General features: G+C 40.0%; 52 protein-coding genes (1 of these 52 running past the window's edge). 41 read left to right on the forward strand and 11 right to left on the reverse strand.

Going from position 1 to position 57,531, the window contains the following annotated elements; genetic code table 11:
- Together J2Z32_RS05350 and rpsD are read right to left on the reverse strand one after the other, a co-directional pair.
- Nucleotides 1-1,354, reverse strand: the start of a protein-coding gene (locus J2Z32_RS05350) for a transglycosylase domain-containing protein (protein WP_210088128.1). 1,652 nt of this gene lie to the left of the window's left edge; 1,354 of the gene's 3,006 nt are visible here — the first part of the coding sequence; the start codon lies at nt 1,352-1,354; the stop codon falls past the left edge of the window.
- Nucleotides 1,355-1,654: 300 nt separating this feature from the next.
- Nucleotides 1,655-2,254, reverse strand: coding sequence for a 30S ribosomal protein S4 (gene rpsD / locus J2Z32_RS05355; protein ID WP_210088129.1), 600 nt, complete (start codon nt 2,252-2,254; stop codon nt 1,655-1,657).
- Nucleotides 2,255-2,804: 550 nt separating this feature from the next.
- Here rpsD and J2Z32_RS05360 point away from each other — a divergent pair.
- The 4 genes from J2Z32_RS05360 to J2Z32_RS05375 all read left to right on the forward strand — a co-directional run bounded on the left by J2Z32_RS05360 (nt 2,805) and on the right by J2Z32_RS05375 (nt 6,741).
- Nucleotides 2,805-4,745 (forward strand): sensor domain-containing diguanylate cyclase, encoded by a 1,941-nt coding sequence (locus J2Z32_RS05360; RefSeq protein WP_245251207.1) that lies wholly within the window; start codon nt 2,805-2,807, stop codon nt 4,743-4,745.
- Between the two features lie 122 nt (nt 4,746-4,867).
- Nucleotides 4,868-5,983: an aminopeptidase gene (locus tag J2Z32_RS05365; RefSeq protein ID WP_210088131.1), complete on the forward strand. Its 1,116-nt coding sequence runs from the start codon at nt 4,868-4,870 to the stop codon at nt 5,981-5,983.
- 83 nt (nt 5,984-6,066) lie between these two features.
- Nucleotides 6,067-6,312, forward strand: a complete 246-nt coding sequence (locus J2Z32_RS05370; protein WP_210088132.1) for an HPr family phosphocarrier protein — start codon at nt 6,067-6,069, stop codon at nt 6,310-6,312.
- 138 nt (nt 6,313-6,450) lie between these two features.
- The gene (locus J2Z32_RS05375; protein WP_210088133.1) at nt 6,451-6,741 is read left to right on the forward strand and encodes an Fpa/YlaN family protein; all 291 of its coding nucleotides are present in this window, start codon (nt 6,451-6,453) and stop codon (nt 6,739-6,741) included.
- Between the two features lie 91 nt (nt 6,742-6,832).
- Here J2Z32_RS05375 and cax read toward each other — a convergent pair whose 3' ends face one another.
- Nucleotides 6,833-7,915 (reverse strand): calcium/proton exchanger, encoded by a 1,083-nt coding sequence (gene cax, locus J2Z32_RS05380; RefSeq protein WP_210088134.1) that lies wholly within the window; start codon nt 7,913-7,915, stop codon nt 6,833-6,835.
- A 207-nt stretch (nt 7,916-8,122) separates the two neighbouring features.
- On the opposite strand from cax, the gene J2Z32_RS05385 reads away from it, so the two are divergent.
- Nucleotides 8,123-8,485: an Asp23/Gls24 family envelope stress response protein gene (locus J2Z32_RS05385; protein ID WP_210088135.1), complete on the forward strand. Its 363-nt coding sequence runs from the start codon at nt 8,123-8,125 to the stop codon at nt 8,483-8,485.
- A gap of 99 nt (nt 8,486-8,584) precedes the next feature.
- Here J2Z32_RS05385 and ftsW read toward each other — a convergent pair whose 3' ends face one another.
- Nucleotides 8,585-9,817, reverse strand: coding sequence for a putative lipid II flippase FtsW (gene ftsW, locus J2Z32_RS05390; protein ID WP_210088136.1), 1,233 nt, complete (start codon nt 9,815-9,817; stop codon nt 8,585-8,587).
- Nucleotides 9,818-9,983: 166 nt separating this feature from the next.
- On the opposite strand from ftsW, the gene J2Z32_RS05395 reads away from it, so the two are divergent.
- The 5 genes from J2Z32_RS05395 (at nt 9,984) to J2Z32_RS05415 (ending at nt 15,328) form a co-directional block, all read left to right on the forward strand.
- Nucleotides 9,984-11,153: an amidohydrolase gene (locus tag J2Z32_RS05395; RefSeq protein ID WP_210088137.1), complete on the forward strand. Its 1,170-nt coding sequence runs from the start codon at nt 9,984-9,986 to the stop codon at nt 11,151-11,153.
- 81 nt (nt 11,154-11,234) lie between these two features.
- A complete protein-coding gene (locus J2Z32_RS05400; RefSeq protein WP_210088138.1) occupies nt 11,235-12,911 on the forward strand; it encodes a DNA repair helicase XPB in 1,677 nt (558 codons plus the stop codon).
- 5 nt (nt 12,912-12,916) lie between these two features.
- The gene (locus tag J2Z32_RS05405; protein ID WP_210088139.1) at nt 12,917-14,551 is read left to right on the forward strand and encodes a hypothetical protein; all 1,635 of its coding nucleotides are present in this window, start codon (nt 12,917-12,919) and stop codon (nt 14,549-14,551) included.
- Between the two features lie 48 nt (nt 14,552-14,599).
- On the forward strand, nt 14,600-15,037 hold the full coding sequence (locus J2Z32_RS05410) for a YlbF/YmcA family competence regulator (RefSeq protein WP_210088140.1): 438 nt from the start codon (nt 14,600-14,602) through the stop codon (nt 15,035-15,037).
- 27 nt (nt 15,038-15,064) lie between these two features.
- On the forward strand, nt 15,065-15,328 hold the full coding sequence (locus J2Z32_RS05415; RefSeq protein ID WP_210088141.1) for a YlbG family protein: 264 nt from the start codon (nt 15,065-15,067) through the stop codon (nt 15,326-15,328).
- 120 nt (nt 15,329-15,448) lie between these two features.
- Here J2Z32_RS05415 and J2Z32_RS05420 read toward each other — a convergent pair whose 3' ends face one another.
- Together J2Z32_RS05420 and J2Z32_RS22495 are read right to left on the reverse strand one after the other, a co-directional pair.
- The gene (locus tag J2Z32_RS05420) at nt 15,449-15,820 is read right to left on the reverse strand and encodes a GNAT family N-acetyltransferase (protein ID WP_210088142.1); all 372 of its coding nucleotides are present in this window, start codon (nt 15,818-15,820) and stop codon (nt 15,449-15,451) included.
- Nucleotides 15,796-15,927, reverse strand: a complete 132-nt coding sequence (locus tag J2Z32_RS22495) for a hypothetical protein (protein WP_280921102.1) — start codon at nt 15,925-15,927, stop codon at nt 15,796-15,798. Before J2Z32_RS22495 ends, J2Z32_RS05420 begins: the two co-directional genes overlap by 25 nt.
- A gap of 208 nt (nt 15,928-16,135) precedes the next feature.
- On the opposite strand from J2Z32_RS22495, the gene J2Z32_RS05425 reads away from it, so the two are divergent.
- The 5 genes from J2Z32_RS05425 (at nt 16,136) to J2Z32_RS05445 (ending at nt 22,404) form a co-directional block, all read left to right on the forward strand.
- Complete coding sequence (locus tag J2Z32_RS05425; protein WP_210088196.1) at nt 16,136-18,949, forward strand: DUF5689 domain-containing protein; 2,814 nt, start codon at nt 16,136-16,138, stop codon at nt 18,947-18,949.
- A 197-nt stretch (nt 18,950-19,146) separates the two neighbouring features.
- On the forward strand, nt 19,147-19,575 hold the full coding sequence (locus J2Z32_RS05430) for a hypothetical protein (RefSeq protein ID WP_210088143.1): 429 nt from the start codon (nt 19,147-19,149) through the stop codon (nt 19,573-19,575).
- Between the two features lie 215 nt (nt 19,576-19,790).
- Nucleotides 19,791-20,648 (forward strand): PHP domain-containing protein, encoded by an 858-nt coding sequence (locus tag J2Z32_RS05435; RefSeq protein ID WP_210088144.1) that lies wholly within the window; start codon nt 19,791-19,793, stop codon nt 20,646-20,648.
- Nucleotides 20,649-20,811: 163 nt separating this feature from the next.
- Complete coding sequence (locus J2Z32_RS05440) at nt 20,812-21,456, forward strand: TetR/AcrR family transcriptional regulator (protein ID WP_210088145.1); 645 nt, start codon at nt 20,812-20,814, stop codon at nt 21,454-21,456.
- Nucleotides 21,457-21,471: 15 nt separating this feature from the next.
- On the forward strand, nt 21,472-22,404 hold the full coding sequence (locus J2Z32_RS05445; protein ID WP_210088146.1) for an alpha/beta fold hydrolase: 933 nt from the start codon (nt 21,472-21,474) through the stop codon (nt 22,402-22,404).
- Between the two features lie 104 nt (nt 22,405-22,508).
- On the opposite strand, the gene J2Z32_RS05450 is transcribed toward J2Z32_RS05445, so the two are convergent.
- On the reverse strand, nt 22,509-24,245 hold the full coding sequence (locus J2Z32_RS05450) for an Rqc2 family fibronectin-binding protein (RefSeq protein ID WP_210088147.1): 1,737 nt from the start codon (nt 24,243-24,245) through the stop codon (nt 22,509-22,511).
- A 197-nt stretch (nt 24,246-24,442) separates the two neighbouring features.
- On the opposite strand from J2Z32_RS05450, the gene J2Z32_RS05455 reads away from it, so the two are divergent.
- Entirely contained in the window at nt 24,443-27,247 is a 2,805-nt protein-coding gene (locus tag J2Z32_RS05455) for a calcium-translocating P-type ATPase, SERCA-type (RefSeq protein ID WP_210088148.1), read from the forward strand.
- A 73-nt stretch (nt 27,248-27,320) separates the two neighbouring features.
- Nucleotides 27,321-28,151, forward strand: coding sequence for a diaminopimelate epimerase (dapF, locus tag J2Z32_RS05460; protein ID WP_210088149.1), 831 nt, complete (start codon nt 27,321-27,323; stop codon nt 28,149-28,151).
- A 199-nt stretch (nt 28,152-28,350) separates the two neighbouring features.
- Here dapF and J2Z32_RS05465 read toward each other — a convergent pair whose 3' ends face one another.
- On the reverse strand, nt 28,351-28,833 hold the full coding sequence (locus J2Z32_RS05465) for an NUDIX hydrolase (RefSeq protein ID WP_210088150.1): 483 nt from the start codon (nt 28,831-28,833) through the stop codon (nt 28,351-28,353).
- A gap of 73 nt (nt 28,834-28,906) precedes the next feature.
- Nucleotides 28,907-29,767 (reverse strand): RCC1 domain-containing protein, encoded by an 861-nt coding sequence (locus tag J2Z32_RS05470; RefSeq protein ID WP_245251210.1) that lies wholly within the window; start codon nt 29,765-29,767, stop codon nt 28,907-28,909.
- A gap of 977 nt (nt 29,768-30,744) precedes the next feature.
- On the opposite strand from J2Z32_RS05470, the gene J2Z32_RS05475 reads away from it, so the two are divergent.
- The 16 genes from J2Z32_RS05475 (at nt 30,745) to spoVM (ending at nt 47,791) form a co-directional block, all read left to right on the forward strand.
- Nucleotides 30,745-32,721, forward strand: coding sequence for a bifunctional homocysteine S-methyltransferase/methylenetetrahydrofolate reductase (locus tag J2Z32_RS05475; RefSeq protein WP_210088152.1), 1,977 nt, complete (start codon nt 30,745-30,747; stop codon nt 32,719-32,721).
- 110 nt (nt 32,722-32,831) lie between these two features.
- Nucleotides 32,832-33,713, forward strand: coding sequence for a YicC/YloC family endoribonuclease (locus tag J2Z32_RS05480; protein ID WP_210088153.1), 882 nt, complete (start codon nt 32,832-32,834; stop codon nt 33,711-33,713).
- Nucleotides 33,714-33,757: 44 nt separating this feature from the next.
- Entirely contained in the window at nt 33,758-34,018 is a 261-nt protein-coding gene (gene remA / locus J2Z32_RS05485) for an extracellular matrix/biofilm regulator RemA (protein ID WP_044479181.1), read from the forward strand.
- Between the two features lie 13 nt (nt 34,019-34,031).
- Nucleotides 34,032-34,610: a guanylate kinase gene (gene gmk / locus J2Z32_RS05490; RefSeq protein ID WP_210088154.1), complete on the forward strand. Its 579-nt coding sequence runs from the start codon at nt 34,032-34,034 to the stop codon at nt 34,608-34,610.
- 93 nt (nt 34,611-34,703) lie between these two features.
- Nucleotides 34,704-34,931 (forward strand): DNA-directed RNA polymerase subunit omega, encoded by a 228-nt coding sequence (gene rpoZ, locus J2Z32_RS05495; RefSeq protein ID WP_210088155.1) that lies wholly within the window; start codon nt 34,704-34,706, stop codon nt 34,929-34,931.
- Nucleotides 34,932-35,087: 156 nt separating this feature from the next.
- Entirely contained in the window at nt 35,088-36,305 is a 1,218-nt protein-coding gene (gene coaBC, locus J2Z32_RS05500; RefSeq protein WP_210088156.1) for a bifunctional phosphopantothenoylcysteine decarboxylase/phosphopantothenate--cysteine ligase CoaBC, read from the forward strand.
- Nucleotides 36,302-38,857 carry a primosomal protein N' gene (priA, locus tag J2Z32_RS05505; protein WP_210088157.1) on the forward strand — a complete coding sequence of 852 codons (2,556 nt, stop codon included), beginning with the start codon at nt 36,302-36,304 and terminating at the stop codon, nt 38,855-38,857. Before coaBC ends, priA begins: the two co-directional genes overlap by 4 nt.
- A gap of 78 nt (nt 38,858-38,935) precedes the next feature.
- On the forward strand, nt 38,936-39,418 hold the full coding sequence (gene def / locus J2Z32_RS05510) for a peptide deformylase (protein WP_210088158.1): 483 nt from the start codon (nt 38,936-38,938) through the stop codon (nt 39,416-39,418).
- Nucleotides 39,419-39,437: 19 nt separating this feature from the next.
- Nucleotides 39,438-40,385, forward strand: a complete 948-nt coding sequence (fmt, locus tag J2Z32_RS05515) for a methionyl-tRNA formyltransferase (protein ID WP_210088159.1) — start codon at nt 39,438-39,440, stop codon at nt 40,383-40,385.
- Complete coding sequence (gene rsmB / locus J2Z32_RS05520; protein WP_210088160.1) at nt 40,382-41,764, forward strand: 16S rRNA (cytosine(967)-C(5))-methyltransferase RsmB; 1,383 nt, start codon at nt 40,382-40,384, stop codon at nt 41,762-41,764. The genes fmt and rsmB overlap by 4 nt, the downstream gene beginning before the upstream one ends.
- A 233-nt stretch (nt 41,765-41,997) precedes the next feature.
- Nucleotides 41,998-43,050 carry a dual-specificity RNA methyltransferase RlmN gene (gene rlmN / locus J2Z32_RS05525; protein WP_210088161.1) on the forward strand — a complete coding sequence of 351 codons (1,053 nt, stop codon included), beginning with the start codon at nt 41,998-42,000 and terminating at the stop codon, nt 43,048-43,050.
- Nucleotides 43,051-43,056: 6 nt separating this feature from the next.
- Nucleotides 43,057-43,830: a Stp1/IreP family PP2C-type Ser/Thr phosphatase gene (locus J2Z32_RS05530; protein WP_210088162.1), complete on the forward strand. Its 774-nt coding sequence runs from the start codon at nt 43,057-43,059 to the stop codon at nt 43,828-43,830.
- Nucleotides 43,827-45,896: a Stk1 family PASTA domain-containing Ser/Thr kinase gene (gene pknB / locus J2Z32_RS05535; RefSeq protein ID WP_210088163.1), complete on the forward strand. Its 2,070-nt coding sequence runs from the start codon at nt 43,827-43,829 to the stop codon at nt 45,894-45,896. The genes J2Z32_RS05530 and pknB overlap by 4 nt, the downstream gene beginning before the upstream one ends.
- A 32-nt stretch (nt 45,897-45,928) precedes the next feature.
- On the forward strand, nt 45,929-46,837 hold the full coding sequence (rsgA, locus tag J2Z32_RS05540; RefSeq protein ID WP_210088164.1) for a ribosome small subunit-dependent GTPase A: 909 nt from the start codon (nt 45,929-45,931) through the stop codon (nt 46,835-46,837).
- A gap of 4 nt (nt 46,838-46,841) precedes the next feature.
- Nucleotides 46,842-47,510 (forward strand): ribulose-phosphate 3-epimerase, encoded by a 669-nt coding sequence (rpe, locus tag J2Z32_RS05545; protein ID WP_210088165.1) that lies wholly within the window; start codon nt 46,842-46,844, stop codon nt 47,508-47,510.
- Nucleotides 47,511-47,710: 200 nt separating this feature from the next.
- Nucleotides 47,711-47,791, forward strand: coding sequence for a stage V sporulation protein SpoVM (gene spoVM / locus J2Z32_RS05550; RefSeq protein WP_210088197.1), 81 nt, complete (start codon nt 47,711-47,713; stop codon nt 47,789-47,791).
- A gap of 83 nt (nt 47,792-47,874) precedes the next feature.
- Here the strand turns inward: spoVM and rpmB are convergent, their stop codons facing one another.
- The gene (gene rpmB / locus J2Z32_RS05555; RefSeq protein WP_210088166.1) at nt 47,875-48,063 is read right to left on the reverse strand and encodes a 50S ribosomal protein L28; all 189 of its coding nucleotides are present in this window, start codon (nt 48,061-48,063) and stop codon (nt 47,875-47,877) included.
- Between the two features lie 234 nt (nt 48,064-48,297).
- On the opposite strand from rpmB, the gene J2Z32_RS05560 reads away from it, so the two are divergent.
- From J2Z32_RS05560 to J2Z32_RS05595, 8 genes are all read left to right on the forward strand, one after another.
- Nucleotides 48,298-48,657 carry an Asp23/Gls24 family envelope stress response protein gene (locus J2Z32_RS05560; RefSeq protein ID WP_210088167.1) on the forward strand — a complete coding sequence of 120 codons (360 nt, stop codon included), beginning with the start codon at nt 48,298-48,300 and terminating at the stop codon, nt 48,655-48,657.
- A 15-nt stretch (nt 48,658-48,672) separates the two neighbouring features.
- The gene (locus J2Z32_RS05565; RefSeq protein WP_210088168.1) at nt 48,673-50,445 is read left to right on the forward strand and encodes a DAK2 domain-containing protein; all 1,773 of its coding nucleotides are present in this window, start codon (nt 48,673-48,675) and stop codon (nt 50,443-50,445) included.
- Between the two features lie 46 nt (nt 50,446-50,491).
- Nucleotides 50,492-51,361, forward strand: a complete 870-nt coding sequence (locus J2Z32_RS05570) for a DegV family protein (protein WP_210088169.1) — start codon at nt 50,492-50,494, stop codon at nt 51,359-51,361.
- A gap of 14 nt (nt 51,362-51,375) precedes the next feature.
- The gene (gene recG / locus J2Z32_RS05575) at nt 51,376-53,421 is read left to right on the forward strand and encodes an ATP-dependent DNA helicase RecG (RefSeq protein ID WP_210088170.1); all 2,046 of its coding nucleotides are present in this window, start codon (nt 51,376-51,378) and stop codon (nt 53,419-53,421) included.
- A 96-nt stretch (nt 53,422-53,517) separates the two neighbouring features.
- Complete coding sequence (locus tag J2Z32_RS05580; RefSeq protein ID WP_210088171.1) at nt 53,518-53,832, forward strand: stage VI sporulation protein F; 315 nt, start codon at nt 53,518-53,520, stop codon at nt 53,830-53,832.
- A 114-nt stretch (nt 53,833-53,946) separates the two neighbouring features.
- Nucleotides 53,947-54,696: a type I methionyl aminopeptidase gene (gene map, locus J2Z32_RS05585; RefSeq protein WP_210088172.1), complete on the forward strand. Its 750-nt coding sequence runs from the start codon at nt 53,947-53,949 to the stop codon at nt 54,694-54,696.
- A 72-nt stretch (nt 54,697-54,768) separates the two neighbouring features.
- On the forward strand, nt 54,769-55,272 hold the full coding sequence (locus J2Z32_RS05590; protein WP_210088173.1) for a Crp/Fnr family transcriptional regulator: 504 nt from the start codon (nt 54,769-54,771) through the stop codon (nt 55,270-55,272).
- Between the two features lie 297 nt (nt 55,273-55,569).
- On the forward strand, nt 55,570-56,226 hold the full coding sequence (locus J2Z32_RS05595) for a YitT family protein (RefSeq protein WP_245251211.1): 657 nt from the start codon (nt 55,570-55,572) through the stop codon (nt 56,224-56,226).
- A 49-nt stretch (nt 56,227-56,275) separates the two neighbouring features.
- Here J2Z32_RS05595 and msrA read toward each other — a convergent pair whose 3' ends face one another.
- A complete protein-coding gene (gene msrA / locus J2Z32_RS05600) occupies nt 56,276-57,253 on the reverse strand; it encodes a peptide-methionine (S)-S-oxide reductase MsrA (RefSeq protein WP_210088174.1) in 978 nt (325 codons plus the stop codon).
- Nucleotides 57,254-57,531: the final 278 nt, after the last annotated feature.

The following is a 57,531-nucleotide window of genomic DNA, read 5'->3' on the forward strand; positions in this document are numbered from 1 at the left end:
CTGGTTGAATTAAACCAAGCTCGATTGCAGGTAGATAGGCAGCGATCGTTTTCATGGTTGAACCTGGCTGTCTAACCATTTGTGTCGCATAATTCATCTGCTCGGTGTAAAAATCACGACCTTCAATCATTCCTAAAATTGCACCGGTTTTATTATCAATCATCGTTGCAGCGACCTGCTCAAGTCCCTTCTTTTTATCGTTAGGGCTGAAGTTCTTGGCATTTTCGGACACTTTATGCATCGATTTGTACACTTTAGGATCTATCGTTGTATACACCAGATAACCACTACTTAAAAGCTGTTGTCGTCCTTCCTCAAGCAATTGAGGATTTTTGGCGATTTGCTCCTTGCTTAGATCAGGATTATTCATCTGAGCAATCACTAGTGCCCCTTGACGTTCTGTTTCCATCATTAAATAAGGATACGTTTCATATGCTTTTTTTGTTTTAGGTGCTAATGAAGCTTTAATATCAAAGGCTAACGCCTCGTTATATTGTTCATTACTAATCTTTTTCTCTTCAAGCATACGTTGTAATACTAATTTTTGGCGCTTTATTGCACGATTAAAAGCAACTTCATTAAATTCCCCTTTACCATTAAACGCAGAATAGGAGGAGGGAAGCTGAGGTAACCCTGCTAAATAGGCTGACTGAGCAATATTCAGATCATTTAAACCAGCATTAAAAATCCCTTTGGCTGCTGCCTTAATTCCGTAAACCTGAGAGCCACTAACTCCATTACCAAAAGGTACTTTATTCAAATAAGCAGTAATAATTTCTGGTTTACTTAAAAAGCGCTCTAGACGAAGTGAGAGTAAAATTTCTTTAATTTTACGGTTATCCGTCCGATCAAGATTAAGGAATACACGACGAGCTAGCTGTTGAGTTAAAGTACTTCCTCCAGTTTGCACGTTTTCTTTAAGTACCCGTTGTTTAATTGCACGCATGGTTCCGTTAAAATCTATACCAGGGTGCTCCATAAAATTGTTGTCTTCGATTGCGATGACGGCATCAATTACAGTCTGCGGAATTTCCTTGTGGGAAACTGGGCGACGATCTTCTTCTGTTCGAAGCTGCCCGATTGCGGAACCATCACGAAAGTAGGCAAAACCTGTCATTTCATTATGATTAATTTTTTCCAGAATATCCGCACGTGAACGTACAGGTTCATCAAAAACTACAGAGGATACGTAGCCAAATACGGCACCCCCAACAAATAAAATTCCAGCAAAAACAAATAAGGTTAAATAACCAAGGATTGACCAGACTAGTTTTCCTCGTCTACGTTTGGGAGCTTCGTGTTTCCCAGTTCGCCTTATTTTATTTTTGTCAGAATTTGTATCATTTTCTACCATGAGAAGCCTCCTTTTAACAGCAACATTATAGCATAAAATGAGACATCTGAAACGTTTTTAAGGTCATGATCAGCAAAAAACAGTCCTAAATTACTGCTACAATTATTTTTTTGCATAATATTAAATGCTCGATGGCCCTATAGGTCTATACTCCTAAACAGTATAACTAGAATTTACGAAGCTATGTAAAAGTAACGAATTATAATTAAATAATGTTGCATAAACATAAAATAGATAGAGCTCAATAAAAAAACAATCGCTCTAAAGAGCGACTGTTTTTTCAAGCTGTCTCCGTTAATATTAACGGTTGTAGAATTCGACGATTTGTTTTTCGTCAATTTCTTGAGACAATTCAGCACGTTCAGGTAAACGAATAAATTTACCTTCCATTGCTGCTTCATTAAACTCAATATAAGCTGCAAGATGTACGCGGTTTTCAATGGCTTCCTTGATAGAAGAAAGACCGCGGCTTCTTTCACGAAGACCAATTACATCACCAACACTTAAACGGTAAGAAGCAATGTCAACTTTTTTGCCATTAACAGTAACATGACCATGAGATACCAACTGACGAGCACCTGCACGAGAGTTAGCGAAGCCAAGACGGTAAACAAGGTTGTCCAAACGGCTTTCAAGCAAGATCATGAAGTTTTCACCAGCGATACCTGGCATTTTTTGTGCTTTAGCAAACAAAGTGCGGAATTGCTTTTCGCCTAAACCGTACATGTGACGCAATTTTTGTTTTTCTTGTAGCTGCATACCGTAGTTGCTAAGCTTTCTACGTTGAGTAGGACCATGTTGTCCTGGAGGGAATGCTCTTTTCAAGTCTTTGCCATTGCCGCTCAAGGAAATTCCAAGGCGACGGCTTAATTTAAATTTAGGACCAGTGTAACGTGCCATTGTATAGGTAGACTCCTTTAAAAATAATTTTAGTGGTAGGGTTCTACTTGCGTTCGTTTTTGTTTACTGAGCGATGGGATAGATAAATTCGCCCAACTAACACGAAAGTTCAGCCGCTGTCGTGTCAGCAACAAAATACAAGAGGGTGCCGCATGCGTTACGCCCTAATAAGACTCTATCCAGTCTTTATCAACAATAAATTCTAACCGAAAGGTAGGTGTAAAGTCAAGGGGAGAGCTTGGAAAATAATTTGAATTTTTTGTTTAAAAAAGATAGCTTTTGTCGATAGGTCTTTTTTCCTAAAAAATTTCTCCAAATTAAGGGAAAATGATGCAAATCCCTTATTATAATAGTAATATAAACATATGGGTCAATTTTCATAATTCGTATGCACATCAATTGATTCGTAACTACGATGAGAATTTGGCAGGCAAAGTTTTATGTAGTGCTTTCGATAAATTACACAAAAGGCTTGGAACGTAGTTAGTCACTGCTTACAAATAGGAGTGAGAAGGAGCTTTTTATGGTAAAACAGTTACGGGAGGGCTCTATGAACAGTAGAGTGAATACAAGCAATCCTTTGCCGCCAATAAATAATTTGGGGGATAAGACAACTTGGCTTAATGGGCTTGATATCACTAAGCATGATTATCCTTATATAGAATCACTTTTGAGAAATAGCTTTAACTTCTGGAAGCAACAAGCTAGTGAGTTATATCAGCTAGAGGGTACCAAGTGGTATATTGCTAATACCACCGGTAAAATCATTCAGGATGATTTGCAAGCGCCTTTATTAGAAAAGGACACTCTACTTGTTAGTGAACTCGTTAAACAATGTATTGAACAGCAGACACCTATTACAGAGTATACACAATATGCATCTTGGATTGCCCTCCCAATTACTACACGTATCGCTGATGAGCCGTTTGCTGTTTTAGTGTGCTTTTGGGAGAGGAAGCTAGAAGGTCTATCCCCTGAGTTTATGGTAAAGGTAGGGGCACAGCATTTCCAAAGTTGTTTTTATACTAATTTTGAAAATTTGTTTGTTACTGATTTATTGCAATATGAGAAACAAGCCAAACGAGATGAAAATCGAAGAGCGGCACTTTTTAAAATTGTTCAAAACCTACATGATAAAATTGATGTGGATTCTGTGCTAGCAGAAACATTTGAACGTGTGGAAGAGTTGTTCCCATCTGCGTCAATTCAGCTATTTATGTCTCAGGACCACCCAAGCAATGACCCTCGCGTCAAATCTTTGCTGCTCCAAGAAAGCAATTCGCTATGTGTACGTGCATATACAGAAGGAACAATATTACAGCGACCACTAGCAGGTGCTGATCATGCCGCTAAAGTGGAGGCTGCAATTCCTTTTGTAGGAAAACAAGGCATATATGGCGTGTTTCATATGATTGAGTGCTGTGAATTATTTGAAGATTTAGATTTACAGTTAATGAGTATGTTAATTGATACAGCAGGAATTGCTTTTGAGAATGCAAAGCTTTATGAGCAATCCAATGCACTAGTTGATGAATTAAGATTAATTAATGAGGTCACGAAGCGGTTTAATCAGAGCTTGCAATTGAACGAGGTTTTTAAATATGCTACAGATGAATTAATGACTATTTTTAAAGCAAAATATTGTTGTATTACACAGGTTGATAAAACCAAAAATATAATGGAAGTCATGTCCTGTAATGTTCCATCCCTTGAAAATAATCTATTTCCAGTCGACTATGGCTATAGTGGGCAAGTACATTCCACACGAGAAGCGATCATTTTGTATGACTATGCCTCCTACAACCAGATTACCTCTAAATTAATGGAAGAAACCAACTCTCGTTCGCTGATTGCTGCTCCACTCATTACAAGAGGTGAGGTAAATGGAGTCGTAATGCTGTCTCACACTGAGGAAAACTTCTTTTCATATGACAATTTTAAGCTGCTTCAATTGTTAGCGTCGCATATCGGTCTTGCTGTTGCTAATGCCTCACTACATGCAGAGGTGCGAAGAATTGCGAACCAGGATATGTTGACTGGATTGTTTGCAAGGCATTTTGTGGATGAGGTCATACAGGAGCATCAAGGCAAGGATATAAATGGCTCGTTAATTCTCATAGATATTGACCAATTCAAACAAGTAAATGATACTTACGGGCATCAGATTGGTGACAAAATTTTAAAACAGGTTTGTACCATTATTAAAAATTCGATTCGTAAAAGTGATATTGCTGCTCGTTGGGGTGGGGAGGAGCTGGCAGTATACCTGCCTGGGGCAGATGTGTATAATGGGTTTCAAATTGCTGAAGCGATTCGTCTTCGGGTGGCCACAAATACAGAGCCAGCGGTTACTGTATCTTGCGGAATAGCAGATTGGAGCCATCATGAGCAGACGAGAAGCGTAGAAACATTATTTTATCAAGCGGATATGGCATTATATCATGCGAAAAATAGCGGACGGAATCAATCACAAATGGCGAAGAGACTGTAAAAAAATACTAGTTACTACATTGGACGTTCTAAACTGAACGTTCAATTTTTTTATTTTTAGTGCTACAATGAATTAAAGAATTAACCAATGTTCAAAGTGTATGATTAGGAGGCAGACAAAAAATGAAAGATCCAAGAATAGCTACCTTAGCCCATAATCTTGTTCATTATTCCATCGATCTTGAGCCAGGTGAAAATGTGTTAGTTGAAATGATTGGTGAGGAATTTGATTTATTAAATGCAATCGTAGAGGAAATCGGAAAAAAGGGCGGCAATCCGTTTGTTGAGCTTTCTAATCGTGTTGTTCAACGTTCTTTATTAAAATCTGCTTCGGCTGAAGCAATTAAAACATGGGCAGACTATGATCTGATCCGTATGCAAAAGATGGATGCTTATATCGGTATTCGTGCAGGCTCTAACGTCAATGATTTATCAGATGTACCTGAAGAAAAAATGAAATTGTATAACTCACTTTATTGGCATGCAGTACATAGTGAGCAACGTGTGAAGAAAACGAAATGGGTAGTTCTCCGTTATCCTAATGCAAGTATGGCTCAGTTAGCTAATATGAGTACTGAAGCCTTCGAGGATTTTTATTTTGATGTTTGTAATTTAGATTATGCGAAAATGGACAAGGCTCAGGATGCCTTACAGCAGCTTATGGAGCGAACTGATAAAGTAAGAATTGTGGCGCCGGGCACGGATTTATCCTTTTCAATTAAAGGGATCCCCGCTGTGAAATGCTCAGGCAAACGTAACATTCCTGATGGCGAAGTGTACACTGCACCTGTACGCAACTCTATTGAAGGACAAATTAGTTACAATGCTGCGTCTCTATACAACGGTGTTACCTTTGAAAATGTTGTATTTAAATTTGAGCAGGGTAAAATTGTTGAAGCAACAAGTAATAATACAGAACGAATTAATGAAATTTTGAACTCAGATGAGGGAGCAAGATATATCGGAGAGTTTGCAATTGGTTTCCATCCATATATTTTGCATCCGATGAAGGACATTTTGTTTGACGAGAAGATTGCTGGTAGCTTCCATTTCACACCAGGTCAGGCGTATGAAGAAGCGGATAATGGGAACCGTTCTTCGATCCATTGGGATCTAGTCTTAATTCAGCGTCCTGAGTACGGAGGCGGCGAAATTTATTTTGATGATGTGTTAATTCGAAAAGATGGAATTTTTGTAATTCCTGAATTGAGTGGTTTAAATCCTGAAAACTTAAAATAGGGGAGAAATACCTTGCCTAGATAAGAGTTTCAAGGTATCATAAGATTAGATTTATTCCAATGTTGATACGGAGGGATTTATGTATGGCTACAAATAATGAAGCGGTAGTTGAAATTGCCCAAATCGCGGGTAAGTTTACTTCCTCAATCGTGCTACAAGCAGACAACAAATACATTGATGTGAAAAGTATCTTAGGATTATTCACTACATTGGTAGGTTCACAAAGTTATGAATTGCATGTACATGGACCAGACGCAGATGAAGCAAAAGCAGCAGTATCCGCAGCCTTCGCTAAACATGGACTTGATGTAAAAATCGTAGCAGAATAACAATGAATGTATGTCCAAAACTCTCACTTTAATAAGTGAGGGTTTTTTATATAACATAAATTCTTGTATTGATATTCATTTTGGTCTAATATTAAGAATAGAGTTGAAGAGTGACGACTTTGGATTGGGGGGAAAAACATGACTTCATCTGAATTGCAGGAGCCAATGAGTCTTAAAGCATTAACAATTCTGCAGGAAGATGCTCAAAAAATAGAGAAGCTAATCGAAGTGCAGATGGAGAACTTGGCCACACGTTATTGTCCTCTCTATGAGGAGGTACTGGATACTCAGATGTATGGCTTCTCCAGACAAGTCGATTACGCTATTCGTATTGGTCTTGTTGAGGAATCCGTAGGGAAAAGCTTAATAAGCAAGCTAGAGCGTAATTTGGCTGTGCTTTATGAAGTGATGAATAAAAAAAAGATGTAGCCTATTTTGGGACAGCCCATTAGGTCTATATACAAGTGAAGAAGCGTATGCCTCATCGTGGCATACGCTTCTTTTATCATATGTGTGTTGTTTATACAAGGTAAAAGGATACGCCTAAAATCGCATATACTGCGATGAGCAATACACCCTCATACCAGTTCGTTTGACCATCTTGAATAATAGACTTCGCGATGAAAACGGACACGCCAATCGCCGCTAACTCAATCACCGTAAATAAAATATCCATTGGCTTGCCAAATAAATGGCTCACAAATATTAACACTGGAGCAACAAATAAAGCAATTTGCAAGCTGCTGCCCACAGCAATTTCAACGGCTGCGCCAATTTTATTTTTCATTGCTAATAAAATCGCCGCGCTATGCTCTGCTGCGTTCCCTACAATCGCAACGACAAACGCACCTACAAATATTTCGCTTAATCCAAACTTTGCAGTAAATGAATCTAACGTTCCAACCAGCCATTCACTCACAAATGCAACCATCGTTGTTGCAATAATCAAATATAAAATTGAGCGTTTTTTTGACCAAGGTGCGTGTTCCTGCTCCTCTTGAGGGTTTTGCCCTGTGGAGTTAGTTTCCTCTACTTCGTCAGCTAAATAGGTTTTATGCGTAATCATAGAGAAGATTAACCACAATAGATAAGCGACAATGAGTATTCCTGCCACAATTAAACTAAGAGTGGTGCCATGTTGCTCATTCATCACATGTGTATGTAAAAAGATAGCGGGTACAAATAAGGCGATGATAGCAACAATCATTAGAGAGCCGTTCATACCAGCTAACGACACATTAAAATGTTGAACTTTATGCTTTAACCCACCGGCAAGCAAGCTTAAACCTAATACAAGTAAAAGGTTTCCGATAATCGAGCCTGTAATACTTGCCTTTACCATATCAAATAATCCTTCACGTACAAGCATAATCCCAATAATCAATTCAGCAGCATTACCAAACGTAGCATTTAGGAATCCGCCTAATCGTTGTCCAGCATAATGTGCAACACTTTCTGTTGATTTTCCTAAAAATCCCGCTACAAAGATAACGGCGATGGATGAGATCGCAAACTGTAGTGTAGGCGACCAATGGGCATAATGTCCAATTGCACTAGCTGCAAAAAATAAAAACATAAGCACAGGAAACCATTTTTTTCTCATGTTCTAACATCCTTACCTATAAAATTGAGCATTGATATATTATGCAAAGAGGTTATGATTCATACTTAACTTTAGTATTACATCAATATAACCAACACTTCTGCTGAATATAATAGATCAAAAATATATTTTGGTCTACGCATTATATTTGCTTTAACTTGATTAACGTTTTACAATGAGTAATATGAGGTTGAAGGAGGAATGACCATGGCCGAGCAAATGCAGTTAGAGATCGGAACGATAAAAATTTCTGATGATGTTGTATCCAAAATTGCAGGAATGGCTGCTTTGGAAACACCAGGGATTGCAGCAATGTCTGGCGGATTATCAGAAGGCTGGGCTAAACGCTTAAGCGGTAAAAACGTTCAAAAAGGCGTTTCAGTTGAGGTAGGTCAATCTGAGGCTGCGATTGATTTGAGAATTATTGTATTATATGAGACACCTATACATGAAGTATGTCGAATGCTTCAACAAAATGTTCGTGAAGCTGTGGAGAGCATGTCTGGCCTTAGGGTCGTTGAAGTTAATGTAAAAGTTGAAGGGGTATCCTTTAAAGACGATGAGTTTTAATTTGTAAAAGCTTAAAGTTAAAAACAAAACAAAAAGAGGAATAAAGCAAATTTGCTTTATTCCTCTTTTTTGCAGTTCGTAGATAGCATGCTTTTTCACCTATTGAATCCGACTTATTTTAGGTAATGGGGTGCGGCCATCAGTGACAACCACTGATTTTGTTTTTTCCTTTTTAACAGAAACCTGCGATACGCGTGAAATGCTAAGCACAATTCCCATCGCTAACATCATCGTGACAAGTGAGGAGCCACCTGAGCTAATAAACGGCAATGTAACCCCAGTCAGTGGGATCGTTCTTGTCACTCCACCAATATTTATAAAGGCTTGTATCGCAATTAATCCCATAATACCGATCCCTGTTAAAGTACCAAAGGCGTCAGGGCAACGTAAAGAAACTAATATCCCTCGCCAAATAAAATATAAGTAAAATAAAATAAACAAAGCTGTTCCTATAAAGCCAAACTCTTCTCCAATTACTGCAAAAATAAAGTCTGTATGTGGGTTTTTAAGATAATGAAGCTTCTGAATCCCTTGTCCAAAGCCTGTCCCAGTTAAACCACCATGTCCAATCGAGGTGAGTGATTGAATAAGGTTGTAACCTGTGTCATGAGTATCTTGCCAAGGATCAAGATAGGCTTGAATACGTCCAAGTTTATAATTAGAACTAACGACCTCAGGCGGATTAATTTTATCCCATAATGCTTTAGCACCTAAAACAATACTAGCTCCTATTATTAACAGTCCAATTGACGCCATGATATGCTTGAGATTTGCACCACCAGCAAAAATAATAATGCCGGCCGTAGCAACTAAAATAAAGCAGGATCCTAAATCCGGTTGTCTCATAATTAAACCAGCAACAGCTCCGACGATCACCATAACAGGTACAAAACCTGTTTTTAAATCACGGAATCGTTCCCCTTTTTTTGAAATGAGAGCAGATAAATATAAGATGGTTGTAATTTTGGCAATCTCTGTAGGTTGAAGCCCGAAACTACCATATCTTAACCAACTACTTGCCCCACCAATAGACCGCGAAAAAGGCACGATCATAAGTAATAAAATTGATAAAATGAAAAAAGGTGCAAACAGCTTTTTGAATTTTTGATAAGGAATATTCATTGTAATCAACATGACCAAAAGTCCAAATCCAGCAAATAAAATTTGGCGTTTTGTATAATACATGGCATCTAATTTTCCAAACACAAAGCTAGAGCTGGAGCTAAACACCATGACAATCCCAAACCCGACTAATAAAATTGTTAAAATTAATAGTTGAAAATCGGGGGTTCCACGTCGTAGCTCGGTTTGATTTTGACTTTTTTTATTCATTAATTCCCCCCCTAAAAGCTCTATGTTCATGATAGTATTTTTAGGGCGCTTGTGCAAGCAAGCTATCTTTTTTTTATGTATCTAGCTACAATATTTATAGAATGACTAGAAGCGGATAGTTATGGCGTATTTAGCACCAATTTTAAAATAGGAGATGAATGAGTGAATGGATCAAGGGGAATTATTGACGTTATTTCCTGAGATGGTAGAGCATCGACGTTATTTGCATCAAAATCCTGAGCTATCATTTACAGAGCGTAATACATCGCAGTTTGTGAAGGACCAACTTGAGCTTTTAGGCTTGCAGGTACAGTTGATGGAGGGCAGTCATGGACTTTGGACAACCATCGTAGGAGATCAGGCTGGACCAACGGTAGCTTTACGTGCAGATATGGATGCTTTAGAAATACAGGATCAAAAGACGTGTGACTATGCATCAAAGGTTAAAGGCGTCATGCATGCGTGCGGTCATGATGGGCATACTGCAACGTTATTAGCCATTGCTAAATATTTTGTAAAACATAAAGCGAATCTACAGGGGAAAGTAAGACTTATTTTTCAGCCCGCAGAGGAAATCTTTCCGGGTGGGGCAAATGCAATGATACAGGCTGGGGTTTTAGAAGGGGTGGACGTGATTTATGGTGTGCATTTATGGACACCAATTCCGCTTGGTATCGCTCAAAGTGCACCTGGGCCGTTAATGGCATCTACGGATGAATTTGTGATTAGGATTTTAGGTAAAGGTGGGCATGGGGGGATGCCTCATACTACGGTGGACAGTATTGTAGTGGGAGCATCTTTAGTGATGCAGCTACAATCAGTGGTAAGCCGAACGGTGGACCCGCTGGATCCCTCTGTCGTTACGATTGGATATTTTACAGGGGGGACAGCACAAAATGTGATTGCGGAGGAAAGTAAGCTAGGTGGGACTGTGAGATGTTTTGATGAGGATGTACGTGCAACGATTTCACAAAAAGTTCATCAGCTAGCACAGCATACGGCCGAGGCATATGGTGCGAAGGCACATGTTCAATATACGGAAGGATATCCTTGCTTAGTTAATCATGAAAGTGAGTTTAATCGCTTTATGAGGATTGCTGGTAGTTTATCAGGCCTAACGGGACAAATGTGTAAGCCTATTATGCCTGCTGAAGACTTTTCCTATTATTTACAGCATATTCCCGGTTGCTTTATATTAGTTGGCGCAGGAAATGAAGAGAAAGGGTTTATCTATCCACACCATCATCCCAAATTTGATTTTGATGAGGACGCGATGCTCCATGCAGTGGGGCTATTGATCTCACTCACAGAGAGTTATTTGCAAGAACATGCATAATTTTCCTCTTTTTTTCTCAATCTAATCATAAACTAGGGAGACACGACCTAGTATTTATATCAGGGTTGGGAGTGAATGAAAATGACAATGAAGGGTGCTGCAATGATACAACGTGATGGAACGGTATTGCTGGATAAACAACATCCTCGCTTTGAAGAAGTCAGACTTGAGCTAATTCAATTCGCTGAATTAGTGAAAAGTCCGGCTTTTTATTATACATATCAAATTACCCCACTTTCAGTATGGAATGCTGCTGCAAATGGATGGACGGGAGTAAAAGTGGTTGAAGTGTTACAGGCTATTTCTCGTTTTAATGTACCAAGTGGCTTGATCCAAAATATTGTGAACTGGATAACAAGGCACGGGAAGTTACGTTTATTTTCAAATCAATTAGATGCCAATAAGCTAACTTTGGAATGTACTTTAGATGAGTCGGAGGCACAGATTGCTTTGGATGAAATTGCAGCAATTCCTGGTGCAAATGTTACACAACTTGCTCCAGGACAGTATGAAATAAATCGTGAGGTGCGTGGTGTCTTAAAGCAGAAAATGCTAATGAAAGGTTATCCTATTGTGGATGAGGCAGGATATCATAAAGGCGCCCCCCTTACTTTTTCATGGCAATCTACGCTAGCAAATGGGCAACATTGGCAACTTCGTTCTTATCAGCAGGAGGCATCAAACACATTTGTAGGTCAAGGGGATACAAGGGGAAGTGGTGTTATTGTCATGCCTTGTGGTGCGGGAAAAACAATTGTTGGGCTAGCCGTTATGGAAAAGCTACAATGTGAAACATTAATTTTAACGTCAAATCTGACCTCTGTTCATCAATGGATACATGAGATTTTGACCAAAACAACGATTTCACCAGAGCAGATTGGCGAATATTCTGGACAGCAAAAGCAGGTTATGCCAGTAACCGTTTCAACCTATCAAATGCTTACGTATCGAAAGCAAAAAAATGGTGAACGGGTGCATCTTGATTTATTTAATCAACGTGATTGGGGTCTAATTATATATGACGAGGTTCATTTACTGCCAGCACCTGTATTTCGGGCAACTGCTGATATACAAGGAGCAAGACGACTTGGATTAACAGCGACCTTGGTGCGAGAGGATGGCTGTGAAAAGGATGTATTTTCGCTAATTGGACCCAAGTGGTACGATTTGCCTTGGCGTGAGCTAGAAGAAGAAGGGTATATTGCGTCTGCAAAATGCTACGAAATTAGAGTGGGTATGTCTAGTGAGGATTGGCAAAGGTATGAGCAGAGCGAACCCAAATTTAAATTTAGACTTGCGGCTGAAAATAAACAAAAGCTATCAATTATTAAAGAGATTATTCAGCGACACCCACATCGACAAGTACTAATCATAGGACAATATGTAAATCAGCTTCGTCACATTGCTACTGAGCTAGGAGCTCCCGTCATTACGGGTTCCATGCCTCAACTCGAGCGTGATCAATTGTTTGAAGCGTACCGGCAAGGACAAATCTCAATATTAATCGTGTCCAAAATTGCTAACTTCGCTGTTAATTTGCCAGATGCCTCTGTTGCTATTCAAATCTCTGGGAGCTATGGTTCACGACAAGAGGAAGCACAACGACTAGGGCGCATTTTAAGACCAAAAACAGGGTTAGAGGCATATTTTTATTCTATTGTTTCTGAAGACACGAAAGAGCAAGCGTTTGCGGCTCAGAGACAGTTGTTTTTATTAGAGCAAGGTTATGAATATCAGATTGTTGGTTCAAAGGAATGATGTTGATGGAAGTGTTATTAAGAGCAATATTTTTACAGCACGCTGGTTTGCCATTTCGATTAAGCCAATTAGAAGGAAATATGGAACTGGGCATTTGTGGAGGGGAATTGCGAGCGGCAGTTCCCTTTTTACTACGTAAAGAGAAGCTAGAGACTGTAAAAAATAAATCTGGTGAAGTGCTGATGCGAATCCATGAAGAGAGCTTAGATATGCTTGCCAATGAATTGGTGGCAGGGGCTTTGATTTCATATGACCCCTTTAGTATTGTGATTGAAATGGATGCTGGTGAAGGTCTGATGTATCGGATACTTAACTGGTTAGCTTGGATTTACTATAATGGGCTGACTCGCACTAATAAGGGAAATTTATTCCGTAAAACAATTCATGCGCTAAAAGAGCTCACCCCATTTGAGGATAAACAGCTTGCAGGTTTGCAATTGCAGTTAACGACACAGGAGGATTTACCGATTAGCATCGCCTTTATGCTAGATATTTTAGTTAAAATGTCGGTTCTTCGGCTTGAAGCAGGCGAATGGAAAATTCAAGACGAAGGTTTACAGACGTGGTTAAAGCTGGATTTAAAAGCAGCAAATAAAAAACTGTTAACTATTTTGTGTGAAAATTATGTACCTGCTCGTAAATATCAGCAGCAGATTGTAGCATTATTGACTTGTGCACGTGTACAGCAAGGGGAAATATGTATTTTGGATAAAATAGCTTCAAAGTTACAACTCCCGCAGTCTGACACCACTGGACTAAAGGAAGAGCAAATGTTGTGGTTAAATAGCTGGTTATATGTGTTAGCTCAGTGTGGATGGCTGGAACAAGGAAAACTTGTGCAAAATACATCGGTTAAAGTAATTAGATGGCGTGAGGAGCAATTTGAATTAGATCAATCTATTACCGTTCAGCCAGATTTTGAAATATTGGTGTCACCTGAAGTGCCTTTAGCCACACGTTATGAGTTAGAACTGTGGACGGAAAGTGTTCGTCTTGATGTGATGAGTCAATATCGATTAACGAAACGTAAATATTGCCTTGCGTTGGAATCTGGCTTAAGCTGGCGATTGCCCATCGATTTACCAGCCCATATTAGGATGACAATTGCTGAATGGACAAGGGAAGTTAACCTAAATCAAGCAAACAACACATCATTAGGGGGCAGCGAAACAAAAAGTAACTCAAAAAATATTGCAAAAAGTAGATTGCAAAGTGGAAAGATTAACGTTGCTTGTTTTGTTGAGCCTAATCCTAAGCTCCCCACTTATGAAGTAGGAGTCGAAGAACCTGATTTCACACAAGATTTTCCTGACTTTGATACAGTCCCTTTAAAGTGGAGACAGCAAATATCAAGCTATCATCTCTCTACATTAAGAAATCTTATTGAGCAGGCGATAATGTGGCAAATTAAAGTAGAGCTACAGTGGGGGGATCAAACGGTATCTATAATTCCTAACAAAATTTGTGATGAATCGGATGGCTGGCGTGTAGTAGGGGTAATACCTTCTTTTGGTGAAGGAGAGCCTGCATTACAATCTATCCCCAGTAAGCAATGTTATGGGGCTAAGCTGCTGGTTCCTGATATTGACTCTAACAATGTAAGCACTTTTTATTCCGATTCCTGCAACAATATGTTATGATAATACCGTCTATAGTGACAAAAATGATATAGAATTGAGATGAAATTCATGAGCGTACCCGTAAATACGGTTGATATGGCCGAATTGTTAACTTACGCCTATGAATTAGGCGATATGATAAATGAGTCAGCAGCCGTTTCTAATTATTTATTTTGGAAGCAGCAGGTCAATAATGATATTGAAATACAACAGCTTGTAAAAAAGCTGGAAAGTGTAAAGGAACTGTTTGAAGAGACACAACGCTTTGGACACTTCCATCCAAATTATCACGAGGCAAAGGACCGTGTGCATGAGGTGGAAAAGGAGCTTGAGCAATTTGAGGCTGTTCGTAACTTTAAATTAGCTGAGCAGGAATTAGATGATATTTTGCATGTCATGTCAGAAACGATTGCTTATTCAGTATCAGATTCAATTAAGGTTCCCTCTAACGATTTAGATTCTCATAGCGGTGGCTGTGGTGGCGGTGGGAAATGTAGCTGTGGTTAATTTTTAGAAGAAAGCGAGGGGGGACTATTGTTTCCGGAACGTACAGGTTATATTATTTGGGTTAATGATGTGAAGGCGGCAAGAAATTTGGAAAAATACGGATCGGTACATTATTTGTCTCGCCGTATGCATTATGTAGTGATGTATGTAAATGCAGAGCGTGGTGAAGACATTATGCGCAATGTTCGTAAGCTGCCGTATGTTCGAAAGATCGAGCGTTCTTATCGTAATGAAATCAAGACCGAATATTCTAAAAATACAGAAGAAGAGTCACAATTTTATGGTTTGTAAACGATAGGTAGTTCTGATAATTAATCTTCATAAATATTTAGACCGAACTATTACGAAATTCTAAATTAGAATTTACAAAATAGTTCGGTTTTTTATTTTTCTTAACTAAATTGTTTTTATCTATATTCTCTGTATTCCAGTCTCAATTTCATCAAATTCCTCTCTTGTTATGCCTAACAAAATGTTATCGTAATATTTTCCATTCATATAAATGATTTTCCTTCTTCGCCCTTCTTCAATGAATCCAAGATTTTTATGGAATTTAAGTGATGCATCGTTTATTTCAACACAGCTAGAATTACATTTTTGCATCCGAAGCTCATAGAATCCATATCTCATTACAATTCTTGTTGCCTCTGTCGCATATCCATTGTTCCTATGCTCTTTATTTACTCCTAGGCCGAAACTGAAGACGCCATTTTTGTGGTCAATTGAATTTAAATTAATGAACCCAACTAATTGATTATTTACGAGCGTTTCAATTGCAAACATTTTTCTTCAGTGCTTTCTAATTTCCATTGTTCCCAATCACTTTTTTGAGTTGCCCTTAGTCTTATCTTTGTTCCTTGCCAAAAATAGCTTGAATCAATGATTGTCATTTAGTTGCACCCCTAACATAAGTAAGTTACGAAATAAGTATGTTTATTTTACCACATGTTGGATTTATCATTTTTATGCAATTACAGGACTTAAGTATCATTTTCTAAAATTTAACAATCCCTTTGCAAAAATCGCGATCTTCTTCCTTACTTGCATGCTAGACTAAGCCGAATCCAAAATTATGCAGGAGGCGATGAAGTGGAGAAAATGACTACGCTAAAGTTTAAAGGAATGAAGCTAGCTTTTGCAGTGAGTATCGTATTAACAATGATGATATCATGGTTGGCACCCCCATTAACCTATGCCGAAAACGCAAATGACCCCGCACCATACATTTTAGCAAAGATCGTTAATGAACATGCGGGCAAAAAAGTGCTGTTTGACAATACGCATGCTCAAACGGCAGGTGCGGCAGACTGGGTTATTGATGGCGGATTTTCTGATTTTGGACATGGCATTGCAGGGAATGGTTTTGAAGTAAGAGAACTACGTAAAACGACACCAATTACCTATGCTGACTTAGCGCCGTATGATGTCTTTGTCGTTGCTGAACCAAATATTCCATATAAAATTAGTGAACAAGCCGCGATGCTGCAATATGTCCAGCAAGGTGGAAGTATTTTCTTTATTGGCGATCACTATAACGCAGATCGTAACAAAAATCGCTGGGATGGCTCAGAAGCGATCAATGGTTACCGTCGTGGTGCATGGGAAGACCCTGCTAAAGGCATGAGTACAGAGGAACGGAATTCTGCTGCTATGCAGGGAGTAGAAAATAGTGATTGGTTAGGCCAAAATTTTGGGGTACGCTTCCGCTATAATGCACTAGGTGATATTAACGCGACACATATTGTTGCACCTGAGCAAGCTTTTGGAATTACAGAGGGTGTATCTAGTGTAGCTATGCATGCAGGTTCTACACTTGCGATTGTTGATCCAAGTAAGGCAAAAGGGATCGTTTATTTACCAAAAACGAATGCAGCTTGGCCAAATGCAGTGGATCAAGGTGTTTATAATGGCGGTGGGGTTGCAGAGGGGCCCTATGTCGCTATTGCAAAGGTAGGTTTAGGCAAAGCTGCTTTTATTGGTGACTCTTCCCCTGTGGAGGATGCAACACCTAAATATTTACGTGAAGAAACTGGAGCAAAGAAGAAAACCTATGATGGCTTTAAAGAAGCTGATGATGCAACGCTGCTGTTAAATATTGTGGATTGGCTTGCAGATGAGGAAAGCTATACAAGCTTGGTAGATCTAGATGGTTTATTACTAGATCAACCGACAGCACTTTTACCGATTGAAAATCCCCAGACCTCTGTAGAACCTCAGCCAGAACCATGGTCACAGCCTGCTGCAGGCTATAAATGGTGGGATGCTTCGACCTTTAAGTCTGGTTCATATGGTGCAAGCGATGGTGTTGTTTCTAATCCAGCTTATAGCTTTGTTCATCAAGCCATATTGCCTAATGCAGCACCGTTCCAAATTCGAGTAGAGGTTAAAAATCTTGCGTCAAACAGTACATTGTCTGGGCTAAGCGCTGGCATTTATTTATCTGGAGGTACACAGGTTGCAAAAATTCAAAATGGGGATGGTACATGGCCTTCTTCCTATGGTTATAGTGGTACATTTAGTGTCACGGCGGATAATAAGGGTTACGCCTATAAAGATATTACTGTGCAAATTAAGCCTAATACGACAGGAGCAGCAAGCTTGCGTTTGCGCCAAAATGGTAGCAATTTAATAACTAACAATGTAACGATAGCCAACGTTGCAGCAGAACCTTTACCAGAAACTGAAGCTCCTCATACCGAAGTGCCTGAATTAATTAATATTAGCTCTGCACGAACTCAGGCAGAAGGAACTGTAGTTACGATTGAAGGTGTAATTACGACTGAACCAGGTATTTTTGGGAGTCAAGCCTTTTACATGCAGGATACGACAGGTGGAATTTATGTTTACCAAAATGAGGTGGGGTTCCATCAAGGAGATAAAGTGCGGATTACTGCACCAATTGCTTTGTACAACGGTGAGATAGAGCTGACAACGCCAGTAGCATTAGAGAAAAAGGGCACAACAGCACTACCTGCGCCAGTGAAGACTTCCACTGTGAATCAGATTAACCAAGGACAACTTGTTCAGTTAAAAAATGTAGTTCTTTCAAAGCTTGTTTCTGCAACACCAACAGGCTCTTTTGAATTTGATGCAACAACCTTAGACCCCGAGGGGATTACTACTCATGTTCGTGTAGATGTACGTACAGGACTTTCTGAGGGGGCATTTACGTACCAGGAAGGCGATAAACTCGATATTACGGGGATTGCATCGATCTATCGTGGTGTGTTTCAGTTAAAGCCTCGTGATAAGGAGGACATTACAGCTACGTCAGTGGTGGTGCCACCAGTGAAGGAACCAGAAGATGGGGGAGCTACAGCTATACCTAGTGTACCCGTATTGACTAGCGATCTTGGTTATAAGACAGGATTACGGGCTGGTGATTTTAATATTTTGATGAATTTATGGTGGGGGAATAATGGGAGCTCTTATAGATTGTTTGAAAATGGTGGATTAATTCATGAGGGACAATTAAAAGACGTTTCCCCAAATGCACAACAGCTTACAATTCCAATTTCTGAAAAGTTGAATGGAACGTATAGCTACGAGCTAGAGTTGATTAATCGATTTGGTGTTACAAAAAGTCAAAAGCTTGTTGTTGAAGTGACTGATGCCAAGCCTGGTATAGGTGTACTTTCTAATAACAACTGGGATCGTGATGGGAATTATGAGGTGGTAATGAATATGTGGTGGGGGACCAATGCAGATCGTTATGAGTTGTATGAAAATGGAGAGCTAGTTGATACTCAGAAGCTACAAGCAGCAACCCCTTTAAGTCAACAGGCAATAACTAAGTTTTCAAATAAAGCTTCAGGTGTATACGAATATGAAGCAATTTTAACCAATGCTGCAGGACAATCCTCAACCCAAAAAATAAAAGTTGAAGTTATAGCGGTGGAAAAAGCTGCATAATTAAAGAATAAAAAATTTTTTATAGTTAAAAAAATAATGAATTACACCTTGCAGGAAAAGGAAAAGCGAGGTGTATTTTCTTTTATACAATTATAAATTTGAAACTTTCCTCTTGTATATAATTGGCTAATGCTGTAATCTACTAGGTATAAATACTTAGTATAATAGACCTATTTTTTGAAAACGGTGGGGTGCTCATGAGAGACAATATTACAAAAGCAAAAGAAACTTGTGAGTCATTTTATGTTGAATTGCTTGATAAAAAAGTGACAGATGTTGTTGTTACCAATCATGCCGAGAAGCGATTTCATGATCGTATTCAGGACACAAATGTAGATATTGCGCGCTGGGCTTGGGAGTGCTTAAAGCAAGGACGTATGAAGCCTTATTATAGAAATGAGCAGGATGTATATTTAATAGATGATGACATTGTTATGGTTGCTGAATTTGCAGATGTACCTAATGAAAATAATATACATGACAAGCCACTACATAAAATGATTGTGGTAACGTTTTTAGGAAAAATGTCGGAGACAATGGAGCTACGTGATTTAAAATCTTATTATTCGTGGCTACGTCACTCAAGAAGAATGACCTTAATTAAAAATACACGTAAACGTAGATAATTTGAAGAAAATAAAAAGTATGAGTCAAGTAGATGTTCCCCTCTATGTGAGATGTGGAAAAGCTACCTTGAATTTATGCTTTTTTTTGTATTTATCATTGTAAGTTTGAGCGTACTGAACTTGAGAACTAGCACAGAGAGTTTTCTAAATAGCTTTTAAACTTTAGTGTTATAGTATGATTAGCTTATATTATGAAATGAAGGAGCGATCATAAGATGCAAGGGAATGGTCACTGTGATTTACATACACATACACAAGCCTCGGACGGATTAAATACACCCTCAGCCAATGTGGCTTATGCCAAAGAGAAAGGTCTTTCAGGGTTAGCAATTACAGATCATGACACTATAGCTGGTGTGGCTGAAGCGTTAGAGGCAGGAAAACAGTTAAATATGATCGTCATTGCTGGGATTGAAATAAGTACAACCTTTGAAGGTAAGGATATTCATGTCCTTGGTTATGGCATCGATATAGATGATCCTATTTTGCAGGAAAGATTAGCGTTACAGCGTGAAGGACGGGATGGGCGCAACCAAATCATTGTGAACAAGTTGTCTGCACTTGGTATGCCTTTAAAACTAGAGGACATCCGTTCTGATGTTTTAAAATTAAATAGCCCTAAAGCGAATGCGAAAAACAGTATTGGTCGACCTCATATTGCTCAAGCCATGGTAGTGAAGGGTTATGTTGACAATGTGAGACAAGCTTTTGACTTGTATTTAGGAGAGGGGAAGCCAGCTTACGCTGTCATAGAGCGTATTAGTCCAAATGATGCCGTGAAATGGATTGTGGAAGCAGGAGGTGTAGCGGTATTGGCTCATCCTGGATTATATCGTGACGATGATCTAGTATTACGTATTTTACAAGACGGTGACTTTAAGGGGGTTGAGGTCTTTCATTCCGATCATACGAAGGCGCAAGAAACTAGCTACTTATCAATTGCAGCTAAACTAAACTTAACGGCAACAGGAGGCTCAGATTTCCATGGCAAAAGACAAGGGCAGCTTTATCATGGGGATTTAGGAAGTCGAAGCGTGCCTATGACACAGGTGGAGAAACTGTTAAGACGTTAAGTCATAATAATAAATGGAAATTAAACAATAATAACGAGGTACCAGTAGCGCTTAACTATGGGCGAGCTGGTACTTTTTGCTATTAAATATAAATTGATATTTATTTTTATTTAATTTAAACTAAAAACATACCGATTGAATGTTTTTGATAGGAGTGAGGAGAGTGGGGAAAAAATATACGGCAAAAGAGGCTAAAAATTTAATATTAGATACGGCTGCGGTTTTATTTACGAACAAAGGTTACGAGCATACCTCGATCAGTGACATTGTTGCAGGCCTAGATGGACTCACTCGAGGCGCTGTTTATCATCATTTTGATTCCAAATATGACATTATCGTGGGGATTGCCAAAAGATTAATACCAGAAAAAGAGCTGTTAGATTCTATTGATCAACGTGATGATTTAACTGGTTTAGCAAAAATTCAAAATCTTTTACTTGAAGCGATGTTTAATGACGATATTGCAAAATCAACAGCGATTTCTTTGGCATTACTTCATGATGCCACCTTTACTTCAATTTATAACACGCAGCTGTGTCAAGTTTTGGGACCAAAAATAGAAAGTTATATTGAAGCAGGGAATGAGGATGGCTCTATTAACGTTCCACAACCAAAACAAATGGCGGAAATGATTATTTTATTAACAAGTACTTGGTTTATTCAATCGTTATTTGTAACTACGGCTGACACATTTTTTGAGAAGTTAAAAGCGGCTCAATACGTATTAAGAAAAAGCGGAGTTGATGTTCTAAGCGAGGATGTCTATTTAACAATTGTTAACAAACTTAGTCAGGCTGCTGCTAAATAGAAGAGGAGCGTATATATGAAAAAACCTTTAAAAATTGTTGGGATCATTTTACTTTCGATCATCGTTTTAGTTGTACTTATTTTTGCAGGTATTTTTATTAACAATAAAATTCAACTAAGTCGTGAAGCGAAGAAAATAGTCCCTTATGGAGAAACTGTAGCTATAGATGGCAAAAAAATGAATATTCAAATTTCTGGAGCAGGCAAAAAGACGATTGTGTTATTACCTGGTTTTATGACTGTAGCCCCAGTGATTGATTTTAAGCCACTCATTGATGAATTGGAAAAAAATTATCGTGTTGTGGCGGTTGAACCTTTTGGGTATGGTTTAAGTGACGATACAGACAAGGAAAGATCTATTGAAAATATAACAGAGGAAATACATGAAGTGTTAGCTAAGCAAGGTATAACCAAATACACGATCATGGGTCATTCAATATCTGGAGTATATTCTCTTGAGTATATTAATAAATATCGTGATGAAGTTGAAGCTATTATCGGTATTGATAGTAGTTTACCTTCTCAAGGACATGACGGTGAAAATCCAGCAGAAGCCATGTCTCTACTAAGGAAATCAGGTATTTACCGGTTACTCGTAAGCACTAACCCTGCAATGCTAAACATTCCAGCTGTGGGGGACAAGCTAAGCGAACAATATAAATATTTATCTCTTAGAAATATCGGATCAGAAGCGACTGTAAATGAAGGTAAAGCAATCCTAGAAAATTTTCAAAAGGCAGCTGCAATCCAATTACCAAAAGACTTACCCGTTCTCTATTTTTTAGCAACGGACAGTGTTAATCCAGATGAAAACTGGTTAAAGATCCATCAGGATATGGTTAAAAATAGTGAAAAATCAGCTGTTAAAGTCATAGAGGGTGGGCACTATTTGCATCATACTCAAGCTAAGCTCTTAGCTGAGGATACGTTATCTTTTTTAGGAAAATAAATGAATAATAAGATTTCATACACGCTTAATATTTTATCGTAGTGATATAAAAACTCCCCACATTCTCATTCATGTGGGGAGTTTTCTATTTATTGGTTACTAAATCAATTATTTTTAGTCTGACTACGCAAACCTTTTATGAGGTCTTCATCAGGGGTAACAAATAAAGTTTTTTGATTATCATAAATGACAAACCCTGGCTTGGCCCCACTAGGCTTACGTACATGGCGAATTAAGGTGTAATCAACAGGCACACTACTGGAGGATTTCGCTTGGCTGAAATAAGCGGCTAGCTGAGCAGCCTCATGAAGTGTATCCTCACTATAAGTCTCACTTCTAATTAATACGTGGGACCCTGGAATATCCTTTGTATGGAGCCAAGTATCATTGGGTTTCCCTACTTTATTTGTCACATATTCATTTTGAATATTGTTTTTCCCAACGTATAGTTCAATTCCCTCAGAGGAAGTGTACACGTGTAAGGTAGGGCGATCATTTTTTTTCTTTTTCTTTCCTTTTGGTCCTCGATCACGTAAGTAGCCTTGTGTAATCAATTCCTCACGTATTTCATCGATATCACTAAGGGTAGCGTATTGAAGCTGCTGTAATAAACCTTCAATATACCTAATTTCCTCATTGGCTAGCTTCATTTGCTCTTCAATGACGGCTAAGCTATTTTTAAATTTATTATATTTTTTAAAATATTTTTGCGCGTTTTCAGAAGGAGTGAGCAAAGGATCAAGCTGAATCTTTTCGATCGGCTGTGATTCTTCATAATAATTTACTAATTCAACCTGCTTATCTCCCTTGTTAACGGAATGTAAAGAGGCAAACAACAACTCTCCCGCAATTCGGTAACGCTCCGCATCATCCGCTTCAAGTAAGTCCTGCTGTAGCTTTGTCAGCTTTTTCACGTTTTTGTTTCGTTCATTTTGCAAGAAACGTAATAAGTCACTGCTCTTTTGCTTCACAGTATCTCTTAATGCCTTATCCCCGTAATAAGCCTCCATACATTCACTGATAGAATCGTATTGGCGCAAGTTAGAAGTGATCTGTGATAAAGGGATGACTGAAAATATACTTTTTTGTTGTTCATTATCTCCAAGCATAGGTGCATACTCGTGTTGCTTAACTTGATTCATCAGTTTTGAGAAGGTTTCCCACAATTGATTGATGTCACGTTGCTCCTGATAGGCTGGTGTTTGGACTATAATTTCATTTGCAATTAATGGGCTGATCCCACTAAAAGACTCTACAAGCCAATTTGTGCTAGCGACACCAAGCTTATGATAGGCAGCAATGAATTGCTCTTTAGTTACTTCTAGCGGGTTAAGCTTATGTTGCTCAGGTGGCGCGCTATAAACTGTACCAGGCATGACAACCCGAAAGGAACTGATCGAAGGTGTAATATGATGAATGCCATCCAACTGTACCCCCGTTTGAGGATCAACCAAAATAAGATTACTGTGGCGCCCCATCAGCTCAATAATAATTCGTTTTAACGAAACGTCCCCTAATTCATCACGTTGCCGAACGTCAATATGGATAATCCGCTCCATTCCAACCTGAGAAACTGCTTCAATAAAACCACCCTCACAATGCTTGCGAAGCAACATGCAAAACATAGGTGCTTCTGGTGGGTTAGGAAATGATTGCTCTGTGAAATGGACTCGTGGATAGGTTGCGTTTGCGGAAAGTAGCAGCTTCACATTTTTTCCTTGCGCGCGCATGTTAAAAATAATATCTCTTGTAGAAGGTTGATGTATTTTATTAATTCGACCGCCAATGCACTGCTGAAGCTCATGGACGATCGCCCGTGTTACGATGCCATCTAATGCCATATTTGATTCTCCATTCTATGAATTGCTACTTTTTAGATTATCAGAAACCTACCTTAGATGAAAGGGTTGCCTCTATATGATCTCCAGCCGACTTAAAACGCTGGTGATATTTTGGGACTGGCATACATAGATTTAGTGATAAGTGGATAAGCCTTCACGCTATATTTGACATAATTTACGGGAGGGGAATACCAGGTATGGAACAGAAACAGTGGCATCAGTATAGTGGCGACGAGCTTCTTATGAAGTTCAATGTTACGGCTGAGGATGGACTAAAAGAGGAGGAAGTGGAGCAAAGAAGGCAACAATATGGCTGGAATGAATTGACAGAAGCGAAGCGAATTTCACCATTTATATTATTTTTAAATCAGTTTAAAGATTTTATGATGCTTGTATTAATGGGGGCTACTTTAATTTCAGGCATACTTGGTGAATATTTAGATGCGATCACAATTATTGCTATTGTTGTATTAAACGGTGTGCTTGGTTTTATTCAGGAATTTCGAGCAGAGCGTTCACTTCGTGCATTAAAACAGTTATCCGCCCCCCATGCTAATGTGTTACGTCAAGGTGAAGTACGTAATGTATTTGTCAAAGAGCTTGTGCCTGGCGATATTGTATTGGTAGAAAGTGGGGACCGTATACCTGCTGATGTGCATTGGTTAAAAACGAACAGCTTAGATGCAGAGGAATCCGCCTTGACTGGGGAGTCTCATCCGGTTGGCAAGCACAGCAAAGCACTTTACGAAAAAGAAGTTGCGCTTGGAGATCAAAAAAATCTAGGTTTTATGGGTACAATGATTACGCGTGGCTCAGGAGTAGGGATAGTCATTCGTACAGGTATGGATACAGAAATGGGTAAAATTGCGGATCTGATTCAAAATACAGAGGAGCAACAAACACCATTACAGCTTAGACTTGAGCAATTAGGGAAAATATTAATTTATTTATCGCTTGCTTTAACTGTATTGGTTGTTCTTGTTGGGATTTTGCATGGTCAACCTGCGTCAGCGATGTTCTTTATGGGGGTAAGCTTAGCGGTCGCCGCAATTCCAGAAGGTCTTCCTGCCATTGTTACGATTGCTTTAGCTTTAGGTGTGCAGCGAATGATTAAACGAAAGGCAATTGTGCGTAAATTGCCATCTGTTGAGACATTGGGCTGTGCGTCCGTTATTTGCTCCGATAAAACAGGAACCTTAACCCAAAATAAAATGACCGTGACAAAAATTTGGGTCGAAAATCGAGTGCTTGCTGTCAGTGGTGAAGGTTATGAGCCTGTTGGAAATATTACTGAAAAAGGGAAAGCAGTTGATCTAAAAAGCGATCAGAGCCTTCGACGTTTTTTACAAATTAGCTCGCTATGTAGTAATGCTGTCATCTATAAAGAGGATGATAATGATACAAGGTCTAAACGTAAAGCCAAAGAGGATGAAGCAGAGGATAGCTCTGTCTGGAAGCTAAAGGGTGATCCAACAGAAGGTGCATTAGTGACCTTAGCTAGTAAAATGGGATTGTCTCCTTCCTCTTTAAGCTCTGTGTATGAACGGGAGCAGGAGTTTCCGTTTGATTCTAAACGCAAGCGTATGTCCGTCATTGCCTCACATCAAGGTGGGAAAATTGCTTTTGTCAAAGGTGCACCTGATTTATTGCTTGAGCAGTGCTCCTATATATTGTGGGAAGGTAAGGTTGTGCCATTTACAGGAGTTTTTCGTGGAAAGGTACAGGCTGCTAATGAAGAGATGGCACGTAATGCATTACGTGTGTTAGGAATGGCTTATCGCGAGTTAAAGCCTCATGAGGACTGTAGCAATGAAGACAATGTTGAATCACAGCTTATTTTTGTTGGATTAGCTGGAATGATTGATCCTCCAAGACGTGAGGCTAGAGACGCGATTGCGGTTTGCCGCCGTGCTGGGATTAAGACGGTGATGATTACTGGGGATCATGGCTTGACTGCTGAAGCGATTGCAACTGATCTAGGCATTATTCAGCAAGGAGGCAAATCGATGTCTGGGCATCAGATTTCCGCTTTAAGTGATAATGAGCTAGATCGTCAAGTGGATAACATTTACGTATATTCCAGAGTATCTCCTGAGCATAAGCTACGGATTGTGAAGTCATTGCAGCGACAAGGTCATATTGTTGCGATGACAGGCGATGGTGTTAATGATGCACCTGCAATTAAAGCTGCGGACATTGGGATTTCGATGGGGATCACTGGAACAGATGTTGCGAAGGAAGCTTCATCTCTAGTGCTCAGTGATGATAATTTTACTTCTATCGTTGCGGCAATTGAAGAAGGAAGAAATATTTATGAAAACATACGAAAATTTATTCGCTATTTACTTGCCTCTAATGTAGGCGAAATTTTAACGATGTTATTTGCAATGTTAGCTGGGCTACCACTTCCTTTGTTACCGATTCAGATCTTATGGGTAAACCTTGTTACAGATGGACTACCCGCGATGGCGCTTGGTGTAGATCAGCCTGAAAAGGATTTAATGGAGCATAAGCCTCGTCCCGCTAAGGAAAACATATTTGCAAGACGTATGGGCTGGAAAATAATAAGTCGAGGATTTTTGATCGGGATATGTACGTTAGGCGCATTCTGGATAACGCTACAAGTAAATCCAAACGATGCGACGCAGCTTGCAACAGCACAATCCGTTGCATTTTGTACATTAGTGATGGCACAACTCATTCATGTCTTTGATTGCCGTAGCTCACGCTCTATTTTCCACCGTAACATTTTGCAAAATAAATATTTAGTAGTGGCTGTTCTTTCATCGGTATTATTGCTGTTAGGTGTCATGTACATCGAAGCATTGCAACCGATTTTCAAAACGGTTCCGCTTGGCCCAAGAGAATGGGCAATTACATTAGTTGCCGCAGGCATACCAACATTCCTGCTAGGTGCGGGTAGTGTATGGTCAGGCAATCGCCGCAACTACAACGGCCCTAGACCGCTTGTCAGAGCGAATAGTACAAATATTCGTGCATAAAATCAATACCTTTTAAAGACGTAAATAGATAAACTTACCCCTATGAAAGAAGCTTTTTATAGGGGGTTTTTTTATGGAATTTACTAAAATGCATGGACTTGGTAATGACTTTTTAATTGTTTATGGTGAGCAAGAACTGCCTACAAATGCCGCAGAGCTTGCTATTAAATATTGCGATAGATATTTTGGAGTAGGTGGGGACGGCTTAGTCTATATTTTGCCTTCGGAGCAAGCTGACTTTAAAATGCGCATCATTAATTCTGACGGTAGTGAAGCAGAGCAATGTGGGAATGCCATTCGTTGTGTAGCAAAATATGTATACGATCATGGCTATACGCAGGAGCAAAACATCACTATCGAGACGATTGGTGCCGGGGTACAGCCTGTTAGTCTGTATGTTGAACAAAATAAAGTAACTAAAGTGCGTGTAGATATGGGAGAGCCTATTTTAGATGGTTTACAGGTTCCAACTATATTCGAAGGTAGTCCTGTCATGAATCAGCCTATAGAAGCTGGTGGAGAGCCGTTTTTATTTACTGCGGTTTCCATGGGAAACCCACATAGTGTCATCTATGTAGAGGATGCACCTACATTTGAATTAGCTACATTTGGCCCACTGCTAGAGGTTCATCCCTATTTCCCACGTAAAATCAATGTTGAGTTTGCTAGCGTTACATCACGTGATCGTGTAGAGATGAGAGTGTGGGAGCGTGGTGCTGGACCTACACTGGCATGTGGCACAGGCGCATGTGCAACATTGGTATCCTCCGTGCTAAATGGCTATACAGATCGTGCAGCATGGATTGGACTAAAAGGAGGAGACCTGTACATCGAATGGAATGAAGAAGACAACCATGTGTATATGACAGGGCCTGCTGAAGTCGTGTATACGGGGATAATTTAATTGCGTTTTTAATAAAATGCGATTTTCAGATTAAAAAGGCGTGTCTGAAGGTGAAAGAATCTGAAATATTAATTGCACCTGCAAAGTAATACACCTGAAAAGTAATACGAATGCACTGTAGTGAGTTGTTTTTTTGTAGTATTCTTGTGGTTTTCAGACACGTCTTAATTAATTTGTCCTTTATATTTCATTCATAGCTTCACACAGTCCTACTCAACTTCACTTCAAAATTTGGTTTTGTAACATAATCCATGTAATGCGTTTTCCCATTAAAATTTAAATAAGCTTGATAACGCGTTATGATAGCTGGGGCTGTAATCATATCAAGCGCTTGCTCCTTGGGGACCCAGCGACAATCCGAAGTCTCATCGGACGTAGATAACTGCCCGCCAATGGGCTTGCACACAAAGTCCAACATCACTTTAGTTGGCACTTCAGTTAACCCGTCATACCATTTATGCACACCACTGTTTGAAAATACGCCAAATAAATGCGACACAATGACATCTATTCCGCTTTCCTCTTTTATTTCTCTAATGAGAGCATCGATAAGATTTTCACCTACTTCTACTTGCCCCCCTGGACACACCCATCCGCCATGATGGGTTTTTACCAAAAGTACTTGTCCTTCTTCATCTTCAACAATCCCACTAACAGCAACAATATGAGTTGGCCATGTCATATACATTCCTCCATAAGTTTTATAAATGATAAAGTAATTTCTATTTTTGAATAATAAAATAGTTACCAACAGGCTAGATCAGGCTATCGTATAAATTCCAACTACTCACATTGCATTGACCGTACTCATTGTTACCGACAGCTATCATTGACCCATCTTTCTTAAGTCCAACCGTATGAGTGCAGCCTCCAGAAATCGCAACAACATTACGCCAGTCAGTTACATTACATTGGGAATACTTATCCGACCCCGTAGCTACTACACTTCCATCCGATTTAAGACCTATTGTATGATAGCTACCTGCTGCTACCGCTATAATATCACGCCAACCGTCCACAGCACATTGTCCTTCGCTCTTGCGACCAGTTGTAACCACTGTACCATCTGCCTTTAGGCCAACTGTATGAAGATAACCTGTTGCAACTGAGACAATATCATGCCAGTCGTTGATATCACATTGTCCAGCTCCATTATTACCAGCCGCAACGACCGTACCCTCCGTTTTCAAGCCAATAGTATGCCAGTCACCAGAGGAAATCATCACAATGTTATTCCAATCCTTTACGTCACATTGTCCTTCATTTTTGCGGCCCACGGCTAATGCTGTACCATCTGACCTAAGGCCGATAGTATAGCGCCAACCCGCTGTAACTGCAACAATATCGTGCCAGTCAGTTACATTACATTGCCCTTGATTATTCCATCCCACAGCGATCACAGTCCCATCAGCTTTAAGACCAACTGTATGGGCTTTACCTGTATTGTTCGCCTTATGTACATTGCCAACCGCTACCGACACAATATCACGCCAGTCATTTACATTGCATTGACCACAGTTATTATCGCCAACAGCGAGTACCGTTCCATCAGATTTAAGTGCAACGGTATGATTACGCCCTGCTACTATGGTAGAACGAGGCCATAATTGATTCATCATCCCACCTTCACCCTTAAAAATATCTTCTCATTATATTAATACAACGCTCAAAGACGTTACAGCAATACTTTTAAATTTGAGCAGTGCATCTACAGCACTGCCTTCAAATATATCAATTCCTCCAATAAAGGGGATTGCACCTTATTTGAAATCAGTGCTACAACCAGCCAAACACAGCGGAGGAGCAAAGTGATTCTGAAGAGAGTCTTTAAAAATGGCTTCTCCCAAAAATATATACAAAGATGAAAAGAAGCCAGTTTTAACAACGACCGCAAGAACACTTTGCCCCGAAGCTACCACCTCCATACGTTGCAGCACTACTTTTAAATTTGAGCAGTGCGCCTACAGCACTGCCTTCAAATATATGAATTCCCCCAGTAAAGGGAATTGCCCCTTATATGAAATCAGTGCTGCAACCAGCCAAACACAGCGGAGGAGCAAAGTGATTCTGAAGAGAGTCTTTAAAAATGGCTTCTCCCAAAAATATATACAAAGATGAAAAGAAGCCAGTTTTAACAACGACCGCAAGAACACTTTGTACCGAGCCCGCCTCCCAGGCGTTGCAACAATGCTTTTGTATTTGAGCAGTGCGCTTACAGCACTGCCTTCAAATATATGAATTCCCCGAATAAAGGGGATTGCACCTTATATGAAATCAGTGCTGCAACCAGCCAAACACAGCGGAGGAGCAAAGTGATTCTGAAGGTCGTCTTTAAAAATGGCTTCTCCCAAAAATATATACAAAGATGAAAAGAGGCCAGTTTTAACAACGACCGCAAGAACACTTTGCCCCGAAGCTACCACCTCCATACGTTGCAGCACTGATTTCAACTCCGAGCAATGCACTTTACTCCCCCCCTGTCAAGTACTTTATTTTGATACCCAATTCTAGTTTATTACTATTATCCCACTGCGATTAACTTGAATTATACTTTTGGTAATTCAGGATTCTTGGTGAAGGGATGGTAGGTCAAATGAAATTGGATTTGCGTACAAAGCTTAGCCAAGAGGTGCTCATTGGCGACGGTGCTATGGGGACATATTTATATCACTTAGGTTTTCCAGTAGGGATTTCTTTTGAAGAATTTAATTTGATACAGCCTTATGTAATTACAGAAGTGCATCGGCAATATATACAAGCAGGAGCGAATTTGCTTGAAACAAATACATTTTCAGCAAATTATTTTAAGCTGTCTAAGTTTGGTTTAGAAGATAAGGTCAACGAAATCAATCGTGCAGCCGTGAGACTTGCAAGACAGGCAGCAGCAAACGCCAATCAGGATATTTATATTGCAGGCGCAGTTGGTTCTATTCGAGGGGGCAAACGGATTGATTTAACCGCTAAAGAGCTGGGGCTCTATTATGAGCAGCAAATGAGTGCGTTATTATTAGAGCAAGTTGATGCACTACTATTAGAAACATTTTATGATCTCGATGAAATTCGGATTGCTTTGAAAAAGGCGCGCCTCTTAACCGATATCCCCGTCATATGTCAGTTTGCAGTAGATCAGGTGGGGCGTACGCTTGATGGCTACAGTATTGACGAGGCATATCAAATTTTAGCTCAAGAGGGCGCAGATGTATTAGGTTTTAACTGCCATTCTGGTCCAAAAGGCATTATGTCTGTGCTGGAGCGTTTGCAGGAGCCACCGCAAGTCCCTTATTCCATTTTTCCAAATGCAGGCTTGGCGGATTATATTGATGGTGAATACGTTTATGGAGCGACACCTCAATATTTTGGTGATACTGCGCTTGAGTTCGTAGAGTATGGTGTGCGTTTAATTGGGGGTTGCTGCGGGACAACGCCGGAGCATATTGCCAAAATAGCTCAAAAGCTCAATGGATATGACCCTATTCCTTTATCTAAAATTCAAGAGAAATTTAAGCTACAAAAAGAAAAAGAACAAGAAAAGCAAAAAGAAGATGAATTAGCCCAAGCTTCAGCTACAAGTATAGAGATTAGAAATGAAGCCTCATCAAGCTGTGCTTGTGGCGGTCATGGGGATGGACCGGATCATGGACACTATGATCATCGTACTTTGGTGGATTTAGTGAAGGAGCGACATACGATCATTGTTGAGCTAGATCCGCCACGTGACCTCAATATAGGTAAGTTTATGGCTGGAGCCAGTGCATTAAAAGATGCAGGTGTTGATGCTGTCACATTAGCGGATAATTCTTTGGCGGTGACTCGTATGAGTAATATGGCATTAGGTCATTTGGTGCAAGCTCAGACGGGGATAAGACCCATCGTGCATATCGCTTGTCGGGATCGAAATTTAATTGGAACTCAATCTCATATGATGGGGTTTGATGCACTTGGTATTCATCATGTGCTTGCAGTGACTGGTGATCCTGCACGGTTTGGTGATCTTCCTGGCGCTAGCTCAGTGTACGATATGACCTCTTTTGAAATGATTCGGATGATTAAGCAGCTAAATGAGGGTATTGGATTTTCAGGTAACCCGCTTAAACAAAATGCTAAATTTGTAGTAGGTACAGCTTTTAATCCCAATGTCAAACATTTGGATAAGGCGGTACAACGTTTAGAAAAGAAAATTGCTGCTGGCGCGGATTACGTAATGACACAGCCTGTTTATGATGTAAAGCTAATCGAACAAATCAAAATTGCAACAGCTCATTTGAATATTCCTGTATTTATAGGTATTATGCCGCTAGCAAGTGGCAAAAATGCTGAATATCTGCATAATGAGGTTCCAGGCATCCAACTATCTGATCAAATTCGTCACCGTATGAGTGGTTTACAAGGAGAGGTTGGACGACAAGTTGGGATCGATATTGCAAAGGAACTATTAGATGTAGCTATACAGCACTTTAAAGGAATTTATTTAATCACACCGTTTATGTTCTATGAAATGAACGTCGTTCTTACAAAATATATTGAGGAAAAAGTGGGAAGATCAGTAGCAGACAAGAGGCTCAAAGTGTAAATTAGGTCACAGGTTCATGTTGTAGCTTAAAATTGAGGTTGAAAAAGGGGGGACAATACTTGTCTCCTTTTCGATAATCAATTACAATAGGGTAACGGATGTGATGCATTTTGACTCACAGTATGACTGGATATGGTGGAGCTACCAAAAGATATGGTGGGTTCATCATTCAATTTGAAATAAAGTCTGTCAACCATAGGTATGGAGAAGTTGTAATCCGAATGCCTAGAGAATGGACGTGTTATGAGGACGGACTTCGTCGTCTAGTACTAAGTCATGTTAAGCGTGGTCGGATCGATGTCTTTATTAATAAAGAACATGAGGACCATACGTCTCCACTTAGACTTAATAGGCCTGTTTTAGAAGCGTATATTAAAGCTGCTTCTGAAATTGGGGTGAAGTATGGCACTGATCCCACTATGACTACTGCAGATTTGCTGTCATTGCCAGATGTGATGACTGTAGATTCTAGTGTACAAGGTATGGAACTATCCGAAGCATTAGAGCACAAATTGCAGGAAGGACTTAGTGAGGCAATACAGGGTCTTGTTCTCATGCGGGAGCAAGAGGGGACTCATCTTGCACAAGATATCGCTAATCATCTTACTAGACTCGAAGAAATACACGCTGAACTCATTACATTAGCGCCAGAGGTCGTAAAGGATTACCGCAGTCGGCTAGAAGGTCGTCTGTCAGAATTAATGGAAGGTGTTCTTGATGAGCAAAGGTTTGCAATGGAGGTTGCAATTTTTGCTGATCGATCTAATGTAGATGAAGAGCTAATCCGACTCAAAAGTCATTTTGAGCAATGCCGCGGGCTGCTCCAATCCTGTGAACCTGTTGGACGCAAGCTTGATTTTCTGATTCAGGAAATGAATCGGGAGACCAATACGATAGGATCAAAAGCGAATCATCTAGCTCTGGTCAATCGTGTCGTCGAAATGAAAGCGGAACTTGAGAAAATCCGCGAGCAGGCGGCGAATATTGAGTAATATGCTATTAAGGATTCGGTAAAATTAGGGGGAGCAACCTGAACATGGCAATTAAACTTATAAACATTGGCTTTGGAAATATTGTATCTGCGAATCGCATTATTTCTATTGTGAGTCCAGAATCAGCACCAATTAAACGAATTATTCAGGAAGCCAGAGATCGTCATATGCTCATTGATGCGACATATGGCAGACGTACGCGTGCGGTAATTATTACAGATAGTGATCATGTGATTTTATCTGCAGTGCAGCCTGAGACGGTAGCGCACCGTTTATCAGCTAAAGATGATGACAACGATGAATAAAATGGAGAGTATCATGTCAAAAGGGTTATTAATTGTATTATCAGGTCCATCAGGTGTGGGAAAAGGAACAGTGTGCAGCAAATTAAGACAACGTTTGCCTGAGCTCGTATATTCTGTTTCTGCTACTACGCGTAGCCCTCGGCTCGGTGAGGAGCATGGGGTTAATTATTTCTTTAAAACAAGAGAGCAATTTCTTGATATGATCGAAAACGATCAGCTTTTAGAATACGCTGAATATGTCAATAATTTTTATGGTACTCCGCGTGATTTTGTAGAGCAAACAATTAATGCGGGTAAAGATATCATTTTGGAAATTGAAGTTCAGGGTGCGCTAAAAGTGAAGGAAAAATTCCCACAAGGAATTTTTGTGTTTTTGTTGCCGCCTTCTCTTGATGAGCTTAAAGATCGTATCGAAGGTCGTGGCACAGAAAATAAAGCAACAATTGATCATCGAATGATGGTTGCTGCAGATGAGATTAGCTTAATCGAGCATTATGATTATGCTGTTGTTAATGATGAAATTGATTTGGCATGTGAGCGAATTCAATCCATTATTGTTGCAGAACATTGCAAGGTGAGAAAAAGTCAATAAAAAGATCGCAAAATAACATTACATATTAGGCTCAATCAACAATAGACCATATATGTTCTTCGTTATTAAGAATGCAAAGAAGAGGTGTATCATATGTTGTATCCATCAATCGACAAGATGCTTGGTAAGGTAGGAAGTAAATATTCTTTGGTTGTTGCTGCTTCACGTAGAGCTAGACAATTGAAGGAAGGCGAAAAAAGCGAGCTTCAGAATCCAAAGTCACATAAGCAAGTTGGTTTTGCTTTAGAAGAAATTTATGGGGACTACGTTAAAATCAAAAGAGATGATCATGGCGATCTATTGATTAACGAAGAAGAATAGTAAAATAATTGATAGCTCACAACAACCTCTTTTGTGATTGAACATAGGGGGTTGTTATTTTTTTAAGGTATAATAGTTAAGCAAACCGTGTGTTGGAACACAAGTGATTCTGGTATTATTATTTATCTATCCTGCTGTAGAAAGCGAGGGATTATTATGTTAACTGGTAAAAAAATATTGTTAGGTGTTACTGGTGGGATTGCAGCCTTTAAAGCCGCAGCGCTTTGTAGTCAGCTTGTTAAAAAAGGTGCTGAGGTTCAGGTCATTATGACGAAATCGGCAACTGAGTTTATTACACCGCTGACGATGCAGGCATTATCTAAAAATCCAGTTTATCATGATACATTTGATGAAAAAAATCCGAGAACGATTGCACATATAAATTTAGCAGATTGGGCCGATTTAGTGCTTATTGCCCCTGCTACTGCAAATATTATTGGTAAAATGACAGCAGGGCTTGCGGATGATATGTTATCTACCACACTGCTTGCGACAGAGGCGCCGATTATGCTTGCCCCTGCGATGAATGTACATATGTATGCTCACCCCGCAGTGATGCGAAACATGTCAGAGCTAGTATCTCGTGGCGTGATGATGATTGAGCCTGGTGAGGGCTTGTTAGCCTGTGGTTATACTGGTAAGGGAAGATTAGAAGAGCCAGAAACGATCATACAAGTGGTGGAGCGATATTTTAACAATGAACAAAAACGACATCAGCTGCTTGATGGCAAAAAGGTCGTAATTACCGCTGGAGGAACGATTGAAAGATTGGATCCTGTTCGCTTTATTTCCAATGATTCATCTGGCAAAATGGGCTTTGCTTTAGCTAGAGTAGCGCGCCAGTTAGGCGCAGAGGTAACGTTGGTTGTAGCTAATACACAAGTAGCTCCACCTGCGGGGATAAAGGTCATATCAGTAGAATCTGCACAGCAAATGTATGAGGCAGTGCTTGGGTTATGGTCAACGACAGACATAGTAATTAAAGCCGCTGCAGTTGCAGATTATCGACCTAAAGTCATAAACCCTACTAAAATAAAAAAACAAGGGCAAACGATGACGCTTGAGCTTGTTAAAAATATAGATATTTTAGAAACGTTAGGTTCTCAAAAGACATCACAATTTTTAATTGGTTTTGCAGCAGAAACTAATGATCTTGAACATTATGCTATGGACAAGCTCAGACGCAAAAATTGTGATTTATTAATTGCAAATGACGTTAGCGTGTCAGGGGCTGGGTTTGGTACTGACACCAATATTGTTCATATTTATGATGCACAAGGGTTAGTTACAGCCTTGCCATTGTTGTCTAAGGATGAGGTTGCAATGCAAATATTAGAGCTTACTGCACAGCGTTTAGGTGGAGCTAATCAATGAGTGCGACAAGTTTAACAACATATACAACTTATAATGTAGTCAAGGTGATCGTGGATGTTCCTAGCCGAGCAACGAATAGACCTTTTGACTATTTAGTGCCAGCGGAGATGTTGGCATGGATACAGGTTGGAAGCCGAGTGGCAGTGCCCTTTGGACCACGTACGGTTCAGGGGTTTGTCATTTCTATACATGAGCAGACAGAATTAAATTACGCCAAAATGAAATATGTTCAAGAGCTACTAGATGTAATGCCACCATTGTCTACCGACCTTGTTGAGCTCGCTGTTTGGATGAGTCGTTATTATGCCTGTTCGATTATTTCTGCACTAAATGTGATGATTCCAGCAAGTCTAAAGGGGAAAGCGGAAAAATACATTCAACTTAACCCTGATTATGAGGATGATGAGAGTGACAATGGCTTATTTGGGACAAGAGAGCTTCTTACAGACAACGAAAAAAAACTACTACAAGAAATAAAGCAACAAGGCTCTGTGGTCATGTCACAGTTATTTTCACGATATCCAGATGAAGCGGCATTTATTAAGTCCATGCTTGAAAAAGGTATTTTGTCACAAACCCAAGTCATTAAGGATAAAATACGTATTAAAAAGGTGAAAACAGTTGTAGCTACTGTATCGGGGGAAGATGCCGAGCAAGCTTTACAATCTTTTAATGCTAAAGCACAACGACAAAAGGAAGTGCTTCAGTTTTTGCTAGAGACTGGAGTCACGTTACCGATGCAGGAAGTGTTAACAACATTAAAGGTAACAACAGCAACTGTGAAAAAACTGGAGGAAAAAGGTTTTGTTGAGATTGAAGAAAAGGAAGTTTTTCGTGATCCATACAAGGGGAGACATTTTAAGCATACAACACCGCTAGAGCGTACAGCGGAGCAACAGATTGTGTATGAGGCATTAACAGGTGCGCTTGACTCCACCTCACATGCTGTTTATTTATTGCATGGGGTAACTGGAAGTGGCAAAACAGAAGTGTACCTACAGACCATTCAGCGTTGCATTGAGCTTGGACGTGAGGCGATTGTGCTTGTGCCCGAAATTTCATTAACCCCTCAAATGGTAGAGCGTTTTAAAGGACGTTTTGGTAATTTAGTGGCGGTATTACACAGTCGACTATCTAATGGAGAACGTTATGATGAATGGCGCAAAATTCGGGAGGGGCGCGTCAAAGTAGCAGTTGGTGCGCGGTCTGCGGTGTTTGCTCCATTTTCTAATTTAGGACTCATAGTTATGGATGAGGAGCATGAAACTTCATACAAACAAGAAGAGACACCAAAGTACCATGCTAGAGATGTAGCTGTACGAAGAGCAATGCAGCATCAAGCTGTTGTTATTTTAGGGTCTGCGACGCCTTCACTTGAAAGTTATTTTGCCGCTCGATCTAAATCCAATCCTGACTTTTCTCCTTATTTGCTAGAAATGCAGCAACGTGCATCTGGCAGTTCTTTACCAGGTGTGCAAATTATTGATATGCGTAATGAATTAAAGGCTGGCAATCGCTCGATGTTTAGCCGCAGTTTGCATCAAGGTATTGCTGGCAGATTAGAACGTGGAGAACAGACCGTATTGTTTCTGAATCGGCGTGGACATTCTACTTTTGTAATGTGTCGTAGCTGTGGTTATGTTGCAGGTTGTCCTGAATGTGATATTTCATTAACTTATCATCAAAAAGCAAATAATGTACGTTGTCATTATTGTGGTCATGCGGAGCCTGCCCCTGCAATTTGTCCTGAGTGTGGCAGTGAGCATATAAGATATTTTGGAACAGGAACACAACGCGTAGAAGAGGAATTAGGTAAGCTGTTTCCGGGGATTAGTATTATTCGTATGGATGTGGACACAACCTCTGAAAAAGGGTCACATGAGAAGTTGCTTACTGCTTTTCGGGAAAAAAAGGCACAGGTGTTATTAGGCACTCAAATGGTTGCAAAAGGGCTCGATTTTCCGGATGTGACATTAGTGGGTGTAATTGCGGCAGATACTGCTCTTCATTTTCCTGACTTTCGTTCCGCGGAGAAAACATTTCAGCTATTAACACAGGTTGCAGGAAGGGCGGGTCGACATCAATTGCCGGGTGAGGTGATTATACAAACCTATGTGCCTGAGCATTATTCGGTTATCCATGCAAGTCATCATGATTATTTATCATTTGTGCGAGAAGAGCTGACACATCGTAGAGCGCTGTATTATCCGCCATATAGTCGTCTTGTTTTAATTACGTTGTCGCATGAGCAGTTGCCTGTGTTATTGCGTAAGTCTGAAAATTTAGTACTAGAGCTTAAAGGTCAAGCGCAAAAATTAGGTTGGTACGGCAGTATGGATAAATTCAGTTCAGAGGCGTTGGAAATTCTTGGTCCTGTTGCTTCGCCTGTACCACGTATAAAAAATCGTTATCGATTCCAATGTGTGGTCAAATTTAGAGGTGATTTAAACGTAACGGAGCTGATCGAATTAACCGTTACAAAGTTGTTAGAAGAATCAAAAGATAATTTATTTCAAATTAGTATAGATGTAGATCCGCAAATGCTTATGTAGAAAATGTAAGTGAAATAGCTAGCTATGGAGCTTGAGAAAAATGAAAATCATGATGATTGATAAAGGAAGGTGTACCGTATGGCATTACGTATTATTGTTATAGAACCAGATGAGGTATTGCATCAGGTCGCAAAAGAAGTTAAAAAAATAACACCCAATATCGGAAAACTACTCACAGATATGGCTGAGACAATGTATGATGCAGAGGGTGTTGGACTTGCCGCGCCACAAATCGGCATTTTAAAACGAGTGATTGTGATTGATGTTGGGGATGAGCATGGGTTAATTGAGCTTATTAATCCTGAAATCGTATCTAGTGAAGGGGAACAGTTTGGACCAGAGGGTTGCCTGAGTATTCCTAACTACAGAGGGGATGTTAGGCGGGCACAAACCGTTACTGTTAAAGGACTAGACCGTAACGGAAAGGAAGTTACTTATACGGGAAGCGATTTGTTAGCGAGAGCGTTCCAGCATGAAATTGACCATTTAAATGGAGTTTTATATACAGATCTTGCTGAAAGAGTATATGAAATAACGGCTGAAGGTGAAGAAAAAAAGTAAGGAAAGAGGTGGATTTAATATGAATATTGTGTTTATGGGTACACCTGCCTTTGCAGTACCATCCTTAGAATTGCTGCTTGAAAAGGGCTACAACGTGGTTGGTGTCGTGACACAGCCTGACCGCCCTCAGGGACGTAAAAAGGTCTTGATGCCAACGCCTGTAAAGGAAGCTGCATTGCGCCATGGCCTACCAGTTATGCAGCCAGAAAAGCTTCGTCATGCTGAAGCGGTAGCGGAGCTGGCAGCGTGGAAGCCGGATTTGATTGTTACGGCGGCCTTTGGACAAATTTTGCCTAAAGCTGTGCTTGATCTTCCTGTTTATGGCTGTTTAAATGTACACGGCTCTTTATTGCCTAAATATCGTGGAGGCGCTCCGATTCAGCGTTCTATTATTAATGGAGAATCTGAGACAGGTGTTACGTTAATGTATATGGCAGAAGGATTAGATACAGGTGATATGATCGCTACTGCTAGCATTCCAATTACAGATGAAGATAACTCAGGTACGATTTTTGAAAAGCTAAGCCATGTTGGAGCTAAGCTACTCATTGAACAGCTTCCTGACATTATTGCAGGCAAAGCGCCACGCACTCCGCAAAATGATGAGGAGTCCACATATGCCAAAAACTTATCCAGAGAAGATGAAAAAATAAATTGGGCAGCTAGCTCAACAAGTATTTTTAACCAGATTAGAGGGCTTTCTCCTTTCTCAGGTGGCTTTACAATGTGGAATAATGAAGTGTTTAAGGTGTGGGAGGTCCAAAATCCTAAGCATGTCACTAGCTCTAATACGGACTTGAGTTATAAACCTGGCACTGTAATCGGGCTTACAAAAGAGGGGATTGAGGTTGGCACTGGCGATGGTTCAGTTTTTTTAACAAAAGTACAGCCAGCCGGTAAAAAGGCGATGGATGCGACCCAATTTATGCTTGGTGGTGTCATGAAGAAAGGGACGGTATTGTTATGAGTAAGGCAACCCGTCTGAGATTTCCTTTAACTGCTCGTGGCGTGGCGCTTCAGGTGCTCACTAGTGTAGAGCAGGAAGGGGCGTATAGCAACCTGCAACTAAATGAAGCATTACAACGTGCTGATTTATCTGGTTCAGATAGTGGTCTAGCCACGGAATTAGTATACGGTACAATTTCACGAAGAAATACGATCGACTATTTTTTGAATCAATATGTGCAAAAGGGAGTTGGTAAGCTAGAGATTTGGGTGCGGAATTTACTCAGACTTAGCTTCTACCAAATCTATTATTTAGATCGTATCCCTGACCATGCGACAGTAAGTGAAGCGGTGAAAATTGCTAAAAAGCTAGGACACCAAGGAATTTCAGGCATGGTCAACGGTGTACTACGTAACATTTTGCGAAATGCAGATAAGCTAGTTGTGCCAGCAAATCTTCCTACTGTGTCGCAAATTGCATTAGAGCATTCTCACCCAGAATGGTTAGTTGAAAAGTGGGTGAATTGGCTTGGGGAAGAAAAGACGGCTGACATTTGTCAAGCAAACAATGTTCCTCCTGCTAATAGCGTTAGAGTAAATACGACAGTCATCACAAGGGACAAGCTCATTGAGGAAATGAAAGCTGCGGGATTAGATGCTGTACCTTCAAAGCTTGCACAAGATGGAATTGTGGTGCGTAGTGGCGGAAATATGGCGTTAACCTCATGGTATACGGATGGATTGTTATCCGTTCAGGATGAAAGCTCCATGCTAGTAGCCGAGGCTCTAGACGTTAAATCAAATATGAAGGTGTTAGATTGTTGTGCTGCTCCAGGTGGTAAAAGCTGTCATATCGCAGAGAGACTTGAGGGAACTGGGCAAGTGGTTGCCAATGATGTCCATCCGCATAAAGCAAAATTAATAGAGGATCAGGCAAAACGGCTTGGTTTAAAGCAAGTGGAGTGCCAGATTAGTGATGCGATGGATTTAAATCATCAATTTGCTAAGGAATCCTTTGAGCGTATCCTCCTAGATGCCCCGTGCTCTGGGTTAGGTGTCATCCGTCGTAAGCCAGATTTAAAATGGGTAAAAACAGAGGAGGATATTGCTAATATTGCTCAGCTCCAAGCGGAGCTGCTCCATGCCGTTTCTGAGTTATTGAAGCCTGGTGGCATACTGGTATATAGCACCTGCACAATGGAGCCAAGTGAAAATAATGAGGTTGTGAGTACGTTTTTAAGTCAGCATCCCGATTTCTCATTAGAAATGGAGCCATTTTTGTCACAGCTTCCAGCCGTGCATCAGGAATATCAAAATCCAGCTAAACAAGGATTTCAAATATTTCCAGATGATTATCATTCAGACGGATTTTATATTTCACGATTACGCAAAAAGGCTTAAAACTGTATATAAAATACAAGCCTAGAGGGCAATCGCTAACGAAATGATTAGGCTTTATGATTTCATTTTCATTAGCGATTGCCCTTTACAATGTGCAGTAAAACTTGAACTCTATGAAAACATGAAGTAATATCAATACTGCAATAAAGTTTTAGTGCTATTATGTTTTATGGTAAAATGGAAAGAATGAATGTGATAGCACATACGATATATTATAAGACAGGTGTGTGAAGATGAAACCTTTTATATACGACTACACGATGGAAGAGTTACAAGAATGGGCAGTAAGCCAAGGGGAGCCAGCATTTCGCGGTAGCCAAATCTTTGATTGGCTTTATGTGAAGCGAGTAGATTCCTTTGAGCAAATGAGTAACCTTTCCAAAGCATTACGACAAAAGCTTGATGATAGCTTTTCTTTTGTGCTTTTAAAAGAAATTGCTAAATATGAGTCTTCAGATGGAACAGTGAAATTTTTATTTGGACTTCATGATGATCATGGGATTGAGACGGTTGTAATGAAGCACAACTATGGCAACAGTATTTGTGTAACGACACAAGTTGGTTGTCGTGTTGGTTGTACTTTTTGTGCCTCTACCCTTGGTGGGTTGAAGCGTAACCTTACTGCAGGTGAGATTGTTGCGCAGGTTGTACAGGCTCAACGCATTTTAGATGCTCGTGGTGAGAGAGTAAGCAGCATCGTTATTATGGGTACAGGTGAACCGTTTGAAAATTATGATGCAACGATGAACTTTTTGCGGATTATGATTCATGAAAAGGGCTTAAATATTGGACAACGTCATATTACCGTTTCAACAAGTGGGATTGTACCAAGTATTTATAAATTTGCTGATGAGGGCACTCAAATAAATCTAGCGATTTCAATCCATGCTCCAAATGATGCTTTGCGTTCGAAGCTAATGCCAGTTAACCGTCGTTATCCTTTTAACGATGTAATTGAATCCTTAAATTACTATATTGCTAAAACAGGAAGAAGAATTACATTTGAGTATGCATTAATTAATGGTGTAAATGATAGACCTGAACATGCAAAGGAACTCGCTGAGGTGATTAAAGGAATGAGCATGTCCAGTCACGTGAACCTTATTCCTGTTAACCATGTTCCAGAACGCAAATATGTTAGAACTTCGAGAAATGATATTTTTAATTTCCAACGTGTGTTGACGGATGCGGGTATTAATGTAACGATCCGTCGTGAGCAAGGGCATGACATTGCAGCAGCCTGTGGTCAATTACGGGCGAAGCATATGGAGTCTGGTACGAGGTGATAATAGTTGATTAGAACAGTTCATGTAAGTGATGTAGGCTTAGTACGTTCTGTGAATGAGGATACTGCGTGGACCCAGCAATTAGCTCATGGGCTTACGCTTGGTATTGTTGCCGATGGTATGGGCGGTCATCAAGCTGGTGATGTTGCGAGTAAGCTTGCTGTAGAGACGATCGTTAATGATTTAAGTGAAATAAGTAATGATGTATCATTGCAAGAATGCGAGATTGCACTTAAGGAAGCTATTATTCATGCCAATGAAGTTGTTTACCGTAGAGCACAGCAGTATGAAGAATATCGTAATATGGGGACAACCGTCGTAGCTGCACTTTTAAAAGGGCAGGGTGGAATTATTGGTCATATTGGGGATAGTAGAGCATATTTATATCGTCAAGAGAAAATAGAGCAACTAACAGAAGATCATTCACTTGTTAATATGTTATTAAAAAACAAACAAATTAGCGCCGAAGAAGCAAGTGTACATCCTCGGCGTAACGTATTAACAAGAGCACTTGGAACTGATAAAGAAGTTATCGTAGATATGGATTATATCACTTTAGAGCTGGGGGATACCCTTGTTATTTGCAGTGACGGTCTAAGTAACTTCGTTACAACAGAGCAAATGATAGATACCCTTGGCAATACATTGCTTTCACTACAAAGCCGAGCAGATACCTTGCTTCAGCTAGCTTTGGAAGCAGGTGGCGAAGACAATATTACGGTTGTCTTAGTTGAGCTTGGTGAAGATACCGGGTCAAGTACAAAGGAGTTGAAAGCATGATTGGACATGAATTAGGCGGTCGTTATCACATTCTTGAACAAGTTGGTGGCGGTGGAATGGCGCTTGTGTATAAAGCACATGACATTCTTCTAAACCGTAATGTAGCCATTAAGGTGCTTAGACAACAATTTGTAAATGATGAGGAATTTATTAGACGTTTCCGTAGGGAAGCACAATCCGCAGCCTCCTTGTCACATTCTAACATTGTTAGTGTATATGATGTAGGACAAGAAGATGAGATTCACTATATCGTAATGGAGTATATTGAGGGACAAAATCTTAATGAGATTATTAAAGAAAGAGCACCGATGCAGGTGGAAGAAGCGGTACGTATTGCTTCACAAATTGCAGATGCACTAGACCATGCACATCATAATGACATTATTCATCGTGATATTAAACCTCATAATATTTTAATTGGAAGGAACGGTCGTGTGAAGGTAACGGATTTTGGGATTGCTCGTGCAGTCACCTCATCCACAATTACACAGACAGGTTCTGTCGTTGGTTCAGTTCATTATTTCTCACCTGAGCATGCAAAGGGCGTTGCTACTGGAGAAAAGTCAGATCTCTACTCACTTGGAATCGTATTATACCAAATGCTAACAGGGCGGCTTCCATTTTTAGGGGAAAGTCCAATTAGTGTTGCCTTAAAACATTTACAAGAGCAATTTGAAGAACCACGAGTGGTTAATCCATTAATCCCACAAAGTGTTGAAAATATTATTTTAAAATCGATGCGTAAAAATCCTGGTGAACGTTACAATTCTGCTCGTGAAATGTTGAGAGATCTGGAAACCTGCTTGTTGCCAGAGCGGCGGATTGAACCTAAATTATTTTTTGAGCAAGAAAGTGATGAAGACAGCACTAGAGTTGTGCCAGCAATTAAATCACAAAGCTCAGTATATACAGGACCACCATCAAAGCTATCGCGAGATGTACCGAATGGTGAAGAGTTTGAAAGTAAAAAGGATAAAAAGGCTAATAAAAATAAAGCAATCTTATGGGTCAGCTTAACTGCGATTTTATTAGTGGCTATCATTTCTGTGGCTTGGTACGTCAATAAAGTATTAACTGTTGCTGAAGTACCTATTCCTAACGTAGTTAACTTAGAAGAAAAGGCTGCGATTTTAAAGCTGTCTGAAAGTGGGCTTAAGGTCGGAGAAATTGTTAGGGAATATAAAGATGGTTTTGATGAGGGTATCGTGTATGAACAAGATAAGCCAGAGGGCACGCTAGTGAAGGAAGGCTCTACCGTAGATTTGAAGGTGAGTACCGCCAAGCCTACCACTAAAATGATCTCGGTGGTTGGTGAAACCTATGATGATGCTGTGAGTAAGCTTGTGGGCCTTGAAATTGATAAATCAAACATTAGTAAAACCGAGCAAGCTAGTGATACCGTAGAGGAAGGCAAAGTGATTGAGCAGACACCTTCGCCAGACAGTGAATTTGATCCTCAATCAGTCAAGGTTGTTCTTATTGTTAGTAAAGGCAAAGAAAATGTTAATATGATTAATCTGATCGGGATGACGCAGGAAAAAGCAGAGGCAGAACTTAAGGAATTGAACCTAAAACTGTCTAAGGATGGAATTAAATATGAATCCAGCTTTGATAAAAAAGAAGGGCAAGTCATAGATCAATGGCCATTCAAAGCGGGAGACCCTGTTACTCCAGGCTCAGAAGTAATTTTGACCGTCAGCTCGGGTTATCCACCTGAAGCCTTTGAATACAAGTTTAGCTTCCCTGTTGCCCCTGCCACTGAGGGTAAAAAGAGTAAAATTAAAATCACATTTGACGATGCCCGTGGTGAAAAGCAGGATTGGGGAACAAAAACAATTTCTAGCGTAGAGACGTTATCAGTCGATATGATTTTAGCGCCAAATAAAAATGGGGTTGTCACTGTAACACGTGATGGACAATACTTGGATTCTTATCCTGTATCCTATATTGATGCTAAACAAGGGACTGTACCTATTCCACAAATACCTGGGACAGAGACACCACCTGATAGTGGTGGCGACTCGCCAAGCAACAATGAAGAGCCACCGGCAAATACAAATGGTTGATAAACTATGAAATTTGAAAGTGAGGCTGAATTATGCCTGAGGGCCTGATTGTTAAGGCGCTGAGTGGATATTATTATGTGAAGCCTGACGCCGCGGCAGAGGACGATACAGTCCAATGCCGTGGGCGAGGCATCTTAAAGAAGCAAGGTGTGACTCCGTTGGTGGGAGATCATGTTATCTTTACACATACTGAGAATGGAGAAGGCATTTTAGAGCAACTACAGCCTAGAACTACGGCCTTAATCCGTCCGCCTGTTGCTAACGCAGAGCTAGCAGTTTTGTTGTTTTCAGTCAAAGAACCTGATTTAAACCTACAACTTTTGGATAAATTTCTGGTTCATATTGAACATGCAGGATTGAAGGTGCTCATTTGTTTAACAAAAGAGGACTTGCTTCAGGAAGATAATGATGAGAAGGAAAATGCACTCACCACACAAGTAGAGCAGATGTATAAGGAAATTGGTTACGATGTCATTGTGACTAGCTCTGTATCTGGACTTGGAACTGAGGATATCAAGAAGAAATTACAAAATAAAATTAGTGTTTTTTCAGGTCAATCTGGGGTAGGGAAGTCCTCCTTGTTAAATGCTATTGTTCCTGAGTTAGCACTAGAAACTGGAATTATAAGTATGAAGCTAGGACGTGGTAAGCATACGACTCGTCATGTTGAATTAATTTCACTTGGCAATGGAGGATATGTTGCGGACACGCCTGGATTTAGTCAGCTTGACTTTTTAGAGCTAGGTGTAGAAGAGTTGTCTAGTTGCTTCCCTGAATTTGTTGCTTACGAAGAGCAATGTAAATTTAGAGGCTGTAGCCACCTTCATGAGCCTGGCTGTAGAGTGAGACAAGCCTTAGAAGAAAATAAAATTATGCAAAGTCGTTATGAGCATTATGTTCAATTCCATGAGGAAATGAAAGAAAAAAAACGGAGGTATTAACTTCATGAATAACATCTATATTGCACCCTCAATTTTATCTGCTGATTTTTCAAAATTAGGTATGGAAGTAAATGATGTACAGCAAGGTGGGGCTGATTGGTTACATATTGACGTGATGGACGGGCATTTTGTGCCTAATTTAACGTTTGGTCCATTAGTAGTGGATGCAATTGCACCTCATACAAATATCCCGCTTGATGTACACTTAATGATCGAAAATCCAGATATGTACATTCCGTTTTTTGCTAAGGCTGGCGCACATGTCATTACGGTTCATGCCGAAGCTTGTCCACATCTACATCGTACAATTCATCATATTAAGGAACTTAATGTTAAGGCAGGGGTGGCGATTAATCCAGCGACGCCAGTTTCGGCAATTAGTGAGATTTTAGATCAAGTTGATTTAGTGCTTGTGATGACTGTAAACCCAGGCTTTGGTGGTCAATCCTTTATTCCAGCGACATTACGTAAAATTGAGCAGTTACAGCAATATAAAGCAGAGCATCCTGAGCATCAGTTCCATATCGAGGTAGACGGTGGTATTACTGCCCAGACGGCGCCTTTGGTGGTTAAGGCTGGTGCTGATGTATTAGTCGCAGGAAGTGCTGTGTTTGGTCGTGAGGACCGACAGCAAGCGATGGCTGAAATTCGTAATAGTGTGACAAGCGTATAAATTTAGTAATAAACTCTATAATAAACAAATAACTAAATTCTAATGTCATAGGTGTTACATCCTACGCATACAATGGGTTACATGAGAGGTTCTCATGTAGCCCTTTTTTTATAATTTACTTTTGTTGTACAAATACACAAGGTGAAGTCTAGCAACATATGATGAAAGTGAAGGCATGAGAATGACAGGGAGGGTAAATCATGAAATTTTACACATTCAAGCTGCCTAAGTTTCTTGGAGGTTTTGTCAGAGCGGTCCTTAATACGTTTCATAAAAATTAAACAGTGGGATACTGGGCATAATCTGGACACCAAAAAAGCACCTCAAATTATTCAAGGTGCTTTTTGTCTATATGCTTATTTCATTACACGCGAGTCACTTTACCGGATTTCAAAGCCCGAGTGCTGACGTATACGCGTTTTGGTTTACCGTCTACCAAGATCCGGACCTTTTGTACATTGACACCCCAAGAACGACGATTACGGTTGTTAGCATGGGAGACATGGTTACCAGTACCTGGAGTTTTTCCAGTCACATAACATTTGCGAGACATTCATTACACCTCCTGTTCAATACACCTATCTTGAAAATAACAGTTAACTAAGTTAAATGTGCCCAGTTATTGTTCAAAACAATACTATAATATAATATCATAGTAAAAAATCTGTCGTCAACCAATGATTTTACTTTATTTCTATCTCTGTCACCTTCTTTTATTTATTTCTTAGTACTCTTATAGTACAATATGGTGTAGTCCATAATAATTTCATAAGGAGGAATGTGAGGCGTGACGGTACAAATGAATACGGAACATGGAAGTATCCATATTTCGGAGGACGTCATTGCAAGGATCGCCGGATCGGCCGCCATGGAGTGTTATGGACTGGTAGGAATGGCAAGCCGAAGTCAAGTGAAGGATGGAATTGCCGAATTACTCGGGCGTGATAATTTAACCCGGGGTGTGGAAGTGAACCTCGATAATACCGGGTTACTTATATCTCTTTATATTATAGTAAGTTATGGTACGAAAATACTTGAGGTTGCACACAACATACAAAAAAAAGTGAAATATGAATTTCATGAAATTACCGGACTTAATGTTGAAAAAATCAATGTTATTGTTCAAGGTGTACGTGTATCAAGCTAGGAAGGGGAATCCTCATTGAGTAAGCGTTCTCTAAATGGAGCAGATTTTAATGAAATGGTATTAGCTGGTGCAGCAAGACTAGCCCAGCAAGCAGAGCATGTAAATGCTTTAAATGTTTTCCCAGTCCCTGATGGGGATACGGGAACAAATATGAATTTAACGATGACTGCAGGCGTAACCGAATTGAAAAGTAACGGCACTGGTGGTGTAGGTAGCTTAGCATCTACATTATCCAAAGGGTTGCTAATGGGAGCTAGAGGAAACTCAGGCGTTATTTTGTCTCAGCTATTTCGGGGATTCAGTAGATATGCAGCCTCTTATGAAGAGCTAAATACAGTTCAGTTTGCTGCTGCCCTTCAAAGTGGAGTCGACACAGCTTATAAAGCCGTAGTCAAACCTGTGGAAGGTACAATTTTGACCGTTGCTAAAGAGGCAGCTAAACATGCTGTTTATTTGGCAAGAAGAACAAACGATATTGAAGAGCTGATGGTATCTGTTTTAGCAAAAGCAAAAGAAGCCTTGGCAAGCACACCAGACCTATTACCTGTCTTAAAGCAAGTTGGGGTTGTGGATTCAGGTGGACAAGGCCTCGTATACATTTACGAAGGGTTTGTAGCTGTTCTTACTAAAAGAACTGTTGCCTCTATGCCTCGATCAGCGGTACCACATACGATTGTTGAGGAGAAGCAGCCCGTTGTTCCAGTAGCTATAACTAAGCTAGACATTCCGATGTCTGCGCAAGCTAAGCTGGATACACAGGATATTGAGTTTTTGTATGACATGGAATTTTTTATTCATCGTGGCTTAGGATCACCTTTAGAAAAAAACTTTAACGAAGAAGCATTCCGCCAAGCATTAGCAGTAAATGGAGATTCTATTATTGTTATTGCAGATGATGAAATCGTGAAGGTGCATGTTCATTCAAAACAACCAGGTGAAGTATTAAACTTGGCGCTTCGTTATGGTGAAATTACACAAATTCATATTTTAAATATGCGCGAACAGCATCGCGATTTGTTAACAGCAGGGATGGATGGTGCGCCAATGCCTGAATTATTTGCCGATATTCCTGCACAAGTTGCGCAAGTATCGGAATCAGCAGAGCTACCCGCACATGAATTAGCTCCTTACGGGTTAATTGCAGTTTCTTCTGGACAAGGCATCGCTAACATTTTTGAAAGTCTTGGTGTAGATGTTGTTTTGTCAGGTGGGCAAACGATGAATCCAAGTACAGAGGATTTTGTAAAGGCGATACATTCGATATCTGCAGAGCATATTTTTATTTTACCTAATAATTCCAATATTATTTTAGCTGCACAGCAAGCTAGGGATTTGCTTGAGGGAGAACGTCAGGTTACGGTCATTCCAAGTAAAAGCATTCCACAGGGGATGGCGGCAGCGTTTGCTTATCAAGAGGATGAAAGTGTGCAAAACAATACTGAAGTGATGCTTGAGGCTGTTGGTCGTGTTAAAACAGGACAAGTTACCACTGCAGTTCGTGATACAGTGTTTGACGATTTACAAATTAAAGAAGGTCATTATATCGGCATTGCAGATTCAAAAATTGTATCCACTGATGCTGAGTTGTTAACTACAAGCCAAGCCTTGTTAGCTTCGATGCTACAAGGTGGCGATGAAATTTTAACTATTTTAAGTGGCCAAGATGCACAAAATAACGTCACAGAATCATTGATAAATTGGGTAAGCGAAAACTATGCTGATGTTGAAGTGGAAGTCCATGAAGGTGGACAACCGATTTACTTTTATTTATTTTCTGTTGAATCCTAAACTCCCCCTTACTTAGGGATTGATGAACACAAAGAGGAGGTGCTTTATGATGATGCCAATCATAATGGCAGATAGCACTGCTGACATTCCAGAAGCACTTGTAAAGGAATATGGAATTCATATTGTGCCCATGAGTTTAGTCTTTGGTGAGGAGTCTTATGTAGAGGGAATTGATATTACAGTTTCTCAGTTTTATGCAAAACTAGCAGAATCGAAAGTGCTCCCTTCCACTTCACAAACCTCGCCTTCACAATATGTGGAGGTATACCGCAAGCTATTAAGTGAAAATAATAATGCACCAATTATATCTATTCATCTCTCCTCAGGGATGAGTGGCACCTTTCAAGCAGCACGCTTAGCTCATAGCATGCTGGAGGAAGAGCTTGGACATGCAGTTGATATCACTGTCATTGATTCATTGTGTGCAACCTATGGCTTTGGACTTCAAGTTGTTCATGCAGCACGTCTTGCGAAGCAAGGCTTACCTGTGGCGCAGATTGAAGAGGAAGTAATAAAGCTTGGCAAGCAACGTCGTCTATACTTTCTTGTGGACACATTAGAATATTTACAGAAGGGTGGACGAATTGGTAAGGCGGCGGCAGTATTAGGTACGTTGCTTAATATTAAGCCAATCCTTTCAGTGGATCAGGAAGGTGTCATTTACGCTGTAGACAAAGCAAGGGGCTCCAAACGTGCAACTGCACGTGCTATTGAGTTGTTTATTAAAGATTTTGGCGATCAGCGTGATATTAATATCGCAGTATGTGATGCTGTGAATCCAGAAGGCGCACAGCAATTTCTTGAAGCAATGGCACAGCACTTTACACTTCATGAGGTTGTCCGCACAAATATTGGGGCCGTAGTTGGTTCACATGTTGGTGCAGGTACTCTAGCTGTATTTGTGTGGCCAGCATAAAGTGAGGGATTGATATGGACATCATGACAATTCCGGTACGACAAGTTCGTGGCGTGAGCGCTCTGAAAGAGTCAGAGCTTCACGCCTTTGGCATTTCTACAGTTAGTGATTTACTAGAGTATTTTCCATTCCGTTATGAGGATTATCGTCTGCGATCGTTAAGTGAAGTGAAGCATGGTGATAAAATAACCGTTCAGGCCAAAGTAAGTGGCATCCCGGTGCTTCAGCGTTATGGAGGGAAATCTAGATTAACCTGTAAAATGATCACTGAAGAATGGATGCTGACGGCGACATGGTTTAACCGGCATTTTCTGAAAGATGAGCTAACTGTTGGACGAGAGGTAATTTTAACTGGCAAATGGGATCAAAGACGGAGTCAATTGACCGTTTCTGAATCAGAGTTCGTGGATAAAGGGGTTAATCGAAGTGGGACCGTACAACCTGTATATTCAATTAGTGGCAAGCTGACACAAAACTGGATAAGAAAAACGATCAAGCAAGCTTTAATGCAATACGGAGAACTAATTCCAGAAATATTACCTCCAGCACTTTTAACTAAAAATAATTTAATGGCTAGACGTAAAGCAATTCAAGAAATTCATGTCCCTACAGATGTTATGCTTGGACAAGCTGCAAGGCATCGCTTAGTGTACGAAGAGCTGTTTATGTTTCAGTTAAAGCTACAGGCATATCGGGCCATGAATCATGAACGCAAGGATGGTGTCTTACATCAGGTAGACAACGCGACGATTCGAGAATTTGTAAGAAGCTTACCCTTTGAGCTCACAGATGCTCAAAAGAAGGTTGAGTTGGAAATATTACATGATATGCGTTCCACTTTTTGCATGAATCGTTTATTGCAAGGAGATGTTGGTTCGGGTAAAACCGTAATTGCTGCTATTGCTTTATTTGCTGCTGTTAAAGCAGGACATCAAGGGGCATTTATGGTTCCAACTGAAATCCTAGCTGAACAACATGTGAGATCGTTAACAAAGCTATTTGAGCCATTTGGTATTTCCGTGGCCTTATTGACAGGTGGGGTAACGGGGAAACGCCGCAAGGAAGTATTAGCTTCCCTACAGATGGGTTTAACGGATATTGTAGTAGGTACACATGCCTTAATTCAAGAAGAGGTGTTTTTTCGTTCGCTTAGCCTAGTTGTTACGGATGAACAACACCGATTTGGTGTAAACCAACGGAGTATCTTGCGTCGTAAAGGCTTTAATCCAGATGTATTAACAATGACGGCTACCCCAATCCCACGTACACTTGCAATTACTGCTTTTGGGGATATGGATGTGTCCACTTTATCAGAACGTCCAAAAGGAAGAATACCCATTTCTACCTACTGGGTGAAGCATGATTTAATGGATCGGGTACTGGGATTTATTTCCAGTGAAGTGAAGCAAGGTAGACAAGCTTACGTCATCACTCCGCTAATTGAGGAATCTGAAAAGCTAGATGTGCAAAATGCAATTGATATCTATGTCTCTATGAGTCAGGCTTTCCCAGATTTTAAAGTAGGTCTACTACATGGAAGAATGAGCTCTTCTGAAAAAGATGAAGTGATGCTCCAGTTTTATAATAATGAGGTGCATATTTTAGTTTCTACTACAGTGGTTGAGGTCGGGGTGGATGTACCTAATGCTACCTTAATGGTCATTATGGATGCGGATCGATTTGGCTTGTCACAGCTTCATCAGCTTCGTGGTCGGGTTGGCCGTGGTGAGCATGCCTCGTTTTGTGTACTCATTGCGGATCCTAAGTCCGAAATTGGCCGTGAGCGTATGACTGTCATGACAGAAACCGATGATGGATTTGAGGTGGCTCGCAGGGATCTTGAACTGCGCGGCCCTGGTGATTTTTTTGGGACTAAGCAAAGTGGGATGCCTGATTTTAAACTTGCAGATATGGTTAGCGATTTTGAAGTTTTAGAGCAAGCAAGAGATGATGCGACTCAGTTAGTAAGGGATGAGGCGTTTTGGACCTCACCGACGTATTCACCACTTCATCGCTATTTACAACGACAGCAGATTTTGGACGGAGAGCTATTGGATTGATAAGTATCATAATACAGTAAAATGGAACATCTTCATTTTAGTTGTCACGATGGACAGCCTACATATCATATAGATAAACAAGGGCTTAAATTGTGAATGGAGTGGAGGTGTACTTTAGTTTTGGGAAATTATCATCAATACGGAATTAGTCCGCAACTTGTTGAAAGAGTAAAGACCAAAATGAAAAACCCTGCTGTAAAGGAAAGAATTAAAAAGCTTGTTGATGGTTTAACAAAAAGTGATTTGCAGGATCGAGCTAAAGTAAGAAGGTTAGTTAAATCAGCTACGTCAATTTTGAATGAGCGACTAGGCAGCGCGCAGGAAGAACAAATTGTCCAGTTTGTTATCGATCAAAAGATTGACCCTAAAAATACATTTCATCTGATTAAATTGTGGGGAATGTTTCGTTAATTAATTACTGGCAATAACGAATAATGGCTGTTAGTAATAATAACTGTGCTTACGACGTTCTTTAGGCTGAGACCTTAGGAACGTCGTCATTTTTATCAAAAAGGAGTCTTAATTATGATCGTACTTAAATCGAAGGAAGAAATAGAACAAATGAAATTAGCGAGCCAGATTGTAGCCGATTGTCACCGAGAGATAGCTAAAATGGTCAAACCGGGAATAACTACAATTGAAATTAATGAGATGGTAACCGCACATATTACGAAGCTTGGTGGCAAGCAGTTTACAAAAGGTTATCATGGTTTTCCAGCAGAGACTTGTGCTTCGGTTAACGATGTTGTTGCACATGGCTTCCCGTCATCCACACCGTTACGTAATGGAGATATTGTTAAGATGGATTTAGTGGTGGAGGCAAATGGATGGTTTGGCGACTCAGCGTGGTGTTATGCTGTAGGTGAAATTAGCGCTGAAGCGGCTCGTTTAATGCAAGTTACTAAGGAATGCTTATATCTTGGAATTGAACAAGCTGTGCCAGGTAATCGACTAGGTGACATTACCTCCGTCATTCAAAAACACGCTGAGTCACATGGCTATGCTGTTGTGCGTGATTTGTTGGCTCATGGCATTGGTAGAAGTCTACACGAAGAGCCTAATTTTGAACATGTAGGAAGGGCTGGGAAGGGATTGCTCTTGAAGGAAGGGATGGTTTTAACGATTGAACCGATGATTAATGAAGGTACATATCGAATTAAAATTGATCAGGATGGTTGGACAGCCAGAACGGCGGATGGTAAATTGTCTGCACAATACGAGCATACGGTAGCGATTACTGCGGAGGGTCCCTTAGTTCTAACGGCACAATCTTAATTGGGAAGAGAACTTCCATTTCTTTTTTGATATAATAGATGAAATAAGTGTGAAGAGGATGGAGGATTGGAGATGATTTTGCACAAGGGTGAAGTTTTATTTCATCAGGGAGATGAATCAAAATACTTATATCATGTAAACAGCGGCTTGTTCAAAGTCACAAGACTACATGAGAATGGAAATATCGTTTTATTTAACATCTTATATCCAGGAGAAACAGTCCCACATCATTCTCTAATCTCACCAAAGGAAATACATGGTACTGCGATTGCACTCGTGACAAGCGAGGTTGAAGTGATTAAGGCGGCAGATTGGTACCGTGAGCTTGAGGAGGACCCTCGTAGACCTCTAGAGGTTGCAAGGCTACTTCAAGAGAAAGTAAGGTTCATGCAGGAGCGTCTAGATCATCTAACTGTAGGTTCGCCTGCCGAGCGCCTAGAGCTGTTATCCAAATGGTTAGCTCGTCATGTAAACGGGACACCATTAACTGATTATATGACACAGGAAGAAATTGGTCAGCTTATTGGAGTTAGACGTGAAACGGTGAATAGATTACTGCGTTCTCATCCGCTATAATCCAAATTTTACTTTAGTGGTGTGTCATGATTTGAAATATGGTATAATAATATATAAAGAAATGAAACCAATAAAGAAAGGATCAGGATACCATGTGTCCCCGAAGGACGAATCCCCAAAGGACGATTTGGAAACGTTGTGATCTCTCTTATACTTAGCTTCTCTCGTAGGTATGTCGGTATAGGCCAACAAAACTACGAAAGAAGAGTGTAATTATGCGAAGGACGAAGTCCTTTGGAACCTTCTTAGTATTTTGTTGGCGAAGGGTCAACAAAACTACGATAAGAGGGATTCCAAATGAGGAAACTAGTAAAGTCGCAATTTGACAGTTCGCAATTTGTCATGATGTTGTTCGGATGTTTTTTATTAGCTTTTACGTATTACCATATTAATTTTCAGAATGGCTTATCAGAAGGTAGCTTTGTAGGTATTGCATTATTAGGCAAATATTTATTTGACCTGCCACCTGCATTAACAATGTTAGTGCTTGATATTCCGATTTTTATTTTGGCTGTTTTTCTGAAGGGTAGAAAGTTTATCGTCAACTCCTTGTTGGCATCCCTGTTATTCACAATGTTTTATGAGTTGTGTGAAACCTTTTCTCCTTTTACGTTAAACCTCCAGCACAATTTACCACTAGTTGCGCTATTATCAGGACTTTTATCTGGTATAGGTGTAGGTGTTGTGCTTAGATCGGGTTCTGCCACTGGTGGCGATGAGATTATGGCACTGATTATTAGTCAGTGGTCTGGAATTAAAATTGGAAGTGTGTTTATGCTGATGGATGCACTTGTGCTAACAATATCATTAATTTATCTTCCATTTGCACAAACCATGTATACGATTATGGCAGTTATTATTTCAGGTCAAGTGATTACGTGGGTTGTAAATTTTGGAGTACCAAAGCAAAGACATATTCCTTATCATATGAAAAAGAAAACGGCTCGGGCTTAATTCGCCTGAATCGTTTTCTTTTTTTACGTGTTAGCATTTGAGGCAGGGACTACACCTGCTTTTTCTCAAACAACGTTAAATATTCCCCATAGCCTTCCTTCTCCATATCGGCTTTTGGCACAAACCTTAATGCAGCAGAATTAATACAATAACGAAGCCCTGTTGGACCTGGTCCATCATCAAACACATGTCCTAGGTGGGAATCACCTTCTTTACTACGGACTTCAGTTCTAATCATAAAATGACTTGAGTCCATTTTTTCTTTAATATGATATTGACGAATTGGGCGAGTGAAGCTTGGCCAACCACAGCCAGCATCATATTTATCTAACGAACAAAACAAAGGTTCGCCCGAAACGATATCAACGTATATTCCATCTCCAGTATGATCCCAGTACTCTCCTGTAAATGGACGTTCTGTCGCATTATTTTGTGTGACCTCATATTGAATTGGGGTCAGTTTTTGCCGTAATTGTTCCTTATCTTGAACCCCTGTCCAATGATTTTCGATGAAATCCTCGCGACCTGAGCCTTTACGATAACGTTTATAGTGTGAAGGATTTTTATGATGATAATTTTGATGATACTCCTCCGCTGGATAAAACTCTCTTGCTGGAATAATTTCAGTAACTATCGGCGAATCAAATCTACCGCTTTGAGCTAATTCTAATTTTGATAACTCTGCTTGTTTATGTTGCTCTTCATTGTGGTAAAATATCGCAGTTCGATATGATGTTCCTCTGTCATGAAATTGTCCACCCTCATCGGTAGGATCGATTTGCTGCCAAAATAATTCAAGCAGCTTTGTATATGGAAAAATGGCAGGGTCAAATTTAATCTGAACTGCCTCGTAATGCCCTGTTGTATTTGAGCATACTTCCTCATAGGTAGGGTTTTTGGTATGACCCCCTGTGTAGCCTGACACAATACCATGAATACCTGGAAGCTCCTCAAAGGGTGATACCATACACCAAAAGCATCCTCCAGCAAAGGTAGCTAATTCGGTTTGTGTTAAAGGTTGACTCATTACAATTCCCCTCCTTTTTTGTTCAACTATTATATCAAATTTAAAATAAAAGCCCAAATTTAGGCTCTCTTCATAAATCAGAACTTGACAGCGACTAGAGGTGGTAGCTACGATCCAGAGAGTTCTTGCGATTGTTGTTAAAATCAACTTCCTTTTATTGAAGGTATATTTATGGGTGGAATTTGATTTTAAGAGCATTCCTGTATTCCCTTAAATTTGGTCTTTGAAATAAAACGAGCACTCCCTTAAGATAATGGTGTCTACCAAAACAACAATTA

The sequence above is a fragment of the Paenibacillus turicensis genome (genome assembly GCF_017873435.1).
In the GTDB taxonomy this organism is placed as follows: Bacteria; Bacillota; Bacilli; order Paenibacillales; family Paenibacillaceae; genus Fontibacillus; species Fontibacillus turicensis.

Bases quoted from the DNA above. Each gene is read 5' to 3' on its own strand.
- spoVM (WP_210088197.1), top strand. From the start codon at position 47,711: ATGAAATTTTACACATTCAAGCTGCCTAAGTTTCTTGGAGGTTTTGTC.
- msrA (WP_210088174.1), bottom strand. From the start codon at position 57,253: ATGAGTCAACCTTTAACACAAACCGAATTAGCTACCTTTGCTGGAGGA.
- dapF (WP_210088149.1), top strand. From the start codon at position 27,321: ATGGAATTTACTAAAATGCATGGACTTGGTAATGACTTTTTAATTGTT.
- rpmB (WP_210088166.1), bottom strand. From the start codon at position 48,063: ATGTCTCGCAAATGTTATGTGACTGGAAAAACTCCAGGTACTGGTAAC.
- J2Z32_RS22495 (WP_280921102.1), bottom strand. From the start codon at position 15,927: ATGACAATCATTGATTCAAGCTATTTTTGGCAAGGAACAAAGATAAGA.
- map (WP_210088172.1), top strand. From the start codon at position 53,947: ATGATCGTACTTAAATCGAAGGAAGAAATAGAACAAATGAAATTAGCG.
- J2Z32_RS05360 (WP_245251207.1), top strand. From the start codon at position 2,805: ATGAACAGTAGAGTGAATACAAGCAATCCTTTGCCGCCAATAAATAAT.
- J2Z32_RS05425 (WP_210088196.1), top strand. From the start codon at position 16,136: ATGACTACGCTAAAGTTTAAAGGAATGAAGCTAGCTTTTGCAGTGAGT.
- rpoZ (WP_210088155.1), top strand. From the start codon at position 34,704: ATGTTGTATCCATCAATCGACAAGATGCTTGGTAAGGTAGGAAGTAAA.
- rpsD (WP_210088129.1), bottom strand. From the start codon at position 2,254: ATGGCACGTTACACTGGTCCTAAATTTAAATTAAGCCGTCGCCTTGGA.
- J2Z32_RS05435 (WP_210088144.1), top strand. From the start codon at position 19,791: ATGCAAGGGAATGGTCACTGTGATTTACATACACATACACAAGCCTCG.
- rlmN (WP_210088161.1), top strand. From the start codon at position 41,998: ATGAAACCTTTTATATACGACTACACGATGGAAGAGTTACAAGAATGG.
- J2Z32_RS05395 (WP_210088137.1), top strand. From the start codon at position 9,984: ATGGATCAAGGGGAATTATTGACGTTATTTCCTGAGATGGTAGAGCAT.
- J2Z32_RS05465 (WP_210088150.1), bottom strand. From the start codon at position 28,833: ATGACATGGCCAACTCATATTGTTGCTGTTAGTGGGATTGTTGAAGAT.
- J2Z32_RS05470 (WP_245251210.1), bottom strand. From the start codon at position 29,767: ATGAATCAATTATGGCCTCGTTCTACCATAGTAGCAGGGCGTAATCAT.
- cax (WP_210088134.1), bottom strand. From the start codon at position 7,915: ATGAGAAAAAAATGGTTTCCTGTGCTTATGTTTTTATTTTTTGCAGCT.
- pknB (WP_210088163.1), top strand. From the start codon at position 43,827: ATGATTGGACATGAATTAGGCGGTCGTTATCACATTCTTGAACAAGTT.
- J2Z32_RS05400 (WP_210088138.1), top strand. From the start codon at position 11,235: ATGACAATGAAGGGTGCTGCAATGATACAACGTGATGGAACGGTATTG.
- J2Z32_RS05445 (WP_210088146.1), top strand. From the start codon at position 21,472: ATGAAAAAACCTTTAAAAATTGTTGGGATCATTTTACTTTCGATCATC.
- fmt (WP_210088159.1), top strand. From the start codon at position 39,438: ATGAATATTGTGTTTATGGGTACACCTGCCTTTGCAGTACCATCCTTA.
- coaBC (WP_210088156.1), top strand. From the start codon at position 35,088: ATGTTAACTGGTAAAAAAATATTGTTAGGTGTTACTGGTGGGATTGCA.
- J2Z32_RS05365 (WP_210088131.1), top strand. From the start codon at position 4,868: ATGAAAGATCCAAGAATAGCTACCTTAGCCCATAATCTTGTTCATTAT.
- J2Z32_RS05595 (WP_245251211.1), top strand. From the start codon at position 55,570: ATGAGGAAACTAGTAAAGTCGCAATTTGACAGTTCGCAATTTGTCATG.
- J2Z32_RS05420 (WP_210088142.1), bottom strand. From the start codon at position 15,820: ATGTTTGCAATTGAAACGCTCGTAAATAATCAATTAGTTGGGTTCATT.
- J2Z32_RS05370 (WP_210088132.1), top strand. From the start codon at position 6,067: ATGGCTACAAATAATGAAGCGGTAGTTGAAATTGCCCAAATCGCGGGT.
- rsgA (WP_210088164.1), top strand. From the start codon at position 45,929: ATGCCTGAGGGCCTGATTGTTAAGGCGCTGAGTGGATATTATTATGTG.
- J2Z32_RS05590 (WP_210088173.1), top strand. From the start codon at position 54,769: ATGATTTTGCACAAGGGTGAAGTTTTATTTCATCAGGGAGATGAATCA.
- rsmB (WP_210088160.1), top strand. From the start codon at position 40,382: ATGAGTAAGGCAACCCGTCTGAGATTTCCTTTAACTGCTCGTGGCGTG.
- def (WP_210088158.1), top strand. From the start codon at position 38,936: ATGGCATTACGTATTATTGTTATAGAACCAGATGAGGTATTGCATCAG.
- recG (WP_210088170.1), top strand. From the start codon at position 51,376: ATGGACATCATGACAATTCCGGTACGACAAGTTCGTGGCGTGAGCGCT.
- J2Z32_RS05410 (WP_210088140.1), top strand. From the start codon at position 14,600: ATGAGCGTACCCGTAAATACGGTTGATATGGCCGAATTGTTAACTTAC.
- J2Z32_RS05475 (WP_210088152.1), top strand. From the start codon at position 30,745: ATGAAATTGGATTTGCGTACAAAGCTTAGCCAAGAGGTGCTCATTGGC.
- priA (WP_210088157.1), top strand. From the start codon at position 36,302: ATGAGTGCGACAAGTTTAACAACATATACAACTTATAATGTAGTCAAG.
- J2Z32_RS05450 (WP_210088147.1), bottom strand. From the start codon at position 24,245: ATGGCATTAGATGGCATCGTAACACGGGCGATCGTCCATGAGCTTCAG.
- remA (WP_044479181.1), top strand. From the start codon at position 33,758: ATGGCAATTAAACTTATAAACATTGGCTTTGGAAATATTGTATCTGCG.
- ftsW (WP_210088136.1), bottom strand. From the start codon at position 9,817: ATGAATAAAAAAAGTCAAAATCAAACCGAGCTACGACGTGGAACCCCC.
- J2Z32_RS05570 (WP_210088169.1), top strand. From the start codon at position 50,492: ATGATGATGCCAATCATAATGGCAGATAGCACTGCTGACATTCCAGAA.
- J2Z32_RS05455 (WP_210088148.1), top strand. From the start codon at position 24,443: ATGGAACAGAAACAGTGGCATCAGTATAGTGGCGACGAGCTTCTTATG.
- J2Z32_RS05375 (WP_210088133.1), top strand. From the start codon at position 6,451: ATGACTTCATCTGAATTGCAGGAGCCAATGAGTCTTAAAGCATTAACA.
- J2Z32_RS05385 (WP_210088135.1), top strand. From the start codon at position 8,123: ATGGCCGAGCAAATGCAGTTAGAGATCGGAACGATAAAAATTTCTGAT.
- J2Z32_RS05405 (WP_210088139.1), top strand. From the start codon at position 12,917: ATGGAAGTGTTATTAAGAGCAATATTTTTACAGCACGCTGGTTTGCCA.
- rpe (WP_210088165.1), top strand. From the start codon at position 46,842: ATGAATAACATCTATATTGCACCCTCAATTTTATCTGCTGATTTTTCA.
- J2Z32_RS05580 (WP_210088171.1), top strand. From the start codon at position 53,518: ATGGAGTGGAGGTGTACTTTAGTTTTGGGAAATTATCATCAATACGGA.
- J2Z32_RS05430 (WP_210088143.1), top strand. From the start codon at position 19,147: ATGAGAGACAATATTACAAAAGCAAAAGAAACTTGTGAGTCATTTTAT.
- gmk (WP_210088154.1), top strand. From the start codon at position 34,032: ATGTCAAAAGGGTTATTAATTGTATTATCAGGTCCATCAGGTGTGGGA.